This is a genomic window from Rhodocista pekingensis, assembly GCF_042665545.1.
Classification (GTDB): domain Bacteria; phylum Pseudomonadota; class Alphaproteobacteria; order Azospirillales; family Azospirillaceae; genus Rhodocista; species Rhodocista pekingensis.
This window is the reverse complement of the sequence record NZ_JBHTCM010000006.1, coordinates 225,142-273,747: the sequence shown is the minus strand read 5'-3', so window position 1 is coordinate 273,747 and position 48,606 is coordinate 225,142. Positions and strand designations below refer to the sequence as shown.

Sequence of the window (48,606 nt, the reverse complement as noted above, 5' to 3'; positions counted from 1 at the left end):
CCCGGCGCGTCGGTGAGCCGTTATCTAGGCCCCCAAACCCAACCTGTCAAACACTTTCTTCATCGGGACGTAACATTTTCTCCAAACGCCCGGTCCGGCTGGCTTTCCCGGGGGCCCCCGCACCGGGGTGCCAGGGGCTGCCTGCTGGCGCAGGGGCGGGCCGGCGGCGGATGTCCCGGCGACGGGAGGGGGTGATGTGTGGTGAGGGTGTTTATGTGGGGATGAGGCGCGCGTGCGTGCCCCGCGTGTGCGCTTCGCGCGCGAGCATCGCGCGCGAGCATCGCGCGCGAGGGCCGGCGTCATTAATCTCCGCCGTCCCGCTCCCGCCCGCCCGCCACCGCCCCCGCCACAGGCGGCCCCATCGCAGACAAGCTCATCGCGGGCAGGCCACGACGGGACGGGCCGCGTCGGGGCGGACCGACTCAGTCCCCCTCTCCGACGCCGCGACCGACGCGCCTCCGGGCAGGCCCCCCCCGGGCGGCCGGGGTACGGATGTCGCCCGCGGGCGGGATCGGCACCCCCGTCCGCGCCCGCCCCACCCGATCGGGTGGCCGGAAACCCTTGCCGGAAAGGGGAAAACCACCCGGAACGGGCGCCCGGGCCCGGATGTACGAACTATGTTCCCATTGACAGTGTTAATCCTGACACGCAAGGTTCGGAAAGATTTGCCACAGGCCGCCTTTCCGGCCTGTCTGTGACCGGGTGGGGCCGGGGTCCGGGAAACCGGATTGCCGAAACCGGGATGCGGGACACGGGATGCGGGACAGGGGAGTCCCGCAGGGAGACGTCACCGGGCGGGACATCCCCGTGCGGTCCGTACTGTCCGAGTGGGGGGACGATGATGATGGAGATCGAGCTTTGCTGAGCCGGGGCGCCGTCACGGTGGCTGTCGCCGCCGCGATCGGTGGTCTGGCCCTGGCCGCGACCCTGATCCCGAGCCGCACACCGCAGACGGAGACCGCGGTCGCGGACTCCGCCGGTGACGCAGAGATGACCCTGGCCGCCGCGGCCCTGCCCGTCCCGCCCGACATCGACGCCCAGCAGGGCCTGTCCCTGGCGGGCGATGCCTGGGGCGACAGCGAGGCGGTGGACGACCCGATCGAGCGCCGGCTGGTCAGCCTGCGCCCTGGCGACACGCTGATGCAGATCCTGCTCAAGCAGGAAGTCCCCAAGGAACACGCGCACGAACTGGTGTCGGCCCTGCGCTCCGTCTACAACCCGCAGCGGCTGAAGAGCGGGCAGGAGATCGCTTTCCTGTTCGACCGGTCGGAGGGCGACGGCCGCTTCGTCGGGATCGAGTTTCAGCCGGCCGTCGAGCGCTCCGTCTCCGTCAGCTTCGACGGGGTGCGCTTCCAGGCGGCCGAAGTGGCAAAGCCGTTGCAGCACCGGCTGTTCGCCGTGCGCGGCACGATCGACTCGAGCCTCACCCAGGCGGCCGCCGAGGCCGGCGTGCCGATGGCCGTGCAGTCGATCCTGATCAACAAGATGTTCAACTACGATGTCGACTGGCAGCGCGACATCCAGCCCGGCGACCGCTTCGAGGTGCTGTACGAGCTGCTGATGACGGAAGACGGCGAGGTCGCCCGCGTCGGCAAGGTGAGCTACGCGGCGCTCACGCTCTCCGGCAAGCGCCGCGAGCTGTTCCTGTTCGAGGATGAAGACGGCCGCCCCGACTATTTCACCCGCAAGGGCGAATCGGTGCGCAAGGCCCTGCTCCGGACCCCGGTGGACGGCGCCCGCCTGACCTCGGGCTTCGGCATGCGCCGGCACCCGCTGCTGGGCTACAGCAAGATGCACAAGGGCGTGGATTTCGGCGCCCCCACCGGCACCCCGATATATGCGGCGGGCGACGGCGTGATCGAGGAGATCGGCGCCAAGGGGGCCTACGGCAACTACGTCCGCATCCGGCACAACCGCGAGATCGCCACCGCCTATGCCCACATGTCGCGCTTCGGCAGCGGCATGCGCCGCGGCGGCCGGGTCGCCCAGGGCGAGGTGATCGGCTATGTCGGCAGCACCGGCCGCTCCACCGGGCCGCACCTGCATTACGAGGTGATGCGCGGCGGCAAGCAGGTGAACCCGCTGTCGGTGGATCTGCCGACCGGGCGCATCCTGGCCGGCAAGGAGCTGAAGAAGTTCCTGGCCGTGGCCGCCGAGCTGGAGCGCACCTTCACCGAGGAGCTGAACGGGGTATCGCTGCTGACCGTCGGCGGCGGAAGCGCGCTGCCCGCCTCCCGCGGGGCGTGCAGCAAGGCGCCGGGCTGCTGAGCGGCCCACCGCCCCTGCCCCTCCGCAACGGCCGGTCCCCCACGACCGGCCGTTTCCGTTCGAGGGGGCGCGGATGATCCCGCTTCGGACCGATGTCCCCGTCCGCCGGCGACCGCGGGTCGTCTGGACCCTGCTGGCGGTCAACACGCTGGTCTTCCTCTGGCAGACGTCCCTGGGGCCGCGGCAGTCCTTCCTGCTGGCGGCGCAATGGGCGCTGCTGCCGCGGCGCTATTCCGACCCCGCCTGGGCGCTCGCCGTGGGGCTGGACCCCGCGAATCACTGGCCGCTGCTGACCAACACCTTCCTGCACGGCGGCTGGCTGCACCTGATCGCCAACATGTGGACGCTCTGGCTGTTCGGCGCGGCCGTGGAGGACCGCATGGGCCATCTGCGGTTCGCCCTGTTCTATGTGCTGTGCGGGGTGCTGGCGAGCTGGGCCCACATGGCCGCCTATCCGGCCAGCACGGTGCCGGCGCTGGGCGCCTCGGGCGCCATCGCGGCCGTGCTGGGCGCCCACATCACGCTGCATCCGCGCTCGCGGGTGCTGCTGCTGGTGCCGATTCTCTTCATCCCCCTGATCCTGCCGGTGACGACCTGGGCCTATGCCGCCGTCTGGTTCGGCTTGCAGGTGTTGCAGGGGGCCGGCGACCTGCTGATGCCCGAGATGGGCGGCGGCATCGCCTGGTGGGCCCATATCGGGGGATTCGTCGCCGGGCTGGCGGTGGTGCGGTTCCTGGCCCCGCCCGACCTGCCGGACCCGACCGGCCGCGGGCCGTAGCGGGCGGGCGGGCGGAACGACGCCCCGCGGCCGGGAACCGGCGGACGGCTCCCGGGACCGCGGGGGCGCCCAGGTCAGTGCAGCGTCGTCGGGCGCGACGGGCCGCCCCAGCGGCCGGCCGGCGGCGGCATGCTGTCGTCCACCGACTCCCCGTCGATCAGCAGCCCGTCGGGGCCGGCGGTGACGGGCACCGTCTGCCCGTCCGCGATCCGGCCTTCCAGGATGCGGGTCGCCAGCGGATTCTGCAGTTCGCGCTGGATCACCCGCTTCAGCGGCCGGGCGCCGTAGACCGGATCGTAGCCGGCATCGGCCAGCCAGCGCAGGGCCGCCTCGTCCAGCTCCAGGGTGATGTTGCGGTCGGCCAGCATGCGGCGCAGCCGGTCGAGCTGGATGTCCACGATGCCGGTCATGTGCTCACGCGACAGGCGGTGGAACAGCAGGATCTCGTCCAGCCGGTTCAGGAATTCCGGCCGGAAGGCGCCGCGCACCACCTCCATCACCTGCGCCCGCGCGGCGGCGCTGTCCGCCCCCTCCGGCAGCTCGGCCAGGAACTGCGAGCCGAGGTTGGAGGTCATCACGATGAGCGTGTTGCGGAAGTCCACCGTGCGGCCCTGGCCGTCGGTCAGGCGGCCGTCATCCAGCACCTGGAGCAGCACGTTGAAGACGTCGGGGTGGGCCTTCTCCACCTCGTCGAACAGGATCACCTGGTAGGGCCGGCGGCGCACCGCCTCGGTCAACGCCCCGCCCTCCTCATAGCCGACATAGCCCGGAGGCGCGCCGATCATGCGGGCGACGGAGTGCTTCTCCATGTATTCCGACATGTCGAGCCGGACCATGGCCGTCTCGTCATCGAACAGGAACCCGGCGAGCGCCTTGGTCAGCTCGGTCTTGCCGACGCCGGTGGGGCCGAGGAAGAGGAAGCTGCCGATCGGCCGGTTCGGGTCCTGGAGGCCGGCGCGGGCGCGGCGGACGGCGTTGGAGACGGCGACGATCGCCTCGTCCTGGCCGACCACGCGGGTGCGCAGCCGCTCCTCCATCTTCAGCAGCTTCTCGCGCTCGCCGGCCAGCATCCGGTCCACCGGGATGCCGGTCCAGCGGCTGACGACGGCGGCGATGTCCTGGTCGCGCACCTCCTCGTTCAGCATGCGGTGCTGGTTGGCCTCCTGGGCGCCGGCCAGCTTCTTCTCAAGCTCGGGGATGACGCCGTAGGTCAGCTCGCCGGCGCGGGCCCAGTTGCCCGCCCGCTGCGCCTGATCCAGCTCGGCCCGGGCGGCCTCGAGCTGTTCCTTCAGCTTCTGGGCGCCGGTCAGGGTCTCCTTCTCCGCCTGCCACTGGGCCGTCAGCTCGGCCGAGCGCTGCTCCAGCGCCGACAGCTCCTCCTCCAGCTTCTCCAGCCGCTCCCGCGAGGCGCTGTCGGTTTCCCGCTTCAGGGCCTCGCGCTCGATCTTCAGGCGGATGATGCTGCGGTCCAGCTCGTCGATCGCCTCCGGCTTCGAGTCGACGACCATGCGCAGGCGGCTGGCCGCCTCGTCGATCAGGTCGATGGCCTTGTCCGGCAGGAAGCGGTCGGTGATGTAGCGGTTGGACAGGGTGGCGGCGGCGACGATGGCGCCGTCGGTGATCCGCACACCGTGATGGACCTCGTACTTCTCCTTCAGCCCGCGCAGGATGGAGATGGTGTCCTCCACCGAGGGCTCGTCCACGAAGACGGGCTGGAAGCGCCGGGCCAGCGCGGCGTCCTTCTCGATGTACTTGCGGTACTCGTCCAGCGTGGTGGCGCCGACGCAGTGCAGCTCGCCGCGGGCCAGCATCGGCTTCAGCATGTTGGAGGCGTCCATCGCCCCTTCCGCCTTGCCGGCGCCGACCAGGGTGTGCAGCTCGTCGATGAAGACGACGATCTCCCCGGCCGCGGCCTGGATCTCCTGGAGCACGCCCTTCAGCCGCTCCTCGAACTCGCCGCGGAACTTGGCCCCGGCGACCAGGGCACCGAGGTCGAGCGAGAGGATGCGCTTGCGCTTCAGCCCCTCCGGCACGTCGCCGTTGACGATCCGCTGGGCCAGCCCCTCGACGATGGCGGTCTTGCCCACGCCGGGCTCGCCGATCAGGACGGGGTTGTTCTTGGTGCGCCGGGCCAGCACCTGGATGGTGCGGCGGATCTCCTCGTCGCGGCCGATCACGGGGTCGAGCTTCTGCTCGCGCGCCGCCTGGGTCAGGTCGCGGGCGTACTTCTTCAGCGCGTCATAGGACTGTTCGGCGTTGGCGCTGTCGGCCGTGCGGCCCTTGCGGATCTCGTTGATGGCGCCGTTCAGCCCCTGCGGCGTGACGGCGGCATCGGCCAGCGCCTTGGCGGCCGGCGTGCCGGTGGTCAGGGCGATCGCCAGCAGCAGGCGCTCGGCGGTGACGAAGCTGTCGCCGGCCTTCTGCGCCACCTCCTCGGCAGTGGCGAAGACGCGCGCCAGCTCGCGGCTGAGCGCGACGCCGCCGGCGCCCGGCCCTTCGACCTTCGGGATGCGGGCAAGCTCGCGCTCCACCCCGGCCAGCGCCCGCGCCGGGTCGCCGCCGGCGGCGCGGATCAGGTTGGCGGCCAGGCCCTCCTCGTCGTCGAGCAGGACCTTGAGCATGTGTTCGGGGGCGAGCTGCTGGTGCCCGCTGCGCAATGCCAGCGCCTGCGCCGCCTGGACGAAGCCCTGCGCGCGCTCGGTATACTTCTTGAAGTCCATGGGACCTTCACTCCCTCGGCTAGCGGCCGGATCAGCGTCCCGCATGGGCCCGCCCCGGCCATGATCCACGTCAAAGTGCGATCCTGGGGATGCATCGGGAGATGTGGGACGCCCCGGCCGGCCGCGCAAGGGAGCGGACGGGGACCGCGGGGCATCCGAAGGACCGCGGCAGGCCCCGCGTTGACAGGACCGGACCGCCCGGCCATAAGCTTGGGACATGTCCCAGACGTCCGGCCCGGCGCGCATCGCCGCCATCCATTATTATCCGGTCAAGGGCCTGTCGGCCCAGTCGCTGCCGGCGGTGACACTGGCCCCGGGAATGGGCCTGCCGCACGACCGGCGCTTCGCCATCCTGCACGGGGCCAGCAGCTACGACCCCGAGGACCCCGTCTGGCGGCCGAAGACGAACTATCTGACCCTGATGCGGGACGAGAAGCTGGCCACGCTGGAGGCCCGCTACGACCCTGAAACCTGCATGCTGGTGCTGAACCGCGCCGGCAAGCCGGTGGCGCGCGGCCGGATCGACACGGCCACGGGCCGGCTGCTGATCGACCAGTTCCTGGCCGCCTACATGAAGGGCAGCGCCGCGCCGGGTCCCTACAAGCTGATCGATTCGCCGCCGCCCGCGGCCGGGACGCCGCACGGTCACATGTTCTCCGACATCCAGGACCGGGCGGTGTCGCTGATCAACCTCGCCAGCGTCCACGACCTGGAGCGGGTGACCCAGCGGCCGGTGAACCCGCTGCGCTTCCGCGGGAACCTGCACCTGGAGGGGCTGGAACCCTGGGCCGAGGCGGCCTGGGTGGGGCGGCGGGTCCGCGTCGGCACGGCCCTGCTTGAGGTGTTCAAGACCATCACCCGCTGCGCCGCCACCGAGGTGGACCCGGAGACGGGGGAGCGCGACCTGCCGGTGGTCAAGTCGCTGCAACGCGGCTTCGGCCACGTCACCTGCGGCATCTATGCCCGCGTCCTGGCGGGCGGCACGGTGACGGTGGGCGACACGATCGGACCGGTCGAGGCCTGATCCGGGGACTCGTCCCGGCGAAGCCCCAGACTGGCGGGACGTGTCCCGCCGCGCCGGGCGGCGGCCGGATGCCGCCGCCGCGGGGAACGGGTCAGGCCGGCTGGTCAGGCCGTCAGCGGCTCGCGGTCGTCCTCGCCGCCCTCGGCATCGTCGCCATCGTCGTCGTCACCGTCCATGCCGTTGCCCTGGGCATGGCCGTTGCCGTCGCCGCGGGCACCGCCCTGACGCTGGCGGCTTTCCTGCTCGTTGATCTGGCAGATGATGCGGTAATAGTGCTCGGCGTGCTGGAGATAGTTCTCCGCCGCGACGCGGTCGCCCGAGGCCTGCGCGTCGCGGGCCAGGGCCTGGTACTTCTCATAGATCTGGAAGGCATTGCCCCGGATACGCACATCCGGGCCGTTGCTGTCGAACGTCTGGTGACGCAGCGGTACGTTCTGACGGCGGCCCTGGTTGTTGTTGTTACCACCCCGGCCGCGCGAACGCCTCGAGTTCGGTCCCTGTCTCATTCGGATTTTGCTCTAGCCCCAGATGTTGGCTGCCCTCCGGACACCGCCTGCGCATTCCGCGTCAGGCCTTCGGCGTCACCGTTGCCGGCTTCCGCCCCCTGCCCCTGTCCGGGAGTCGTGACGCAGGACCGCGCCGGAGCGTCGGAGTCCGCGTGTGGCTGCGACCCTAAACGCAGCAGGGCGCCATTCCAACAGGTTTTTTCGCGTACAATGAAACGTCATTCCAGGGAAACGTCATTCCCGGGAAACGGCCTCACTCCGGACCGGCGGCCGATGCGACCGCGGCCCGGTCGCGGCCGGCGAGGTCGCGCACCGTCGCCACGGCCCCCAGTCCCGCCGCGTCCAGCAGCGCGGCCACGGCGGCGCCCTGGTCGGCCCCGTGCTCCAGCACGGCCAGCCCGCCCGGCGGCAGCAGCCGCGGCAGCTCCGCCGCGATGGTGCGGTAGCAGTCCAGCCCGTCCGCCCCGCCCGCGAGCGCCCGGCGCGGTTCGTGCCGCGCCACCTCCGGCTCCAGCCCGTCGATCTCGCCATCGGGGATGTAGGGCGGGTTGCCGACGACGACGTCGAAGCGCGCGGCGTCCCCCAACGCCGCGGCCCAGCTCCCGACCAGGAAGCAGGCGCGGCCGGACAGGCCCAGCCGGCGGGCGTTCAGGGCGGCGGTGGCCGCCGCCGCCGGGCTGAGATCGATGCCCAGCCCCGTCGCCCGCGGATACTCGCTGAGCAGGGCCAGCAGGATGGCGCCGCTGCCGGTGCCGAGGTCGAGCAGGCGCAGCGCCGCCGCGCGGTCGGGCCGGCGGCGCAGCACGGCCTCCACCACCGTCTCGGTGTCCGGACGGGGGATCAGCGTGTCCGGCGCCAGGGTCAGGTCCAGGCCCCAGAACTCCCAGCTTCCCAGCAGGCGTTGCAGCGGCTCGCGCGCCGCGCGCCGCGCCACCAGGGCCGCGAAGCGGGAGGCGGCGCCGGCATCGGGACTGTCGGAACCGTGCCGGCGCAGGGACGCGCGCGGCAGGCCGAAAGCGGCCTCGGCCAGGTACTCGGCATCCAGGCGCGGGCTGTCCACCCCCGCCGCCGCCAGCCGGGCCGCGGCCTCGCGCAGCAGGTCGGACAGCGTCGCCATGGCCGCTACTGCAACTCCGCCAGCCGCTCGGCCTCGTCGCTGGCGACCAGGGCGTCCACCAGCTCGTCCAGCGCCTCGCCCGCCATCACCTTGTCGATCTTGTAGAGGGTCAGGTTGATGCGGTGGTCGGTGACGCGGCCCTGCGGGAAATTGTAGGTGCGGATGCGCTCGGAGCGGTCGCCGGAACCGACCTGGGTCCGGCGGCTGGCGGCGCGCTCGCTGTCGCGCCGCTGCCGCTCGATCTCGTAGAGCCGGGCGCGCAGCACCTTCAGCGCCTTGGCCTTGTTCTTGTGCTGGCTCTTCTCGTCCTGGCACTGCACGACGATGTTGGTCGGCAGGTGGGTGATGCGCACGGCGCTGTCGGTGGTGTTGACCGACTGCCCGCCCGAGCCCTGGGAGCGGAAAACGTCGATGCGCAGGTCCTTCTCCTCGATATGGATGTCCACCTCCTCCGCCTCGGGCAGCACGGCGACGGTGGCGGCCGAGGTGTGGATGCGGCCGCCGGCCTCGGTCTCCGGCACGCGCTGGACGCGGTGGACGCCGCTCTCGAACTTCAGCCGGCGGAAGACGTTGCGCCCGGTGATGCTGGCCGACGCCTCCTTGTAGCCGCCCAGCCCGGTCTCGTTCACCTCGATCGTCTCGAAGCGCCAGCCCTGGATGCCGGCATAGCGGCGGTACATCTCGAACAGCTCGGCGGCGAACAGGGCGGCCTCGTCGCCGCCGGTGCCGGCGCGCACCTCCAGGATGGCGTTCTTCTCGTCCGCCTCGTCCTTCGGCAGCAGCGCCAGCATGATGCGGTGCTCCAGCTCGGGGATGCGGCGCCCGGCCTCCGTCAGCTCGTCGCGGGCGAGCGCCGCCATCTCGGCGTCCTCCCCCTCGGCCATGGCCTGGAGATCGGCCATGTCGGCGCGCGCCCTGCGCAGCTCCGCGATGGCCGTGGCGACCGGCTCCAGCTCCGCATACTCCTGGCTGGAGCGGACGAAGACCTCGCCCGACAGCGTGCCCGAGGCAAGCTGGTCGCGCAGCTCGTCATAGCGGAGCATCACCCGGGCCAGGGGCTCACCGAAGCGGGTTTCGAAGTCGGACATCAGATCGCTGGTCGTGTCGGGGCGGTCCAAACCGCTGGATATAGGCGATCCACGTATCCCGGTCACGCGCGAAGCTCATTCCTCCGGGAACGGCACGGCCTCCCCCTCCGGGGCGATCCGCCGCGGGATGTCGGCCCTGTCGTAGAGCACGTTGGTCACGACCGGGCGGCCGCTGGCGGTGGAGTAGGCGAACCAGTAGCGGTGGACCCTGAACCAGCGGAGTCCCCGACCCGAAAGCCGGGTCCAGGCGCCAGGGTGCGGTCGCCCGGCGGGAGGTCCCGCCTCCATCGCGGCCATGGCCTCCCTGACCGCGTCGATCAGCCGGAGGGCAGCGTCCGGCCTGTCCTTGGCCAGATAGAACCGGAACAGCGAGCGGATCTGGTCTGCGGCTGTCCGGGTGTACCAGGCCATGGCCTAGCGGATATCCCCGGCTCGGCGGGAGCCGAAGGCCCGTTCGTATCCGGCCGTCAGCTCCGCGACCAGATCGTCGCCCCGGACCAGCCGGCCGTTGGCCGCATCGTCAAGGCTGTCCTGGATGTCGCGCTCGATGGCCGCGAGACCGTCCGCCGCGGCAGACCGCAGATGCAGGGCGGGCTCTCCGTCCACGGTGATGACGAAGTCCTCGCCGGCCTCCGCGCGGTCGAGCAGTTCGCCGATCCGCGCGGCCGCCTCCTGCTTGCTGATCCAGATGCCCATCGCGCCCTCCGTCCCCGCCACCAGGGGCTGTCCTGCTGCAAGTGTCGATGCTGCGCCGACCGCGGTCAAGGACCCGCCCGACCTGCCGCGTCACGCCCCCTGGCAGGCCGTGATCTGGCTCGGCACCGGGCGGCAGTGGCGGGTCAGGTTGCCGGGCATGACGACCTGCCGGTCCATGTAGACCGTGTGCGGCGTCCAGCTGGGGGCGCCGTAGTCCTCCCGCATCGCCGGGGTGACGGCATCGCTGCACAGGATCAGGAACTCGTGGCCGCGCCCGTCATCGTCGGTGGCGACGCCGACCATCTCGCCACAGCCGCGCACGCCGCGGGAAGCGACGATGCGGCCGACCCGGAGGTCGTCCTGCGGCGAAAGCGGACCGATGGCGCGGGCCGTGATCGCCCGCACCCGCTCCGCGGCCTCGTCCTCCCCGCCGCAACCGGCCAGCAGCGGCAGGACCACCAGCAGCGCCGCCAGGGCGGCGGCGCGCGCGACGACGGACCTACTCCGCCGCAACGGCAGCCTCGTCCTTCTTCGCCGCCTCGATCTCGGCGGCCTTCTGCTCGACCAGCCCGACCAGATGCTCGACGATGCCCTCGTCCTTCAGCCGGTGCGCCGGCACGCCGCCGAGATAGACCTGATGGGTGCCCTTGCCGCCGCCGGTGAAGCCGATGTCGGTCATGGTCGCCTCCCCCGGGCCGTTCACGACGCAGCCGATGACGCTGACCGTCAGCGGCGTCGTGATGTGGGAGAGCCGCTCCTCCAGCACCTCCACGGTCTTGATCACGTCGAAGCGCTGCCGGGCGCAGGACGGGCAGGAGATGACGGTGACGCCGCGGCGGCGCAGGCCGAGGCTCTTCAGCATCTCGTAGGCGACCTTCACCTCCTCCACCGGGTCGGCGGAGAGCGAGACGCGGATCGTGTCGCCGATGCCCGACCAGAGCAGCATGCCCAGGCCGATGGAGGACTTCACGGTGCCGGCGCGCAGGCCGCCGGCCTCGGTGATGCCGATGTGCAGGGGATAGTCGCAGGCCTCCGCCAGCCCCTGATAGGCGGCGACGGCCAGGAACACGTCCGACGCCTTGACGCTGATCTTGAAGTTCCGGAAGTCGTGGTCCTCCAGGATGCGCGCATGGTCCAGCGCGCTTTCGACCAGCGCCTCCGGGCAGGGTTCGCCGTACTTCTCCAGCAGGCTCTGCTCCAGACTGCCGGCGTTCACGCCGATGCGGATGGAGCAGCCATGGTCCTTCGCGGCCTTCACCACCTCGGCCACGCGGTCGGCACTGCCGATGTTGCCCGGATTGATGCGCAGGCAGGAGGCGCCGGCCTCCGCCGCCTCGATGGCGCGGCGGTAATGGAAATGGATGTCGGCGACGATCGGGATGCGCGCCGCCTTCACGATCTCCTTCAGCGCCTCCGTGCTCTCCTGGTCGGGGCAGGAGACGCGGACGATGTCGGCCCCGGCCTCCTCGACCCGGCGGATCTGCTCGATGGTCGCCTTGGCATCGGCCGTGACCGTGTTGGTCATGGTCTGGACGCTGATCGGCGCGTCGCCGCCGACGGGCATGGTGCCGACCATGATCTGGCGGCTCTTGCGGCGCTGGATCTGGCGCCAGGGGCGGATGGCAGCGGTCATGGCTCGATCGGGTCCGGTTTCCGGTTGCAGCCCCGGGACGCAGCGTCGCGGGGGACGAACGACTGCCCCGCGGAGCGGCTCACCGCCCCCGCGGAGGTGAAGAGAAAGTGCGGCCGGCGCGCACCGGGATCAAGGGCGCAAACCAGCGCGGCAGAGCCCGCACGCCGGCATCACCCGATGCGCACCGCGCGCCGCGTCACCGTTGCGCGCGCCCGGCCAGATCCTGGGGCGTCAGGCGGATGTCGCGCATCACCTGGGCGCGGCCGCCGAGCGGCGGCAGATCCTGCCCGTCCAGGCTGACGACAAGGCCGCCGGCATTGCCCGTGTTCATCACCAGCCCCGGCACGTCCGGGGCGCGGAAACTGTCACCCGGGCGCAGCACGCGCGACGCCCAGAGGGTGCCCTTGCCGTCGCGGACCTGGATCCAGCTGTCCTCCGTGGCGCGGATGACGACGCGGACGGTCCCGTCGGTCTGGCCGAAGACGCGGCCCGGGGGTGGCGCGGCCGGCGCCGGTGCCGGTGCGGCCGGCTCCTGCTGGGCCTCGGCGACCTCGGCCGGGGCTTCCGGCTCCTCCGCGGCGGAGGGCGGCACGGCGGGGCTGCCCAGATCGGGGAGCTGCGGCACCTCGCTCTCCTCCACCTCGCCCTGCGGCTCGGCGGCCGTGGTCTGGGAGGGGACGGAAGGCGGGGCGGTCTGCGGGCCGGCCGGCTGGGCCGGCGGGGTCTGGACGGCCGGGGTTGCCGCGGACTGGGAAGGCCCGGGCTGGGCCGGTGTGGCCTGGGAGGGTGAGGACTGCGCCGGGGCGGACTGGTCCACGGAGGCGCCGACCTCCGGCGCCGTCGGCTGCGACTGCCCGACCAGGGCCTCGACCTGACCCGGCGGCAGCACGGCGGCCGGGGCGGGGTCCTCTTCCGGGGCCGAGTCGCCGTAGATCAGGCCGGCCAGCCGGTCGGGCAGGGCCGGCACCATGTCCGAGAGGCTGCGGTCGGAGGCGGACAGCATGTACCAGCCGCCATAGACCACCAGCCCGGCCAGCAGCGCGATCAGGATCAGGGCGCCGCCAGGGACCCGGCTCTCGTTCACAGGCTCGGGAAAATAGAGTTCGGCCGGAGGCGGCGCCCCGGCCGTATCCTCCTTGTAGCGGCGCAGGACGGGGCCGGGCTCCAGCTCCATGGCCGTGGCGTAGCTGCGCAGGAAGCCGGTGACATAGGCCTGTCCGGGCAGATCGGCCCAGCGGCCCTGCTCGATCGCCTCCAGGTAGTTGAGGCGGATGCGCAGCATCTCGGAGAGCTGCGGCAGGTCATAGCCAAGCTCCAGGCGGCGCTGCCGCAACATCTCGCCGACATGGCGGATATCATGGCGGGGAGCCGGGCCCGGCTCGTGGGAGCCCTGCCCGGCCTGTGCCGGATCACCCTCGATCACGTCGAAATACCTGCGCTTCTGTTCGGGCATGGGTCCCGCCGGCACTGTCTGGCGCTGCACGTCCATGGCGCTGCCCTGTCGGGCATCGCACGCACCGGCCCTGCATCGACTGGCACCTCCGGCCGGGGTCGTGCCTGCGCCCTGTCCCTCACGTCGCTCGTCCGGTTTCTTAGCAACCGGCGGACAGACTCGCAACGGCGGAGGACCCCGCGGGGTCCCGCCACCTTAAACTTTCACGCCGTGGTCGCGGGCATAGGCCCTGAGCTTCGGCCGCAGACTGTGGTCGCTGCCGTCCAGAAGACCGTCCAGATAGGCGGCGACACGCCGCAGCTCCAGCGAGCGCAGCATCCCCTTCACCTCGCCGAAAGCCGGCGGCGCCAGCGACAGGGTGCGGAAGCCCAGCCCGACCAGCGCCATGGCGTCCAGCGGCCGGCTGGCCATCTCGCCGCAGAGCGACAGCGGCACGCCGGCCGCGTCGCAGGCCCGGACCAGATCGCGCAGCAGCCGCAGCATGGGCGGGGAGAGCACGTCGTAGCGGTTGTTCAGGATCGGGTTGCCGCGGTCGCAGGCGAACAGGTACTGCAACAGGTCGTTGGACCCGACGGAGAGGAAGTCCACCCGCGGCAGCAGGGCCGGCAACTGGAACAGCAGCGACGGCACCTCCACCATCACGCCCACCAGCAGGCGGGCGGGCGGCGTGCCGCCGTCGGCCCGCAGCCGCGCCAGTTCCAGGTCCAGCACGCGGCGCGCCCGGTCCAGCTCGGCCACCTCGGCCACCATCGGGAACATCAGCCGCAGCTCGCGCCCCGCCGCGGCCCGCAGCATGGCGCGGAGCTGCTTGCGCAGCATGGCCGGCCGGTCCAGCCCGATGCGGATGGCCCGCCAGCCCAGCGCCGGATTCTCCTCCGACAGGTCGGGGAAGTAGGGCAGCGTCTTGTCGCCGCCGACATCCAGCGTGCGGAAGACGACGGGCCGGTCGCCGGCCGCGTCCAGCACCTTGGTGTAGGATTCCTGCTGGGCCGCGACCTCCGGATAGGAGGCGCGGACCATGAACGGGATCTCCGTGCGGTAGAGCCCGATGCCGTCGGCCCCGGTGGCGTGCAGGTGCGGCAGGTCGATGTGCAGCCCGCAGTTCAGCATGAGCTGCACCGCCACCCCGTCGCGCGTGACGGCGGGCAGGTCGCGCAGGGCGGCGAACTCGCGCTGGCGCTCCTCACGGACCAGCAGGCTCTTGGTGAAGGCGTCCTGGATATCCTCCGCCGGGCGGACGAAGACCTGGCCGTTGTCGCCGTCCACGATCAGGTAGTCCAGCGGCTCCACCCGCCCCAGCACCTCGTGGCACTGGCCGACCACGGGGATGTCCATGGCGCGGGCGACGATGGAGACATGGCTGTTGCTGGAGCCCTCCTCCAGCACCAGCCCCTTCAGCCGGCGGCGGTCGTAGTCCAGCAGCTCGGCCGGGCCCAGGTTGCGGGCGACCAGCACGAATTCGTCCGGCAGGGTGCCGCCCTGCACGTCGTCGCCACGGCCGGCCAGATGCTGGAGCAGGCGGTTGGTGACATCGTCCAGGTCCAGCAGCCGGTCGCGGATATAGGGGTCGGCGGCCTGGGACATGCGGGCGCGGTTGTCGTTCTGCACCCGCTGCACCGCCGCCTCGGCCGTCAGGCCGGAGCGGATCGCCTCGCGGATGCGGCTCAGCCAGCCGCGGTCGTTGGCGAACATGCGGTAGGTCTGCATGATCTCGGCATGCTCGCCGTCGCGCTCGCCCAGGGCGATCAGGATCTGGTCGATGGCCAGATGCATGCCGTCCACCGCCTCCTGGAGGCGGCGCAGCTCGTGCTCGGGATCGTCGGCCACCATGTGCCGGATGGTGAGCTGCGGCCGGTGCAGCACGGCCAGCCCCATGCCGACGCCGCGGTTCAGGCTGGTGCCGTCCAGGCGGGAGGGCAGCAGGATCAGGTCGTCGGCGATCGACAGCTCCCGCCCGTCCACCAGCTCGCCGGCGGCGACCAGTTCGGCCACCACCATGGCGACGGTCTGGAGCGTCTCCACCTCCTGCTCGTCATAGTCGCGGCGGTCGATGTGCTGGATCGCCAGAACGCCGCGCACCCGGCCGCCGCGCAGGATGGGCACGGCCATGAAGCTGTTGAACGGGTCCTCGCCCGTTTCCGGGCGGTAGGCGAAGTTGGGATGCGTCGGCGCGTTGCCCAGGGCGATCGGCCGGGCGTGCGCCGCGACGTCGCCGACCAGCCCCTCGCCCACCCGCAGGCGGGTGCGGTGGACGGCCGAGGGGTTCAGGCCGATGGTGGCGAACAGCTCCAGCACCTCGCCCGCCCGCATGACGTAGCAGGAACAGACGTCGGCGCCCATCTCGTGGGCGATGGTCTTGACGATCTTGTCGAGGCGGTCCTGTGCCGTGCCGCTGCCGGCCATGACGTCGCGCAGACGCGCCAGCAGCCGGCGTCCGGCGGCGGCCAGGTCCGGAGCGTGGCGCGGTCCCACGGTTCCCAGCGGAAGCGTCATCTCGATCCTGGTCCCTGTCGGCCGGACAAGCCGGACCCTTGCCTCTCGCGTTGCTCAGACGGCGCATCATCGCACGGACCGCTGCCGCTGCCCATGCCGGAACGCCCCCTTCCCCGCGGCCCCCGCCCCGTCGGTTCTATAGGCCGCGCGGCCGGAGCGGAAGGGGGTAAAGGGATGCCCCGCCCGCCGGTGGCCTGCCGGGGCGGCTGTCCGGCGCGGTCGGGGTGCGTTATTCGGAGGCGGGACCGCGGCGGCGCAGGGCGGCGAGGGCCTGGTCGACCAGGTCGGCGATGATCTCGGCCGTGGGCTGCTCCCGCGTCACCATGCCGACCGACTGGCCCGCCATCAGCGAGCCGGTCTCCACGTCGCCCTCGACCACGGCGCGGCGCAGGGCGCCGGCCCAGAAGTGCTCGATCTCAAGCTGGGCCTCCTTCTGGTCCAGCTCGCCGCGCTCGAAGCGCGCGATCACCTCGTGCTGCTTCTCCTGGAAGCGGCGGGTGCCCTCGTTCTGCAAGGCGCGCACGGGGATCACGGGGAAGCGGGTGTCCACCGCGGTGGAGAGCACGGCGTCGCGCGCACCGGCCCGGATGAAGGCCTGCTTGAAGCGCGGATGCGCGCGGCATTCCGTGGCGCAGACGAAACGGGTGCCGAGCTGCACCCCGGCGGCCCCCATCTCCAGATAGCTCAGGATGGCCTCGCCGCGGCCGATGCCGCCGGCGACGAAGACGGGAACCTCGTGCCCGACCTCCGGCAGGATCTCCTGCGCCAGCACCGAGGTGCTGACCGGGCCGATATGGCCGCCGGCCTCCGCCCCTTCGATCACCAGGGCGTCCACGCCGCTGCGGATCAGCTTCTTCGCCAGCACCAGCGCCGGCGCGAAGCACATCACCCGCGCTCCGCCCTCCTTCAGCGTCCGGATGGCGCCGCCCGGCGGCAGGCCGCCGGCCAGCACGACATGCCCGACCTTCTCCTCCAGGCAGACGCGCATCAGCGCGTCGAGCTGCGGGTGCAGCGTGATCAGGTTGACGCCGAACGGCCGGTCCGTGAGCGCGCGGGTGGCGCGGATCTCCTCCCGCAGCACCTCGGGCGGCATGGAGCCCGAGGCGATGACGCCGAAGCCGCCCGCGTTGGAGATGGCGGAGACGAGGGTGCGCTCGGACACCCAGGCCATGGCGCCGCCCATCACGGCGACGTCGCTGCCCAGGAACTCCCGCCCGCGCTGCCAGAGCCGGTCCAGGTGCTGGCGATGCGCCGTCATCGCGGCCCCCCGACAGGCGGGAGGGCCGGGCGGGCGGCGGCGCGGGCCGCGGTCACGGACACCGGCATGGTCACGCCTGGTCCAGGCCGTAGACGGTGTGCAGGGCGCGCAGGGCCAGCTCGGTGTACTCCTCGGCCACCAGGACGCTGACCTTGATCTCGCTGGTCGAGATGACCTGGATGTTGATGCCGCGGTCGGCCAGCGCCTTGAACATGCGCTGCGCCACGCCGGCGTGGCTGCGCATGCCGACGCCGATGACGCTGATCTTCACCACGTCGCTGTCGGCGACGATGCGGCGGTAGCACAGCTCGTCCTTCGACTTCTCCAGCACCTGCACGGCGCGGTCCAGGTCGGCCTTGCCGACCGTGAAGGTCATGTCGGTGGTGGTGCCGTCCTCCGACACGTTCTGCACGATCATGTCGACGTTGATGGCCGCGTCGGCGAGCGGCCCGAAGATGCGGGCGGCCACGCCGGGGCGGTCGGCGACCCCGACCAGGGTGACCTTCGCTTCGTCGCGGCTGTAGGCGATGCCGCTGACCAGTTCCTGTTCCACGATTTCGTCCTCGTCAACGACCAGTGTTCCCGGCAGGTCGCTGCCGGGGGCCTCCTCGAAGGTGGAGAGCACCTGCACCCGCACCCGGTGTTTCATCGCCATCTCGACCGACCGGGTCTGCAAGACCTTGGCGCCCAGGCTCGCCATCTCCAGCATCTCCTCATAGGTGATGCGGGAGAGCTTGCGGGCCTTCGCCACGATGCGCGGGTCGGTGGTGTAGACGCCGTCCACGTCGGTGTAGATGTCGCACCGCTCCGCGCCCAGCGCCGCGGCGAGCGCCACCGCCGAGGTGTCGGAGCCGCCGCGGCCCAGCGTGCTGATCCGGTTGCGCTGGGACACGCCCTGGAAGCCGGCGACCACCGCGACCTCGCCGGTCTTCATGCGGCGGTCCAGCTCGGCGGTGTCGATCCGCTCGATCCGGGCCTTGGCATGGACATCGTCGGTCAGGATCGGGATCTGCCAGCCCTGCCAGGAGCGGGCGGTGATGCCCAGCTCCTGAAGCGCGATCGCCAGCAGGCCGCTGGTCACCTGCTCGCCGGAGGCGACCACCGCGTCGTACTCGCGCGCATCGTAGATACGGCTGATGCTGCGGCAGTACTCGACGAGCTGGTTCGTCACGCCGGACATGGCGGAGACGACGACGGCCACCTCATGCCCGGCATCGACCTCCTGCTTCACCTTGCGGGCGACGTTGCGGATGCGTTCGATGTCGCCGACCGAGGTGCCGCCGAATTTGAGGACGAGTCGCGCCATAATCTGTCCGCCGAAGGTCCTGACCGCCGAAGCGCTTGTCCAGGGGACCCGCGACGCCGGGCCGCATTGGGCCGGCACCGGGGGCCGTGGTCCGATCGGGCCGCCGCGGCGACCCGGTTCCGTGCGGAACCGGACGGGCGCCCGGCCCCCGCCCCCGGAACGGATGAAGTTGGCGCGCGGAAGCCGCGCCAGCCTTGCCGTCAAGGGGCGGGCTATCCATACTCGCTTGGCCGGGGTGGCGCAAGCCGGGCCCGGACCGGCGGGCATCCCTGCCAAATCTTGTTGCCACCCAGGAAGGATGCCGCCATGAAACGGCCCATCCGACGCCCCCCGTTGAACGTGAGGATTCCCCCGATGAACGCCGCGGCCAACGCGCCCCGCTCCACCCCCGGTTCCGGTGCGACCCCCGGTCCCCGCACCACCGTGGACCCCGGCGAGGTCGAGCGCTTCTCCGCCATGGCGGCGGAATGGTGGGACCCGCGCGGCAAGTTCAGCCCGCTGCACAAGTTCAACCCGGTCCGTCTGGCCTATATCCGCGACGCCCTGTGCGACCGCTGGGGCCGCGACCCGATGGCGGAGCGCCCGCTGGAAGGCATCCGCATCCTGGACGTGGGCTGCGGCGGCGGCCTGATCGCCGAACCGCTGGCCCGGCTGGGGGCGGAGGTGGTCGGCATCGACGCCTCCGAACGCAACGTGAAGACGGCCGCCACCCACGCGCTGGAGACCGGCACGGCGGTGGACTACCGCGTCGGCACGGCGGAGGCGCTGGCCGCCACCGGCGAGCGCTTCGACGTGGTGCTGGCGCTGGAGATCGTGGAGCACGTCGCCGACGTGGATCTGCTGCTGACCGCCATCACCACCCTGACGAAGCAGGACGGCCTGCTGTTCATGGCGACCGTGAACCGCACGGCGAAGTCCTTCGTCATGGCGATCGTCGGCGCCGAGTACGTGCTGCGCTGGCTGCCGCGGGGCACGCACGACTGGCGCAAGTTCATCCGCCCGTCGGAGCTGGCGACCGGCCTGCGCCAGCTCGGCTTCGGCATCAAGAACCTGACCGGACTGGTCTACAACCCGATGACCGACCGCTTCTCGCTCGCGGAACGGGACGTGGACGTGAACTACATGCTGTATGCCGCGCGGGACTGATGGCCTGTTCCCGGCTACGTGGTAGAGTAGCGCGCTTCTGCTGACGGGAACGCCACCACGACCATGGACGCCCAGCCCCCCCGGCCGGCTCTGCCCGGAACCCGCCCGGCATCGGGGTCCGCCGCGGCACAGGCCGCCGGCGCGACCCCCGCCGCGCACGGGACGGCGGGTCCGGACGGGATGGCGGGCCGGGACGGGAAGAGCGGGCCGGACGGGAAGGACAGCCTGTCGGCGACCACCCTGGTCGGCGTGGCGGCCGGCGTGGTGCTGCTGTTCGTGCTGGCGATCCTGCTGCTGGTCGCGCGCGAGGACCGGCGGGAGATGGTCGCCCATGCCGGCCGGCTGGCCGCCAACACCGCCCTGCTGCTGGCGGAGCAGGCCGGACAGCTTGTCGCCGCCAGCGAGGTGGTGCTGGACGAGGCCGCACTTCTGGCCGGCCCGCCAGACGCCCCGATCCCGGCGACGCAAGCGGTCCACCAGGAACTGCGCCGGCTGGTCGAAACCTGGGAGCACGCCAATTCGGTCTATCTGCTGGACCCGACGGGGCGCAGCGTCGTCAGCAGCCGCGAGTTCCCCGTCCGCCCCGCCGACTCCTCCGGCCGCCTCTATGTGCAGCGCCAGATCGGACGCACCGCGGCTGGTCTGCCCCCGGCGCTGGTGATCGACCGGGTCGAACGCAGCGTCTTCACCGGCACCAACCTGCTGATCCTGTGCAAGCCGCTGCCGGGAGCGGACGGCAGCCTGCGCGGCATCGTCGGCCTGGCCGTGCGGGAGGAGTTCTTCCGGAATTTCTACCAGCAGGTGGATGTCGGCTTCGGGCTGGCCATCCTGCTGCTGGGTGCGGACCGGCAGGTGCTGGTGCGGCATGTCCAGGGCGCCGATGCGGGAGCGGAAGAGAGAACGGCCCCGGAAGAGAGCCCGGCACCGCCGGCACCGCCGCCCGGCGGCATGCTGCGCCTGTCCACGCTCGGCGAGGGCGACCGCATCTATGCCGAGGCCCCGGTCCGCGGCCGGGACCTGCGCGTCATGGTCGGACTGGACGCGACGGCGCTGGAGGCGCGCTGGCGCGAGCGGCTGCGCGTCTATCTGCTGATCGCCGCCATCGCGGCCATCGGCGTGTCGGGGCTGGGTCTCCTGGCGCTGCGCTGGGCACGGCGCGAGGCGGAGGTCCGCGACCGGCTGGAGGAGGCCAACCACCTGCTGGAGCAGCGCGTCGGCGAGCGCACGGCCGAACTGTCGGAGAGCAACGGGAAGCTGGCGCTGGCGCTGAGGGACAAGGAGGTGCTGTTCCGCGAGGTCCACCACCGGGTCAAGAACAACCTCCAGCTCGTCTCCAGCCTGCTGCGGCTCCAGGCCATGCGGTTGCCGGCGGAGCTGCGGCAGGGCTTCGAGGACAGCCTGTCCCGCATCCAGTCCATGAGTCTCGTCCACGAACTGCTGTACCGCACCAACCAGCCCTCGCGGGTGGATTTCGCGGACTATCTGCGCCGGCTGGCGCCGACCCTGGCCGAGTGCTTCCTGCCCGATCCCGACCGGATCGCCATCGAGGTGGTGGCGGAACCGCTGGACCTGGAGCTGGACACCGCCATCCCGCTGGGCCTGCTGGCCGGGGAGCTGATCACCAACGCCCTGAAGCACGCCTTCCCCGACTGGCGCGCCGGCTGCATCACGGTCCGGCTGGAGCGCGTGGCCGAGGCCGACGGGGTGCTGCTGACGATCATGGACGACGGCGTCGGGCTGCGGCCCGGGCCGACGGACGCCCCCGCCGACGGCGGCGGGCTCGGCATGGTGCTGGTGCAGTCGCTGGCCGCCCAGGTCCAGGCCACGCTTTCGACCAGGCCCGGCGCGCCCGGCACGCGCCACCACGTCCTGCTTCCCGCCGCCGTGACGGGCGCGGACTGACCGCGTTCCCGGCCGCCGCCGGGGACGATCCGCCCCTCCCGCTGTTGCAGGCCCGGCAACGGCGAAGGACGGAGGAGCGGCATGAAGGCCCTGTGCTGGCACGGCAAGGAGGATGTCCGGGTGGAGCGGGTGCCCGACCCCCGCATCGCGGAACCCGGCGACATCATCGTCAAGGTCACCTCCACCGCCATCTGCGGGTCCGACCTGCACCTCTATGACGGCTACATCCCGACCATGCGCCAGGGCGACATCCTGGGGCACGAATTCATGGGCGAGGTGGTGGAGACCGGCCGCGAGGTGAAGACCCTCAAGGTCGGCGACCGGGTGATCGTACCCTTCACCATCGCCTGCGGCGGCTGCTTCTTCTGCAACCGCCAGCTCTGGTCGCTGTGCGACAACAGCAATCCCAACGCCGGGCTGGCCGAGACGATCTACGGCAAGTCACCGTCCGGGCTGTTCGGCTATTCCTTCCTGATGGGCGGCTTCGCCGGCGGGCAGGCGGAATATGTCCGCGTGCCCTTCGCCGATGTCGGCCCCCTGAAGATCCCGCATGTCCGCGACGGCGGGCCGGAGGACGAGAAGGTCCTGTTCCTGACCGACATCTTCCCCACCGGCTGGATGGCGGCGGAGAACTGCGCCATCCAGGACGGCGACGTGGTGGCCGTCTGGGGCTGCGGCCCGGTCGGCCAGTTCGCCATCCGCAGCGCGCAGTTGCAGGGCGCGGCCAAGGTGGTCGCCATCGACCGCGTGCCGGAGCGGCTGCGGCTGGCGGCCGAGGCGGGGGCGGAGACGATCGACTTCGACCGCGACGACGTGCGCGCCCGCCTGGAAGAGCTGACCGGCGGCCGTGGCCCGGATTCCTGCATCGACGCCGTGGGGATCGAGGCGCACGGGACGGGCAGCGTGGATGCCGTGCTGGACCGGGCCAAGGCCGCGGTGGGGCTGGCGACGGACCGCGGGCATGTGCTGCGCCAGGCGATCATGGCCTGCCGCAAGGGCGGCACCATCTCCATCCCCGGCGTCTACGGCGGCGTGCTGGACAAGGTCCCGTTCGGCGCCGCCTTCAACAAGGGGCTGAGCTTCCGCATGGGCCAGACGCACATGATGCGCTACATGCGGCCGCTGCTGGAGCGGATCGAGAAGGGGGAGATCGACCCGTCCTTCCTGATCACCCACCGGCTGGGCCTGGAGGACGGGCCGGAGGCGTACCGCACCTTCCGCGACAAGCAGGACGGCTGCATCAAGGTGGTGATGCGGCCGGGTGGTTGAGCCGACGGGGGCTCACGCTCCCGGTGCGGTCGCCGCCCCCGGGACGATGGCGGCACCGGCCAGCCCGTCGGGGTCGAGCACGGCACCGTCGAACTGGCAGTGCTCGAACCGGGCGTCGGTGAGCCGGGTCCGCAGCATGCCCCCCGTCGCCAGCGGCAGGCCGGACAGATCCGCCGTCTCGAAGCTGCTGTACATCGCCTCGGCCCCCGTCAGGTTGGCACCGCGCAGGTCGGTGCCCGACAGGTCGGTATAGTGCAGCGTCGCCCCCGAGAGGTCGGCGGCGGCCAGCTTCGCATGCGCCAGCTTCGCCCCGGTCAGGTCGGCGCCGCGGAAGGAGACGGCGGACAGCTCCCGGCCGCGCAGGTCCACGCCCTTCAGCGAGCGCCCGGCGAAGTCGGCGCGGCGGCCGGCCTTGCCGCGCGCCTCCACCCAGTCCTCGTGCCCGGCGGCGATGGCCTCCACCTCCTTCAGGTTGCTCAGATGCTCCTCGAAGGCGGGCAGGCCGCGGAACATGCGGCGGGTCGTGTCGTCCAGATCGAAGACGGCGCCCGCGACCTCGGCCCCGAAGACATTGGCGCCGTTCAGATGCGCCCCCAGCAGCACGCTGCCGCTGAGGTCCGAGCCGGACAGATCGGCGCCGCGCAGGTCGGCATTGCGGAGGTTGGCCCCGACCAGCTTCACGTTGCGCATCACCGCCCCCTCCAGGGTCGCGTCCTGGAGATTGCAGTGCGACAGGTCGGAGCGGTACTCCCGCGCCACCAGATCGGGCGCGCCCGGCCGGGCGCCGGCCCGGTGGATGGCGACGGAGCCGACCCGCAGGTCCGACCCGTCCAGCCGGACGTCCTGAAGGTCCGCCTTGTAGAAACGCACCCCGCGCAGGATGGCGCGGGACAGGTCGCAATGGCGCAGGCTGGCCGACAGGAACAGGCTGTTGGACAGGTCCGCCTCGTGGAACCGGCAGTTCTCCAGCACCGCATGCGACAGGTTGCAGGCGAACAGCGTGGCGCGCGACAGGTTGAGGCCGCTGAGCCGCAGGCCGCTGAGATTGCTCAACCGCAGGTCCAGACGCGTACCGCCCCGGCCGCGGAGATAGAGGCTGTGCAGCGCGAAGGGCTTGGTGAGATCGGCGGCGGCGGATGCGCCGGGAGCCTGGGAGGGCAGCATGGGGATATGGACCGACGACTGTCATGCGGACGTCATATCGAAAAGTCATACGTCCGGATGGTATCGTCGGCGCAAGATCGAAATGCGCGCAGGCCGCCATGACGCACCCCCGGACGGGCCGGTGACTTCGATAGGTCGGGCGGATACGAACGGATAGATGGTTCCGGACGCGCCGCGGCCCCACCCTTGGAAGACCCGCGCCGCACGCCCCGCATCATGGCCCGCCACCGATCGACCCGCCTCCAGATCTCCCAGCTTCCGTTCGTCGCCCTGCGCGCCGACGGGCGGCTGGGATTCTGGGTCGTGCCGGAACCGGGCAGCGCGTCCGACCCGCGCCTTCTGGGCCGTACCTTTGCCGGCTGGTTCCTGCTGTTCGAGGAAGCGAACGGGGCCGCGGCGGCCGACGATCTGCTGACCCGCATCGGCCGCGAGATGCCCTCCGCCCGGCCGGAGGTGGATGCCGCCTTCCAAGCGGCGCTCGCCGCCCGCGCCGCGCCGCGCCCGGGCGGCCCGGGAGCCGCGGCGGTCAGAGCACCGACAGATGGAAGTGGTAGGACAGCAGGTCCTTGAACTGCCTGACGCTGCGCAGGGCGTCGCGCAGCCCGTCCCGGTCCGCGGCGGACAGCCGGGCCGGGGTCACCAGAGTGTCCGGCACCGCCCCGCCGCCGCCCCGACCCTCCCCCTGGGCGCCCCCCTCCAGCCGGGTCCGCAGCCGCAGCCCGACCAGGAAGTCGAAGGCCCGCCGCAGCTCCGCCGCGGTGACCTCGTCCAGCTTTCCCGCCTCGACCAGCAGGTCGATCCGGTCCAGCGTGTTGGTGGCCCGCTCCAGCCGCGCCTCCAGCGCCAGCGAGCGGACGCCGTGGACGATGGGGAAGAGGCCGCCCTTCTTGAGATCGAGCTGCCCCCTGTGCTCCCCGCCCTCGGTCACCAGATGGCCGAACCAGCCGAGCGGCGTGTCGAACTGCAAGACGATGCGGGCGAACTGCCAGAGGAAGGGCGCGTGGCCGCGGATCAGTTCCAGCAGCACGGCCCGGGTGCGGGCCAGCAGGGCCGCGTCGCCCGCCACGGCGGCGGCATCGGCGAAGATGGCGACCGCCATGACGCCGTCCTCCCCCGGGCTGCGCACCCAGTGGCGGACGGCGTCCTGCCACTGGCGTTCCGGCATCACCCAGGCGGGGTTGGTGACCATCACCCGCCCCGGACAGGGCGGCCAGCCCAGCCGGGCCAGCCCGGCGGAGAAGGCCGCCAGCCGCCCGGGCAGGTCGGGCCAGTCGGCCCCGTCGGGGAGGATCAGCCCGTTGTCCTGGTCGGTCTTGAGAAGCTGCTCGCCCCGCCCCTCGCTGCCCATGACGATCAGGCAGCAGGAGCGCGCCTGGGCAGGGGTCAGGACCAGACGGTAGAGCCGCTCCATCACCCGGTCGTTCAGGAGCGCCACGGCCCGGGATACCGCCGTCACCGGGGCGCCGGCAGCGACCAGGGTCCGCACCAGCCGGTCATGTCCGCCCCCCTCCGACCCGGTTCCGTCAGAACCTGTTCCGTCCGCGCCGAGGGCGGCGGCAAGGTCGTCGAGGCTGGCGGCATCCGCCACACGGCGGAGCAGATCCGGAGCGTGCGTCTCCAGCAGCGCCTGCGGGGACGGCAACCCGGCATCGCCCCCGCCCGGACCCTGCCGCCCGTCCTGCCGCCTGGTCATGGGTCCCCTCCGTCACAGCCGCGCCGGTCACGCCCGGAACGCCGGGGGGCGGCTCCGGCGCCGAGGACAGACGCTCCGGCGGGAAGGGGCGGGGTCCCCGGCCGGAGACCCCGCCCGCCGCCCCTTGTCCGGACCGCGGTCAGTGCGCCGCCGCCCCTTCCGCGCCCAGGCCCGTCTGCGAGCGGACGAACTGCGCCGCATAGGCCCGCTCCTCGTCCCGCGCCGCGGCACTCCGGTCGGTCACCGAGAACAGCCAGGTGCCGAGGAAGGCCAGCGACATGGAGAACAGCGCCGGGTTCTCATAGGGGAAGATCGGGGTGGCGTTGCCCAGCACCTTGACCCAGACGACCGGGCCCAGGATGACCCCGACCACCGCCGAAACCAGCCCCAGGAAACCGCCGACGACGGCGCCCCGGGTGGTCAGGCGCGACCAGTACATGGAGAGCAGGATGATCGGGAAGTTCGCCGACGCCGCCACGGCGAAGGCGAGACCGACCATGTAGGCCACGTTCTGCTTCTCGAAGGTGATGCCCAGCAGGATGGCGATGATGCCCAGCGCCACCGTGGCGATCCGGGAGACGCGGATCTCGTCCCGCTCGTTGACCCGGCCGCGCCGGAACACGGAGGCGTAGAGATCGTGGCTGACGGCCGAGGCGCCGGCCAGCGTCAGGCCCGACACCACGGCCAGGATGGTGGCGAAGGCCACGGCAGAGATGAAGCCCTTGAAGTAGTCGCCGCCCACCGCATCGGACAGGTGGATGGCCGCCATGTTGCCGCCGCCGATCAGCCCGCCGGCCGGGTCCACATAGGCCGGGTTGCCGGTCAGGTAGATGATGGCGCCGAAGCCGATGATGAAGGTCAGGATGTAGAAGTAGCCGATGAAGCCGGTGGCGTAGAACACCGACTTCCGTGCCTCCTTGGCATCGGCCACGGTGAAGAAGCGCATCAGGATGTGCGGCAGGCCGGCCGTACCGAACATCAGCGCCAGCCCCAGGCTGATGGCCGAGACCGGGTCCTTGATCAGCGCCCCCGGTTCCATGATGGAGGCGCCCTTGGGATGCACCTCGACCGCCTTCTGGAACATGGCCTCGGGGCTGAAGCCGAAGGCGAACAGCACGGCCACCGCCATGAAGGTGGCGCCGGACAGCAGCATCACCGCCTTGATGATCTGCACCCAGGTCGTCGCCAGCATGCCGCCGAAGGTGACGTAGCCGATGATCAGCGCCCCGACCACCACCTCGGCCACCCAGTACTCCCAGCCGAACAGCAGCTTGATGAGCTGGCCCGCGCCGACCATCTGCGCGATCAGGTAGAAGGCCACGGTGACCAGCGAACCGCAGGCCGACAGCGTGCGCACCGGCGTCTGCTGGAGACGGTAGCTGGCCACGTCGGCGAAGGTGTACTTGCCGAGGTTGCGGAGCTGTTCGGCGATCAGGAACAGGATGATCGGCCAGCCGACCAGCCAGCCGATCGAATAGATCAGCCCGTCGAAGCCCGAGGTGAAGACCAGCGCCGAGATGCCCAGGAAGCTGGCCGCCGACATGTAGTCGCCGGCGATGGCGAGGCCGTTCTGGAAACCGGTGATGCCGCCGCCGGCGGCGTAGAAATCCTTGGCCGACTTGGTGCGCCGCGCGGCCCAGTAGGTCACGCCCAGGGTCAGGGCGACGAACACCAGGAACATGCTGATGGCGTGCCAGTTGGTCGCCTGGCGCTCGGTCTGGCCGGCGATGGCGTCGGCGAGGGCCGCACCGGGCAGCAGCACCGCCCCGGCAAGGGCGCCGGCGGTGCCGGCCGCGGCCCTGGCCAGGGTCCCGGGCACGGCGGCCGGAAGCGTCATGGGGAGGGCGGGCATCAGACGGTGTCCTCGATGATCTGGCGGTTGAGCTCGTCGAACTCCGCGTTGGCGCGGCGCACATAGATGCCGGTCAGCAGGAACGCCGTCACGATGATCAGGATGCCGATGGGGATGCCGATGGTGGTGACCCCGCCCGCCAGCGAGGCGCCCAGCGCCTTGGGGGCGAAGGCCACCGCCAGGATGAAGGCGAAATAGATCGCCATGACGAGAAGGGAGAGGATGAGGCCGAGACGGGTCCGCCTCGTGACAAGCTCCACGAACTTCGGGTGCGAGCTTATCCTCTGGGTTGTATCCTGTTGCATGCTCCGCGCTTCTCCCTGATCGGCCGCTCTGGCGCAGGGGAACCGAGTCCCCGGATGCGCCCACGGCCTGTTCTGCCACGGTGCATAGGGTTTTTGTCCAGCGCAACCGCCGCGAAAGGAAATGGACCACGCACAAGTATGAGAACGCTGTTCATTTCGCAAATCATCAAAATCATGGAATTTTATTCCAGATTGCGGCGCATCCGCGCACCATCGCCGACCGGACGGGCATCCCGCTCCGGCTCTCCGGCAGCACGGAGACGCGAATCGGTTCCGCACTGCAAGCAGCGCGGGCGCGCACCCGCAAAAGCAGCAGACAGGCCGAAGGTAATGTATTTCTGCGGGAACGACCGTCAGGCGTCGTGACCGGGAACCCAGGGGATGCGGCTGACGGCGACGCCCTCCTCGCGCAGTTCCTCCGCCTGCTGCGGGCTGGCCTCGCCATAGATGGCGCGGCTCTCCACCTCGCCGTAATGGATGCGCCGGGCCTCCTCGGCGAAGCGGTCGCCGACATAGTCGGCATTGGCCTCGACATGCCGGCGCAGGGCGCGGAGCTGCTGCATCAGTTCGGCCATGGGGGCGCTGGCCGCGGCCGGGGTGCCGCCGGTGCCGGGGGCGGCTTCGGGGGCGACCTCGGGAACACCTGCGGGCGTGGCTGCCGTGTCGCGGCCCCGGCCCTTCGTGATGCTGGGCGCCATCGGCGCCTTGCTGATGCCGCGGTCGCCACAGACGGGGCAGCAGACTTCGCCCGCCGCCGCCTGCTGGTCGTAGGCTGCGCCGCTGCGGAACCACCCTTCGAAGGAATGGCCGGCACTGCACTGAAGCTGGTAAAGGATCATCGTCCCCTGCCCGCGGCCGACCTGCCGGCCGCCCTGCAACCGTGGTGTCATATACGATCGCCCGGGGAATGCTCAATCCCCGGACGGCCGGCGGGTCATGATCCGTCCGGTCCGGACCGGGGCAGCCGGACACCCCCCTATTGCTTCCGCCAGGGCGATCCTATGACCCTTGTCGGGTTGACGCCCTCCCATCGGTCTGCGACTGAACCGAATCCCTGAACCGTCCGGCCGGCCTTGAACTGCTCTGGCACGGATGCGCCAGTATTTCGGAGTACGGATCGATGGATCTGTTTCGGCTGCTGTTCGATCCGGCGCCCTTCATGCCCCATGGCATGTGCCTTCTCTGGCATCCGGCCCTGATCTGGACGCATCTCGTCTCGGACCTTCTGACGGCTGCCGCGTATTTCACGATCCCGGCCGCCCTGGTCTATTTCGTCCGTCGTCGTACCGACATCGTGTTCGGCTGGATCTTCGTGCTGTTCAGCCTGTTCATCTTCGCCTGCGGCACCACCCACCTGTTCGGCGCCATCACCCTCTGGTATCCGTCCTATGTGCTGGAGGGGGCCGTGAAGGCGGTCACGGCGCTGGCTTCGGTGGCGACCGCCATCGTCATCTGGCCGCTGCTGCCGCGCGCGCTGGCCCTGCCCAGCCCGGCCCAGCTCCGTCTCATCAACACGGCGCTGAGCGCCGAGGTGGGGGAGCGGATGCGGGCCGAGCGCGCCGTGCGCGAGGCCAACACCCGGCTGGAGGAGCGCGTGGCCGCCCGTACCGCGGAGCTGGCCGCCGCCAACGAGGCCCTGCGCGAGGCGAACGAGACGCTGGAACGCCGGGTCGCCGAGCGCACTGCCGAGCTGGAGGCCGTGGTCAGGGCCCTGCGGGAGAGCGAAGCGCGCTATGCCGGCATCGTGCAGCACGCGGCGGACGCCATCTTCGTCGTGGATGTCGGCAGCGACGGCAGCTTCCGCTATGCCGCCGTGAATCCCGCCCTGGTGCGGGAGACGGGGCTGACCGAGGCGGTCCTGATCGGGCGCACCCCGGAGGAGGCGCTGGGCGGGAGCTACGGCGCCGAGGTCAGGGGCTGGTTCACGACCTGCGTCGAGACCCGGGCGCCGCAGCAGGTGGAGCATGTCGTCGAGCGCAACGGCAGCCGCACCGTCTGGCTGACGGCCCTGGTTCCTGTGTTCGATCCCGAGAACGGACGGGTGATCCAGCTTGTCGGCACCGCGCGCAACCTGACGGAATACCGCCAGCTCCAGGAGGAACTGGCGCAGGCGGCGAAGCTGGCGACCCTGGGCACCATGGCGGCCGGCGTGGCGCACGAGGTCAGCCAGCCGCTGAACGCCATCCGCATCACCGCCACCGACTGCGCCCTGCTGCTGGACGAGGAGGGGCCGCCCGACCTGGACTATGTGCGCAGCGGCCTCGCCACCATCCGCGACCAGTCGGCCCGGATGGGCGGGATCGTGGACCAGATGCGCCAGTTCGGCCGCCGCGCCCCGGAACGGCCGCAGCGCTTCGATCCGGCGGAACCGGTGCGCCGGGCGGCGGGACTGCTGGAGCGCCACTTCGCCAGCGCGGACATCGCCCTCTGCCTGGAGATCGAGGAGCCGCTGCCGGCGGTGACGGGCCATGCGGTGAAGCTGGAACAGGTGGTGCTGAACCTGCTGACCAATGCCCGCGACGCCATCGAGGAGGCGCGGGCACACCCGCCGGCGGACAGCGCCGACGGCCCCCCGCCGGGCCGCATCGGGCTGCACGCCGCCGCTGCCCCCGGTCGCGCCGCGGTGACGATTTCGGTGGAGGATGACGGTGCCGGCTTGCCCGCCGGGATGGCGGACCGCATCTTCGATCCGTTCTTCACCACCAAGGCGTCGGAGAAGGGAATGGGGCTGGGCCTGTCCATCTGTGCCAGCATCGTCGCCGCCATGGGGGGCCGGATCGAGGCGGTGCCCCTGCCGCGCGGCACCCGCTTCGTCGTCACCCTGCCCGTGCCGGCAGCCCTGGAGAGTGCGGCATGATCGGAATCGACAGCATGACCGGCGGCAGCGCCGCCACCACGGACGGCGCCACGGCGCCGCATATCCTGGTGGTGGACGACGAGGTCGTCGCCACCATGGCGCTGGAGCGTTTCCTGGAGCGCCGGGGCTTCCGCGTCACCACCGCCTTCGACGGGCGGCAGGCGCTGGACGCCCACGCCCGCGACGCGGCCGACGTGGTGGTCACCGACATGCGCATGCCCCGGCTGGGCGGGCGGGAGCTGATCCAGGCCCTGCGCGGGCCGCAGCCGGAACTGCCGGTGGTGGTGGTCACGGGCTTCCTGTCCAGCGACGACGAGGCCGCCGCCCTGGTCGGACCGCACACGGCGGTGATGACCAAGCCGCTGGACCCCGAGGCGCTGCTGCGCACCCTGAAGGGGCTGCTGGGCGGCTAGGAACGGCCGGGTTCAGGGCCCCTGGAAGCCGCGGTCGTGGCCGAGTGCGGGCACCATGCGCCGCGCCTCGTCCACCTCGGCAAGGTCGAGATCGGCGACGGCGAAGCCCGGCTCCTCCCCCGCATCGGCCAGCACCTCCCCCCAGGGCCCCACGATCAGGGCGTGGCCGTAGGTGCGGCGGCCCTCGTCATGGCTGCCGGTCTGCGCCGGGGCCAGCACGAAGGCGCCGGTCTCGATGGCGCGGGCGCGCAGGAGAACATGCCAGTGGGCGCGGCCCGTGGGCACGGTGAAGGCGGCCGGCACCGTGATCAGCCGCGCCCCGCCCTGGGCCAGGGCGCGGAAGAGATAGGCGAAGCGGACATCGTAGCAGATGGTCAGCCCCAGCCCGCCCCAGGGGGTGGGGGCAATGACCGCGCGGTCCCCCGGGCGGTAGGTGGCGCTCTCCCGGTAGCTCTCGCCGCCCGGCAGGTCCACGTCGAACATGTGGATCTTGTCGTAGCGGGCGACGACGACGCCGGCCGGGTCCACCACGAAGGCGCGGTTGGCGACGCGCCCGTCCTCCAGCAGGCAGGCCAGCGTCCCCGTCATCAGCCACGCCCCCGTCTCCCGCGCCAGATCCTGGAAGAAGGGCAGGCCGGGATGCTCCGCCTCGGGCTTCGCGCGGGCCAGCACCTTCTGCCGGCCCTGCACCATCATGGCGACGTTCTCCGGCAGGCAGATCAGCTCCGCCCCGGCGTCCCGGGCACGGCGGACCAGGGTGCCGGCCGCCTCCAGGTTGGGGCCGATCCCGGGGCCGGCATTGACCTGTACCACGGCGGCACGGAGGGTTGCGGTCATGGTCCTTCTGTCCTTGCGTTGAGGCCCCGCCTGCGCTGGCGGGCAGAACCGCGGCGGCCGGGCGGGGCGGCTCCGACGGAAAACGGGAAGAACGGCCCGGGGTTCAGCCGGCGAGGCCCAGGAGGGAGTCGAGCCGCCCCTCCCGGTCCAGGGCGTGGATGTCGTCGCAGCCGCCCAGGCCGCGGCCGTCCACGAAGATCTGCGGCACCGTGGTGCGGCCGTCGGCCCGCCGGGTCATCTCCGACCGGCGGCCGGGCTGCTCCATCACGTCGATCTCCTCATAGGCGACGCCCTTGGCGTCCAGCAGGCGCTTGGCGCGGACGCAGTAGGGGCAGAAGGGGCTGGTGTAGATCTCGACCTTGGGCATGGCGGGACGGCGTGCGGTTGGCGGGACCCCCACTATGACCGCCCTGCCCCGCCCCGCCAACCCCTGCCGGGCAGGCCCGGTGCGGGCGGGGCGGCGTCAGGGCTGGCCCGTCAGGGCGTGAGGTCGCCCAGCCCCGTCAGCCGGACCACGCCCTTGCCAGGAAGCTCCACCCGCAGTTCCAGGGTACCACCCGCCGCCTCGACGAAGCGGCGCAGCGTCGAGAGATAGAGATCCGCCTGATGCTCGATCCGGTGGACCGAGGGCTGCCTGATCCCGAGGTTGCGGGCTATCTCGGCCTGGCTGCGCTCGGCCAGAATGCGCAGGGCCTGCAGGCCCTCGACATCGGCCATCAGTTCCTGCGCCCTGGCATCGACAGCGGCCCGCTCCTCCTCCGGCAGTCCGGCCATGACCTCGTCCAGCGTGCGTGGCATGTCCGCTCCTTTCAGGTGTTGCGGTCCGTGAGATACCGGGAAAAGCGATCATCGGCCCGTCGGATCAGGCCGGCATAGAAACGGTCCTGTGGCTGGCCCCGCTTGTTCCCCGCCACCAGCAGGATGGCGGACCGGGATGGATCGAAGGCGAAGGCGACGCGCCAGACACCGCCGGCTGCCTCGAACCGGAGTTCCTTCATGTTGGGGAACCGCGATCCATACAGCGTATCCACCAGGGGCCGCCCCAGGGTCGGCCCGTAGAGGGACAGAACCTTCGACGATGCCAGAAGGGCGATCCTGACCTCCCGATCCAGGGCAAGGACTTCCGCCTCGAAATCATCGTGAAAGAGAACCGTCCACGTCATCCGATAATAGCCTCCAGGCTATTTCCCGACAAGCGCCCCCTCACGACACGTCCACCGGCCTGACCACGCGGGCGAGCGTCAGCACGTCCACGCGGGCGGCGCCGGCGCGCTTCAGGACGCGGGCGCATTCCTCCACCGTGGCGCCGGTGGTGAAGACATCGTCCAGCAGCACGATGCGGGCGCCGCGCACCCGCTCACGGCAGGTCGCGCGCACGGCGAAGGCACCGGCGACGTTGCGGGCGCGACCGCTGCGCGAGAGGCCGCCCTGGCTGGGTGTGCGGCGGCGGCGCAGCAGCAGGTCGGGGCAGGCCGGCAGGCCGCAGCGCCGGGCCACGGCCAGGGCCAGCAGCGCCGCCTGGTTGTAGCGGCGGGCGAACAGGCGCCAGCGGTGCAGCGGCACGGCCGCGACCAGATCGGCATCCGCCAGCAGCTCCGCCCCGGCCCGCGCCAGCCAGGCGCCGAAGCCCTCGGCCACGTCGGTGCGGTCGGCATGCTTGAAGGCCAGGACCAGACCGCGGCTGCCCTCGTCATAGACCAGGGCGGAGCGGCAGCGGTCGAAGCGCGGCGGGGCGGCGATACAGGCCCCGCAGAGGCTGCGGTCCGGCGCGGCGTAGTCGAACGGCCGGCCGCAGCAGGCGCAGAGCGGCGGGCCGATGAAGGTGACACGGCTCCAGCACGCCGGGCAGAGGGTCCCCGGCGCCTCCACATCCGTCCCGCAGGCGAGGCAGCGCGGCGGCAGCAGCAGGTTCAGCACCCGGCCGCGCCAGTCGCGCAAGGCGCGCACCGCCTGTCGCCATTGCCGCCCTTGGGTCGTATCCTCTAGGGTCTTCATGCCGCCCAGGGTAGCGGAAGCCGCCGGCCGGGGCGAGCGGTGCCACCAGACACCGGCGGCGGAAACAGCGGCCGCGGGCCGTGGCGGGGGTTGTCCAGCGCCGCCGACGGTTATACCAACGCCGCGGAACCGGACCGTGGCGGCAGACCGCGGGAGGGGCGGTAGTCCGCGGGAGGGGCGGCCGGCCGCGGAAGGGTCCGGCCGCGGGAGGGTCCGGCCGCGGAAGAGTAAGGAGACGCCGAGGATGCCCGACGCCGATACGATGACCGTGTTCGACCGGCGGATCGTCCGCCGGCACCGGGACCGGGCGGCCCCCGGCCTGGGCCTGCACGACTTCCTGCTGACGGAGGTGGCGCAGCGTCTGGCCGAACGGCTGGACGGGCTGCGCCGGCAGTTCCCGCTGGTCCTGGACCTGGGCTGTCACGGCGGCGAAATGGCCCCGGTCCTGAAGGGCCGTTCCGGTATCGAAACGATCATCCATGCCGATCTGTCGCCCGCCATGGCGCGGCTGGCGGCAACGCGGACGGGCGGCCCCGCCCTGGCCGCGGACGAGGAGTTCCTGCCGCTGGCCCCGGCCAGCCTGGATCTGGTGGTCAGCAACCTGTCCCTGCACTGGGTCAACGACCTGCCCGGCGCCTTCCTCCAGATCCGCCGCGCCCTGCGGCCGGACGGGCTGTTCCTGGCGGCCATGCTGGGCGGCGACACGCTGATCGAGCTGCGCCGGGCGCTGCTGGAGGCGGAGGCCGAGACGGCGGGCGGCGTCAGCCCGCGGGTCAGCCCCATGGCCGGGCTGCGCGACGCCGCCGGCCTGTTGCAGCGGGCCGGCTTCGCCCTGCCGGTGGCGGACAGCGACACGCTGACGGTCTCCTACCCGGACCCGCTGCGCCTGATCCGCGACCTGCGCGGCATGGGCGAGACGAACGCGGTGCTGGACCGGCTGAAGCGGCCGACCCGGCCGGCCGTGCTGGCGCGCGCGTTGGACCGCTACGGCGAGCTGTTCCGGGAGCCGGACGGCACCGTGCCGGCGACCTTCCAGGTGCTGTATCTGGCCGGCTGGGCGCCCGATCCGGGCGTGCAGCAGCAGCCGGCCCGCCGCGGCAGCGCCGACGCCCGGCTGGCCGACGCCCTGCGCACGGAGGAGATCGGCACCGGCGTCAGGCCGGACGGGACCTGACGGGGCCGCACTACGGCAAGGGCGGCGCTACCGCCGGAGCCGCGCTACAGCAGGTCGCGCAGCATCGCCACCAGCGGCAGGTCGGCCGGCGGCATCGGATAGTCGCGCATCCGCGCCGGCCGCACCCAGGCCAGCGCCTGCCCCTCCTGCGGCGTCGGCTCGCCCTTCCAGACGCGGCAGGCATAGAGCGGCATCAGCAGGTGGAAGCTGTCGTAGCGGTGGCTGGCGAAGGTCAGCGGGGCGAGGCAGCTCGACGCCGTGTCGATGCCCAGCTCCTCCCGCAGCTCGCGGACCAGGGCCTGCTCCGGCGTCTCGCCCTCGTGCACCTTGCCGCCGGGAAACTCCCAGAGCCCGGCGAGCGACTTGCCGGGCGGGCGCTGGGCCAGCAGCACGCGGCCGTCCACATCCACCAGGGCGGCGGCGACGACCAGCACCGTCCGCACCGGCGGCAGCGACCGCACCTCCTCCTGCCAGCAGGGGGTATCGCCCTCAGCCGCCATGCCCGCTCTCCCATTCCGTCCGCGTGATCCGCCACAGATTGGCCGGCCCCGGCGGGCCGCGCAGCCCGCGGTCGTGCGCCGGATCGACCCGCTCCAGGGTCAGCCCCGCCTTGGCCAGCACCCGGTTGGAGGCGGTGTTGCCCGGTTCCGCCGCCGCCCGCACCACGCTCAGGCCGAGGTCGCGGAAGCCGGCAGCGACAAGGGCCGAGGCCATCTCCGTGCCGTAGCCGCGGCCCCAGACCTCCGGCGCCAGCCAGTAGCCCAGTTCGGCCTCCGGCGCGTCGGCCCGGCTGCGGATCAGACTGGCGGCGCCGACGATGCGGTCGCCCCCGCGCGGCAGCGCCACCCGGTGCAGCAGCGTCCCGCCCGCGGCCGCGGTGGTGCAGACGCGCAGCCAGGCGCGGGCCTCGGCCTCCCCGTAGGGGTGCGGCACCCGGATCAGCCAGCGCGCCACCTCCCAGCGGCCGACGCCGTCGATCAGCGCCGGCAGGTCCGCCTCGACGAGCGGCCGCAGCGACAGCCGCGCCGTCTCCAGCACGCCGGCATGCCCGCGGGGCGGGTCCCTGTCCGAAGGGCCGGGCGCGGCCACGCCGTCAGCTCCGGTAGCTGCCGTTGATGTCGATGTAGCCGTGCGTCAGGTCGCAGGTCCAGACCTGGGCCTCGCCCTGGCCGACGCCCAGGTCGATGTCGATCTCGATCTCCGTGCCCTTCATGTGGGCGGCGACCGGAGCCTCGTCGTAGCCGGGCACCTCCATGCCGTCGCGGCAGATCGGAACGCCGCCGATGGCGATGACCAGCCGGTCGCGCTCGGCCCGTTCGCCGGCGCGGCCGACGGCGGCGACGATGCGGCCCCAGTTGGCGTCCTCGCCGGCCACGGCGGTCTTCACCAGCGGCGAGTTGGCCACCGTCAGGGCCACCCGCTTCGCCGCCGCATGGCTCTCCGCCCCGGTGACGCGCAGGGTGACGAACTTGGTCGCGCCCTCGCCATCGCGCACGATCTGCTGCGCGAGATCGAGGCAGACCGCCTCCAGCGCGGCGCGGAAGCCGTCCAGGCGCGGGTCGCTGGCCTCGGCCACCGGGGCATGGCCGGCCTTGCCGGTGGCGGCCAGGATCACCGTGTCGGAGGTGGAGGTGTCGCCGTCCACCGTGATGGAATTGAAGCTCCGCTCCGTCGCCCGCGTCAGCAGGCGCTGCAACGCCGCCGGGGCGATGGCCGCGTCGGTGAAGAGGAAGCCCAGCATGGTCGCCATGTCGGGCGCGATCATGCCGCTGCCCTTGGCGAAGCCGGCCACGGTCACCGGCACCCCGTCGATCTCCGCCACCGCGAAGGCGCCCTTGGGGAAGGTGTCCGTCGTCATGATGGCGCGGGCCGCCGTCTCCCAGGCGGCCCCCTGGGCCGGCCCCAGGGACGGCCAGATCGCCGGCAGGTGGCGGGCGATCAGGTCGGCCGGCATGGGCTGGCCGATCACGCCGGTGGAGGCGGTGAACACCTCCGACGGGTCGCAGCCCGCAAGCTGCGCCGCCGCCGCGACGGTGGCATCCACGAACGCCTCCCCGGCCTTGCCGGTGAAGGCGTTGGAGTTGCCGGCATTGACCACCAGCGCCCGGATGCTGCCGCCGGCCAGCGAGCGCCGGCAGCGATGGACCGGCGCCGACGCCGTCAGCGAGCGGGTCAGCACGCCGGCCACGGTCGTGCCCGGCTCGAACAGGGCGACCATGGTCTCGTCCCGCGGGGTCTTGTAGCGGATGCCACATCGCCCGGCGGCCAGACGGACCCCCGCCACGGGGGGAAGCTGCGGAAAGGAAGCGGGCGCCAGCGGCGAAACCTTGGACGACATGGAACGGCTCCGATCTCGGGAAGCGCGGCCATCAAGCCGATGGGGCGGGAAGAGGTCAAGGGCCGGGTGCCCGGCCGCTTCCGGCACCATTTCCCGAGAGCATCCGATGGAGTATGATCAAAGCCTATCTATGATTGAACAAAGGGAGGATCGCATGGGGACCGTGGGGCGGATGCGGATACCGGCGGGCGGTCGCGGGTTGTGTGTCGTGCCGGTCCTGCTGTCCCTCGTCGTCTGCATGCCGGGTGCGACCCGTGCGCAGGACAACACCCCGCCCCCGCCGTCTCCCCCACCGTCTCCCCCGGCGTCCGATGCCCTGCCGCCGGCACCGGCGCCGCTGCTGGCTGCCGACCGGCCGGTGCCCTGGTGGGTGGCGTTCAAGTTCAACGCCGCCAGCTTCCCGCACTGCGCGGGCGCCGCACAGCGCCGCTGTCCGTTCGGCGGGACGGTGCAGGATTACCGGCTGTTCAGCCAGCAGTACCTTTTCACCGCCGCCGGCGGCCCGCCGCTGGGCATGGGGGCCGACTGCCTGGGCGACGACACGGCCGATCCGCTGGGCGCCACCTTCGGGCAGGTCTATGACGGTGGCGGGGCCTATTACGTGATCTGGAACGACCAGTTCTACGATGCCCCGGCGATCCGCGGCTGCGACGGTTCCTGCGGGGCGCCCTGGGGTCATGCCAAGGGGATGCTGGCCTGGAACGACCAGGGACAGGGGGTCGTGCTCCAGGTCAGCACCCCTTCCTGGCCCGCCGCCGGCAGCAGCGCGACCCCGCGCCAGGGCGACGGCAACAGCCTGGGCTGCATCAAGGACGACGATGTGGAGGTCAGCCAGCACTTCTTCGCCCTGGCGCTGGGGCCGGGCGACGTGGCCGTGGTGCTGAAGGCGCTGGCGAATGCCAGCGTCGTGACCGATCCCGGCAATCCCCAGATCGTGCGCAACGGCGGCCCGGCCGACATCCAGGCCCTGGTGCAGTCCCTGGGCCGCACGGTCGCCGGCACCGCCGTCACCGACGACAGGCTGTCCGGCGGGGTGCGGCTGATCTCCAAGCCGTCGGCCCTGCATGTGCCGCCCTGGCAGCTCGTCTCCGCCACCCTGGGCGGGGTGCCGCTGCGGGTGGCGTCCTGGTGGGCGGAACCGGAGATCCCCAGTGCCCCGGCCGGCGCCCCCGCCTGCTGGGCGGACGGGCTGGGCACGCCCGGCGCGGTGGAGATCGCCACCACCGGCACCTGGGGACAGACCGTGCTGGGCCTGAAGGGCGGCGAGGGCGCGGACTTCAACCACGCCAAGATCGGCGTTTCCACCGACCCGGCGCGGCCCGTCACCGTCTTCGGCGACATGAACCAGCAGGGCGCCCTGTCCGGGAACTGCGGCAGCAGCCAGAACGGCCGCGGCGGCCTGTTCTTCGTGCTGGAGGACACGGCCCTGCACGCCGGCTTCTCGGCCCTGCTGCAAGGGGCCGGCGCCCCCGGCGGTCCCTGACCCGGCCGGCCCTTCCTGAAACGGACAGGGCGGGCACGGTCGCCCGTGTCCGCCCTGTCGTCTCTGTCGCCCGAAGGCCGGTCAGCCTGAAGGACTGTCGGCCCGAAAGACTGTCAGCCCGGCCTACTTGCCGTCCTTGCCGGCCGGCTTGGCCGCACCGTTGCCGGCGGGCGGGGCCGGCGGCGGCGGCATCGGGCCGCCGTCGATGCCGAACATCTCCACCTTCGCCTGCTTGCGCAGGCCCTCCACCACGTCGCCGGCGATGTCCTGCGCCACCACCTGCCGCAGCTCCGGCGCCGCTTCCTCATAGGTCGGCGGGGTCTGCTTGCGCTTGTCCTCGACCTTGATGACGTGCCAGCCGAACTGCGTCTCGACCGGGGTCTGGCTGACGTCGCCCGACTTCATGGCGAAGGCGGCCTTGGCGAAGGGCTCCACCATCTGGTCCTTGGTGAAGTAGCCCAGATCGCCCTGCTGCTGCGCGGCGGCGGTGTCGATCTTCTGCTCCGCGGCCAGCTTGTTGAAGTCGGCGCCGCCCTTGATCTGCTTGATCAGGGCCTCGGCCTCTTCCTTGGTCTGGACCAGGATGTGGCGGGCGCGCACCTCATCCTGCGGCGGATTTTCCTTCAGCCACTCGTCGAACTTCTTCTTGACCAGGGCGTCGGACATCTTCGCGTCGATGGCCTTCTTCAGGAAGGCTTCCTGGACGAAGCGCTCCTCCGCGGCCTTGAGGCGCTGCTTCACCTCGGTGGTGTCCTGAAGCTTGTCCTTGTAGCCGGCCTGGGTCACGAGGTGGGCGTTGACCACCTGCTCCAGCACGGCCGGGTAGACCATGGGGAGCGGGAGCTGCTGCACCTGCGGCGGGAGCTGCTGCAACGCGGCCAGCACCTCGGTCCGGCGGATCTCCTTGCCGTTGACGCGGGCGACGACCGGGTTGTCGTCAGCCTGTCCGGCGGGGGCCTGGGCGGCCGGCTTCGCCTCCTGGGCCAGGAGGGGGCTCGGGCCCATCGCCACCGTCGCCACGGTGCCCAGTGCCGCGGCGGCGATCGCGGCGCGCACCTTCTTCGAAATCATGCCTTGGCGTTCCTTCGCGCGAGTTCTTGCTGACCAACCGGGTTGACGGACGCCCGGGTCGCGCCCGGGATGCGCGCCAGCGGTTAAAGCATGCCGGCCCGCCCCGGGCAAGCGGCGCCACCGGGCAGCGGCATCAAGGCAATTGGAAAATGGCGCGATCATGGTATGGTCCGCGCCCGTACCGTCCCCCCTGTGCCGCCCGGCATCCGGGGCGCTGTCGTGCGCGTTGACCGGGCGCGCGTTGACCGGGACGGCGCGCGGCCCCATGTGACAGCCACGCGCGGCCGGTCCCGCGCGCAGCGTCTTCCAGAGTCCCGAGGTCTTCATGTTCGGTGCCATTGCCCGCACGCTGTTCGGCAACGCGAACGACCGCGTGGTGAAGGGCCTGCGTAAGCAGGTCGAGGCCATCAACGCGATCGAGCCCAAGCTGACCGGCCTGTCCGACGCGGAACTGCAAATGCGCACCGACTGGCTGCGCGACCGGCTGGCGAAGGGCGAAACGCTCGACGACATCCTGCCCGACGCCTTCGCCACGGTGCGCGAGGCGGCCAAGCGCACCCTGGGCCAGCGGCACTTCGACGTGCAGCTCATGGGCGGCATGGTGCTGCATTCGGGCAAGATCGCCGAGATGCGCACCGGTGAGGGCAAGACCCTGGTCGCCACGCTGGCGGTCTACCTGAACGCGCTGGAGGGCAAGGGCGTCCACGTCGTCACCGTGAACGACTATCTGGCCAAGCGTGACAGCGGCTGGATGGGCCAGATCTACCGCTTCCTGGGCCTGTCCGTCGGCTGCATCGTCCACGGGCTGGACGATGCCGAACGGCGCGCCGCCTATGCCGCGGACATCACCTACGGCACGAACAACGAGTTCGGCTTCGACTATCTGCGCGACAACATGAAGTACCGGCTGGCCGACATGGTCCAGCGGCCCTTCAACTTCGCCATCGTGGACGAGGTCGACTCGATCCTGATCGACGAGGCGCGCACCCCGCTGATCATCAGCGGCCCCTCCACCGACAGCTCCGAACTCTACATCGCCCTGGACAAGGTGGTGCGGGAGACGGTGCAGGACGGCGACTTCGAGAAGGACGAGAAGGCGCGCGCCGTCAGCCTGACCGAGGGCGGCACCGAGAAGGTGGCGCAGCGCCTGATCGAGATCGGGCTGCTGAAGACCGGCGACCTGTACGACATCCACAACGTCACCCTGGTCCACCACGTCAATCAGGCGCTGCGGGCGCACAAGCTGTTCACCCGCGACGTGGACTACATCGTCAAGGACGACAAGGTCGTCATCATCGACGAGTTCACCGGCCGCATGATGGAGGGCCGCCGCTATTCCGAGGGGCTGCACCAGGCCCTGGAGGCGAAGGAAGGCGTGACCATCCAGCGCGAGAACCAGACGCTGGCCTCCATCACCTTCCAGAACTATTTCCGCCTCTACCCCAAGCTGGCCGGCATGACCGGCACCGCCATGACCGAGGCGGCGGAGTTCATGGAGATCTACGGCCTGTCCGTCGTGGACATGCCGACCAACCTGCCGGTCAAGCGCAAGGACCAGGACGACGAGGTCTACCGCACGGCGGACGAGAAGTACGCGGCCATCATCACCCTGATCGAGGAGTGCCGCGCCCGGCAGCAGCCGGTGCTGGTCGGCACCGTCTCCATCGAGAAGTCGGAGCTGCTGTCCGAGCTGCTGAAGAAGAAGAAGGTCCCGCACAACGTCCTGAATGCCCGCTACCATGAGCAGGAGGCGTATATCGTCGCCCAGGCCGGCCGGCCGGGCGCGGTGACCATCGCCACCAACATGGCCGGCCGCGGCACGGACATCCAGCTCGGCGGCAATCTTGAAATGCGCATCGAGCACGAGCTGTCCGACCTGCCCGAGGGTCCGGAGCGCGAGGCGGCCATCGCCCGCATCCGCGACGAGATCGCGGCGGCGAAGGAGGTGGTGCTGAAGGCCGGCGGTCTCTATGTCGTCGGCACCGAGCGGCACGAGAGCCGCCGCATCGACAACCAGCTCCGCGGCCGCTCCGGCCGTCAGGGCGACCCCGGCGCCTCGAAGTTCTTCCTGTCGCTGGAAGACGACCTGATGCGCATCTTCGGCAGCCAGCGCCTGGACGGCATGCTCCAGAAGCTGGGCTTGCAGGAGGGCGAGGCGATCATCCACCCCTGGATCAACAAGGCGCTGGAGAAGGCGCAGACCAAGGTGGAGGCGCACAACTTCGACATCCGCAAGAACCTGCTCAAGTACGACAACGTGATGAACGACCAGCGCAAGGTCGTCTACGAGCAGCGCCGCGACGTCATGGATGCCGAGGATGTCCAGGACACCGTCGTGTCCATGCGGCACGAGGTGATCCAGGAGATGGTGTCCAAGGCCATCCCGCCCAACGCCTATGCCGAGCAGTGGGACACCGACCAGCTGCACGAGGAGGTGATGCGCGTCCTGGGCGCTGACCTGCCCGTCAAGGAGTGGGCCAAGGAAGAGGGCATCGCCGACGCCGAGATCGTCGAGCGCCTGACCCGCTTCGCCGACGAGACGATGGCGGAGAAGGAGGCGGCCTACGGCGCCACCCTGATGCGCTCCATCGAGAAGAGCCTGCTGTTGCAGATCCTGGATCAGCAGTGGAAGGACCACCTGCTGAACCTGGACCACCTGCGCCAGGGCATCAATCTGCGCGCCTATGCCCAGCGCGACCCGCTGAACGAGTACAAGCGCGAGGCCTTCGGGCTGTTCGAGTCGATGCTGGCGAGCCTGCGCGAGCAGGTCACCACCGTGCTGATGCATGTCCAGGTCCGGCAGGCCGACGCCGACCTGCCGGCGCCGCCGGAGCCCATGGGCGAGCCGACCCGTGAGGACCCGGCGCTGGCCCCGGCCGGGGCCGAGGCCCTGCCGCCGGGCATGGTGCGCCGGGCCGACGACCAGCGCCTGCGGCCCCAGGCCTATGGCGCCGGCGCCCTGCCGGTGGCCGAGACGCTGGAGCGCGACACGCCGGAGTCCTGGCGCAACACCCCGCGCAACGCCCCCTGCCCCTGCGGCAGCGGCAAGAAGTACAAGCACTGTCATGGCCAGGCGCGCTGACGGCGCGCCGGGGGGCACGGTCAGGCGCGCTGACGGCGCGCCGGGGGAGCACGGTCAGGCGCGCTGAAAGCGCGCCGGGCCTGACGGACCGGGGCCGGAAAAGACGAAGGACCGAAAGAAGAAGGGCCGGAGCAGCGATGCTCCGGCCCTTCGTGCGTCAAGAGGGTGGCTCCGGCGAAGCAGGGGCTCCCGGCCCCTTCAACCAGCCGGGCTCAGCCCAGGCCCTTCTGGCCCATCTCCAGGAACTTCTGGCGGCGGTTCAGGCGCAGGGTGGCGCCGTCATGGGCGCGCAGATCGTCCAGCGCGTCCTCGATGGCGTTGCCGAGGGTGGCGATCATCTCTTCCCGGCGGCGGTGGGCGCCGCCCACCGGCTCCATCACCACGCGGTCGATGACGCCCAGTTCCTTCAGGTCCTGCGCCGTCAGCCGCAGCGCCTGCGCCGCGTCGGAGGCGTTGGCGGCGGAGCGCCAGAGGATGGAGGCGCAGCCTTCCGGGCTGATGACGCTGTAGATCGCGTGCTCCAGCATCAGCACCCGGTCCGCCGTGGCGATGGCGATGGCGCCGCCCGACCCGCCCTCGCCGATCACGGCGGAGACCAGCGGCACCTTCAGCCGCAGGCAGGTCTCGATGGACTTGGCGATGGCCTCGGCCTGGCCGCGCTCCTCCGCACTGACGCCGGGGAAGGCGCCGGCCGTGTCCACCAGCGTGACGACGGGCAGCCGGAAGCGGTCCGCGAGCTGCAACAGGCGCTGCGCCTTGCGGTAGCCCTCCGGCTTCGCCATGCCGAAATTGTGCCGCACGCGGCTTTCGGTGTCGTGGCCGCGCTCCTGCCCGATGACGACGACGCTGCGGCCGCGGAAGCGGCCCAGCCCGCCGACGATGGCGCGGTCCTCGGCGAACAGCCGGTCGCCTGCCAGCGGCGTGAAGTCGGTGAACAGGCGCTGGATGTAGTCCAGGCAGTGCGGCCGTTCAGGGTGCCGGGCGACCTGCACCTTCTGGGCGGGAGTGAGCTTCGCATAGGTCGAGCGCAGGAGCTTGTCGACCTTCTCCTGCAACTTCTTGACCTCGTCGGCGATGTTGATGTCGCCGCCGTCGGTCAGGGTGCGAAGTTCCTCGATCTTACCCTCGAGGTCCGCGATCGGCTTCTCGAATTCCAGAAAGTGCATCGGTCGGGAGTGGTAGGGGGACCAAGGCGCGGTGCTTACCACAGCCCATCCCCCGGTGCCAGAACGGAGTGTGCCGCAGCCGCATCGCCCGACCTGCGTCGCGTTGCCTGCTTCCGGCGGAGGCGGGAGGCGGCGGGGGATCAGAGGAACGGCAGCAGCCGCAGCAGCCGCCCCAGCGCCGGGACGTCCTCGGCCAGCCGCTCCAGCCCCGGCGCGACAAGGGCGCCCAGGATGGCGGCGAACGTGCCCGCCGCGACCAGCCCGGCCAGCAGCCAGGGCCGCGGCGGCGGCGAGCCCAGCGCCTCCGCCGGGCCTGCTGGCCCGTCGCCGCCTGCCCCGCCATCCGCGACCATGCCCCGGACGGCCGTGCCGTAGGCGATCTGCGCCACCATGCCGGTGCCCAGCCGCACATCCGTCAGCCGCACGCCCAGCACGGCCGTGGCGCCCCGGGCGTGCGCCGCCTCACGCAGGCGCAGCAGCACCTCGCGCCGGGTCCGGTCGGCCAGCCGGTGGCGCACCTCGACCCGGCCGCCGATCAGGCGGCGGACCAGCACCTGGAGCTGGCCCAGGGGGGAGGGCGACAGGGTGACGCAGGCCGAGACGAGTCCCAGCTCCTCCGGCCGGTCGCCGCCTGCCGCCCCGTCCGCGAAGAGGCCGACCGTCCAGGCGTCGCTGCGGGTGGCGAGGCGGCGGTACTGGCGCAGCTCGATCATGGCCCCGACCGCCAGCAGCGGCAGGGCGAGCGCCAGCGCGATGAGGGCGGCGGTCAGGAAATCAAGCGACGGGATCGGCATGGGCCGCGCCCTGCGCGGCCGGCTCCACCACCACGGCGGTGCCGTAGACCAGGATCTCGGCCGCCCCGTCCGCGATGGAGGTGGAGCCGAAGCGCATCCCCACCACGGCGTTCGCCCCGGCCTGCCGCGCCGCGATCTCAAGCCGCTCCACCGCCTCGGCCCGGGCCTCGTTCAGCAGTTCGGTGTAGCCGACCAGCTCGCCCCCCACGAGGGTCTTCAGTCCGGCCATCAGGTCGCGGCCGAGATGCTTGGAGCGGACCGTGGAGCCCTGCACGAGGCCGAGCTGGCGCACGATGCGGAAGCCGGTGAGGTGGTCGAGGGTGGTGAGATGCATGGTCCTGGCCCGCTGACCCTGTCGTGTGGGGATCGAGCTTACCGGCGGCTGCCGGCGGCAGCAACGGGCGGCGGCGATGCGTCCCGGTCCTTACCGGCCGGGGCATCGGCCGGGGGCTCTGCGGGAGCGGGAGCGGGATCGGCGCCGGAACCGGGGCCGGTGTAGAACTCCGGCCAGCGCTGCTTCACCACCGGGCCGTCGCTGGCGAAGGCGTGGCAGGTGTCCAGCAGGGGCGGGCGCCGGCGCGGTGCCGTCTCGGCTCCCGGCGGCCGCTCCGGCGCCAGCCGGGAGAGATAGGGGTAGATGGTCTGGAAGGCGGTGGTGGCGACGGGACCCAGCAGCTCGACCAGATGGGTGCAGCCCTTGACCCCGCCCAGCCGCTCCTTCACCGCCTGGGTCCAGCCGCTGGCGATGCGCAGCCCGACCAGCCGCTGGAAATCGGGGGCGATGGCGGGACAGACCTCGAACGGGCTGGCGTCGGTCGTCACCTCCACCGCGCGCACCTGCATCCCGTCATCCACGGTCAGCCGCACCCACATCTCATGCACCGGCATGCCCGGCTCCAGCCGGCCGCGCCAGGCATTGTCGAAGGCATAGCTCTTGGTATCGACCAGATGGCCTTCGATGTCCCAGAGGCCGTCCGTCCGGCGGTAGCCGCGGCAGGTGACGGTGCGGGTGTGGATCGGTTCGCGCTCGGCGGGCGGGGACAGCGGCATCGGGTCTCACCGGATTGCGGGAGCGGATAATATCGGCGGCCCGCCCGGACCGGGCAAGCCGGGTCGCCGCGACTCGGCCGTGCGCGACCGCTCAGCGGATGCCGTGACGGTTGCCGCGGCGGCCGGTTGTCGGGGCGTCGCCCCGCGCCGCCCGCCCCCGCGAAAGGCCCGGCCGCAGCCAGGAGCCCGCCCCGTGCAGACCCTCGACCGCACCCCGGCCCCCGTGGACGATGCGCCCCATGTCGTGATCGTCGGCGCCGGCTTCGCCGGGCTGGCCTGCGCCGCCGCGCTGGGCGGCACGCCGGTGCGCGTCACCGTGATCGACCGCAACAACTACCACCTGTTCGTGCCGCTGCTGTACCAGGTGGCGACGGCAGCCCTGTCACCGGCGGACATCGCCGAGCCGATCCGCCGCGTGCTGGGCCGCCACCGCAACATCGACGTCGTGCTGGGCGAGGTGACGGGCGTGGACCGGGAGCGGCGGCGGGTGCTGCTGGCCGACGGCAGCCATGTTCCCTACGGCCGGCTGGTGCTGGCGACCGGCTCCGCCTACAGCTATTTCGGGCACGACGACTGGGCTGCGCTGGCGCCGGGGCTGAAGAGCATCGAGAACGCCCGGCGCATCCGCGCCCGCCTGCTGACCTGCTTCGAGCAGGCGGAGATGTCGCCCGACCCGGCGCAGCAGAAGACATTGATGACCAGCGTCATCGTCGGCGGCGGCCCCACGGGGGTGGAGATGGCGGGCGCCGTCGCCGAACTGGCCCGCTTCGCCCTGGCCCGCGACTTCCGCCGCATCGACCCGCGCGCTGCCTGCATCGTGCTGGTGGAGGCCGGGCCGCGGCTGCTGGGCGGTTTCCCCGAGGACCTGTCGGACTATGCCCGGACCGAGCTGGAGAAGAAGGGCGTCACCGTGCTGACCGGGCAGGCGGTGGAGGCGGTGACGGCGGCGGGCGTCACCGTCGCCGGCCGCTTCATTCCGGCCGGCACCATCGTCTGGGGGGCCGGGGTCACGGCATCGCCGGCGGCCGGCTGGCTGGGGGTGGAGGGGGACCGCGCCGGCCGCATCAGGGTCGCCCCCGACCTGTCCGTGCCGGGGCTGGAGCATGTCTACGCCCTGGGCGACACGGCCCTGACCCTGGGCGACGACGGCAAGCCGCTGCCGGGGCTGGCGCAGGTGGCGAAGCAGCAGGGCCGCCATCTCGGGCGCGCCCTGGCAGGCGCCCTGCTGCACGGGCGGCCGCTGCCGCCCTTCCGCTTCCGCAGCCGCGGCAACACGGCCATCATCGGCCGCAGCGCCGCCGTGTTCGACTTCGGCGGCCGGCACCTGCGCGGCCGGCTGGCCTGGGTGCTGTGGGCCATCGTCCATGTCTATCTGCTGCTGAACTTCCAGAAGCGGCTGCTGGTCAGCATGCAGTGGTTCTGGCGCTGGCTGACCTACCAGCGCGGGGCGCGCCTGATCACCGGCGGGACGGCCGCCGATCCGGTGGCCGCGGCCGCCGGCCGGAGCGACCCGCCGCCGGACCGCCCCGCCGATCCCGTCCAGGCCGACCGGCGGAACGCCGGGTAGCTTCCGTCAGGTCCGGCCGGCCACGCCTGTCCCGTCAGGCCGCTCGGCCGGCGGGGCCGGCGGGGGCACGGTCCGCGGCGGCGCCACCGGCGGCAGGTGCGGGCGCAGATGCTCCGGCGGGGTGATGCGCAGCGCCGTGATCTGGTGCCGGTGCCGGCGCAGGATCTCGAACTTGAAGCCGTGGAAGCTGAAGGCCTGCCCGACCTCGGGGATGCGCCGCGCCTCGTAGAGCACGAGGCCGGCGATGGTGGAGGCCTGCTCGTCCGGCAGGCCCCATTCGAATTCCCGGTTCAGGTCGCGGATCGTCACCCAGCCATCCACGATGTAGGTGCCGTTGGGCTGTGGCCGCACGCCGGCCACGGCCACGTCCAGCTCGTCGGTGATGTCGCCGACGATCTCCTCCAGGATGTCCTCCAGGGTGACGATGCCCATCAGGCTGCCGTACTCGTCCACCACCAGGGCGAAGTGCTCCCGCCGCTGACGGAACGCCTGGAGCTGGTCGAACAGGGTGGTGGTGTCGGGGATGAACCAGGGCGTGGCGGCGATGGCCTTCACGTCGATCCCGCCGGCCGAGCCGCCGCGGTTGCGCAGCTCCCGCAGCAGCGCCTTGACGTGCAGGACGCCGACGATGTTGTCCGGGTTCTCCTCCCACAGGGGCACGCGGGTGAAGGGGCATTCCAGCACCTCCTCCGCGATGCGCTCGGCCGGCTGGCTGGCGTCCACCATGACCAGGTTGCGCCGGTGGGTCATGATCTCCAGCACCTCGACATCGGCGAGTTCGAGGATGGAGCGCAGCATGGCGCGCTCGTGCCGCACCTCTTCCTCCGGGCCGCGGTGCAGCTCGATGTAGCCGCGCAGCTCGTCCGCATGGTCGCCGACCGTGACGTTCTGCACGTCCGTGCCGAAGGCGCGCAGCACCAGCCGCACGATCGTCGTGACCGCCAGCGTCACCGGGGCCAGCAGCCGGACGACGATGCGCAGCGTCGGCGCTACGGCCAGGGCGGCGCGGTCGGCATAGTGCAGCGCATAGGTCTTCGGCAGCACCTCGGAGAAGATCAGGATCAGCAGGGTCATGGCCAGGGTGGCCACGGCCACCCCCGCCTCCCCC

Annotated in this window: 44 protein-coding genes (1 of these 44 only partly in view); 13 read left to right on the top strand and 31 right to left on the bottom strand. The window is 71.8% G+C overall.

What is annotated here, in order from left to right; translation table 11 throughout:
- Positions 1-858: 858 nt before the first annotated feature.
- A complete protein-coding gene (locus ACFQPS_RS06125) occupies positions 859-2,268 on the top strand; it encodes a M23 family metallopeptidase (protein ID WP_377357336.1) in 1,410 nt (469 codons plus the stop codon).
- 73 nt (positions 2,269-2,341) lie between these two features.
- Complete coding sequence (locus ACFQPS_RS06120) at positions 2,342-3,046, top strand: rhomboid family intramembrane serine protease (RefSeq protein ID WP_377357334.1); 705 nt, start codon at positions 2,342-2,344, stop codon at positions 3,044-3,046.
- A gap of 74 nt (positions 3,047-3,120) precedes the next feature.
- Here ACFQPS_RS06120 and clpB read toward each other — a convergent pair whose 3' ends face one another.
- Positions 3,121-5,766 carry an ATP-dependent chaperone ClpB gene (gene clpB / locus ACFQPS_RS06115; protein ID WP_377357332.1) on the bottom strand — a complete coding sequence of 882 codons (2,646 nt, stop codon included), beginning with the start codon at positions 5,764-5,766 and terminating at the stop codon, positions 3,121-3,123.
- A gap of 217 nt (positions 5,767-5,983) precedes the next feature.
- Between clpB and ACFQPS_RS06110 the strand changes: the two genes are divergently transcribed.
- Entirely contained in the window at positions 5,984-6,790 is an 807-nt protein-coding gene (locus ACFQPS_RS06110) for an MOSC domain-containing protein (protein ID WP_377357330.1), read from the top strand.
- Between the two features lie 104 nt (positions 6,791-6,894).
- Here the strand turns inward: ACFQPS_RS06110 and ACFQPS_RS06105 are convergent, their stop codons facing one another.
- From ACFQPS_RS06105 to ACFQPS_RS06055, 11 genes are all read right to left on the bottom strand, one after another.
- Positions 6,895-7,296 (bottom strand): DUF4167 domain-containing protein, encoded by a 402-nt coding sequence (locus ACFQPS_RS06105; protein ID WP_377357328.1) that lies wholly within the window; start codon positions 7,294-7,296, stop codon positions 6,895-6,897.
- Between the two features lie 253 nt (positions 7,297-7,549).
- Positions 7,550-8,413 (bottom strand): peptide chain release factor N(5)-glutamine methyltransferase, encoded by an 864-nt coding sequence (prmC, locus tag ACFQPS_RS06100; RefSeq protein ID WP_377357326.1) that lies wholly within the window; start codon positions 8,411-8,413, stop codon positions 7,550-7,552.
- Between the two features lie 5 nt (positions 8,414-8,418).
- Positions 8,419-9,501 (bottom strand): peptide chain release factor 1, encoded by a 1,083-nt coding sequence (gene prfA / locus ACFQPS_RS06095; protein ID WP_377357325.1) that lies wholly within the window; start codon positions 9,499-9,501, stop codon positions 8,419-8,421.
- Between the two features lie 75 nt (positions 9,502-9,576).
- Positions 9,577-9,912: a type II toxin-antitoxin system RelE/ParE family toxin gene (locus ACFQPS_RS06090; protein WP_377357324.1), complete on the bottom strand. Its 336-nt coding sequence runs from the start codon at positions 9,910-9,912 to the stop codon at positions 9,577-9,579.
- 3 nt (positions 9,913-9,915) lie between these two features.
- Positions 9,916-10,197 (bottom strand): type II toxin-antitoxin system Phd/YefM family antitoxin, encoded by a 282-nt coding sequence (locus tag ACFQPS_RS06085; RefSeq protein WP_377357322.1) that lies wholly within the window; start codon positions 10,195-10,197, stop codon positions 9,916-9,918.
- Between the two features lie 90 nt (positions 10,198-10,287).
- Entirely contained in the window at positions 10,288-10,710 is a 423-nt protein-coding gene (locus ACFQPS_RS06080) for a hypothetical protein (RefSeq protein ID WP_377357320.1), read from the bottom strand.
- Positions 10,697-11,830, bottom strand: a complete 1,134-nt coding sequence (gene ispG / locus ACFQPS_RS06075; RefSeq protein ID WP_377357317.1) for a flavodoxin-dependent (E)-4-hydroxy-3-methylbut-2-enyl-diphosphate synthase — start codon at positions 11,828-11,830, stop codon at positions 10,697-10,699. Before ispG ends, ACFQPS_RS06080 begins: the two co-directional genes overlap by 14 nt.
- A 196-nt stretch (positions 11,831-12,026) precedes the next feature.
- Positions 12,027-13,283, bottom strand: a complete 1,257-nt coding sequence (locus ACFQPS_RS06070; protein WP_377357315.1) for a helix-turn-helix domain-containing protein — start codon at positions 13,281-13,283, stop codon at positions 12,027-12,029.
- Between the two features lie 195 nt (positions 13,284-13,478).
- A complete protein-coding gene (ptsP, locus tag ACFQPS_RS06065; protein ID WP_377357313.1) occupies positions 13,479-15,776 on the bottom strand; it encodes a phosphoenolpyruvate--protein phosphotransferase in 2,298 nt (765 codons plus the stop codon).
- 229 nt (positions 15,777-16,005) lie between these two features.
- Complete coding sequence (locus ACFQPS_RS06060) at positions 16,006-17,034, bottom strand: NAD(P)H-dependent flavin oxidoreductase (protein WP_377357311.1); 1,029 nt, start codon at positions 17,032-17,034, stop codon at positions 16,006-16,008.
- Between the two features lie 70 nt (positions 17,035-17,104).
- Positions 17,105-18,340: an aspartate kinase gene (locus tag ACFQPS_RS06055; protein WP_377357309.1), complete on the bottom strand. Its 1,236-nt coding sequence runs from the start codon at positions 18,338-18,340 to the stop codon at positions 17,105-17,107.
- Between the two features lie 354 nt (positions 18,341-18,694).
- On the opposite strand from ACFQPS_RS06055, the gene ubiG reads away from it, so the two are divergent.
- From ubiG to ACFQPS_RS06040, 3 genes are all read left to right on the top strand, one after another.
- On the top strand, positions 18,695-19,486 hold the full coding sequence (gene ubiG, locus ACFQPS_RS06050; protein WP_377357307.1) for a bifunctional 2-polyprenyl-6-hydroxyphenol methylase/3-demethylubiquinol 3-O-methyltransferase UbiG: 792 nt from the start codon (positions 18,695-18,697) through the stop codon (positions 19,484-19,486).
- Between the two features lie 180 nt (positions 19,487-19,666).
- Complete coding sequence (locus ACFQPS_RS06045) at positions 19,667-21,388, top strand: sensor histidine kinase (RefSeq protein WP_377357305.1); 1,722 nt, start codon at positions 19,667-19,669, stop codon at positions 21,386-21,388.
- 81 nt (positions 21,389-21,469) lie between these two features.
- A complete protein-coding gene (locus tag ACFQPS_RS06040; protein WP_377357303.1) occupies positions 21,470-22,657 on the top strand; it encodes a zinc-dependent alcohol dehydrogenase in 1,188 nt (395 codons plus the stop codon).
- A 12-nt stretch (positions 22,658-22,669) separates the two neighbouring features.
- Here ACFQPS_RS06040 and ACFQPS_RS06035 read toward each other — a convergent pair whose 3' ends face one another.
- Positions 22,670-23,821 carry a pentapeptide repeat-containing protein gene (locus ACFQPS_RS06035; RefSeq protein WP_377357301.1) on the bottom strand — a complete coding sequence of 384 codons (1,152 nt, stop codon included), beginning with the start codon at positions 23,819-23,821 and terminating at the stop codon, positions 22,670-22,672.
- A gap of 216 nt (positions 23,822-24,037) precedes the next feature.
- Between ACFQPS_RS06035 and ACFQPS_RS06030 the strand changes: the two genes are divergently transcribed.
- Positions 24,038-24,391: a hypothetical protein gene (locus tag ACFQPS_RS06030; RefSeq protein ID WP_377357300.1), complete on the top strand. Its 354-nt coding sequence runs from the start codon at positions 24,038-24,040 to the stop codon at positions 24,389-24,391.
- On the opposite strand, the gene ACFQPS_RS06025 is transcribed toward ACFQPS_RS06030, so the two are convergent.
- From ACFQPS_RS06025 to ACFQPS_RS06010, 4 genes are all read right to left on the bottom strand, one after another.
- The gene (locus ACFQPS_RS06025; protein WP_377357297.1) at positions 24,348-25,514 is read right to left on the bottom strand and encodes a putative nucleotidyltransferase substrate binding domain-containing protein; all 1,167 of its coding nucleotides are present in this window, start codon (positions 25,512-25,514) and stop codon (positions 24,348-24,350) included. The two genes, ACFQPS_RS06030 and ACFQPS_RS06025, sit on opposite strands and share 44 nt — an antisense overlap.
- Before the next feature lie 139 nt (positions 25,515-25,653).
- Positions 25,654-27,366 (bottom strand): cation acetate symporter, encoded by a 1,713-nt coding sequence (locus ACFQPS_RS06020; protein WP_377357296.1) that lies wholly within the window; start codon positions 27,364-27,366, stop codon positions 25,654-25,656.
- Positions 27,366-27,671, bottom strand: a complete 306-nt coding sequence (locus ACFQPS_RS06015; RefSeq protein WP_377357294.1) for a DUF485 domain-containing protein — start codon at positions 27,669-27,671, stop codon at positions 27,366-27,368. The genes ACFQPS_RS06020 and ACFQPS_RS06015 overlap by 1 nt, the downstream gene beginning before the upstream one ends.
- A gap of 353 nt (positions 27,672-28,024) precedes the next feature.
- The gene (locus tag ACFQPS_RS06010; RefSeq protein WP_417715176.1) at positions 28,025-28,561 is read right to left on the bottom strand and encodes a DUF1178 family protein; all 537 of its coding nucleotides are present in this window, start codon (positions 28,559-28,561) and stop codon (positions 28,025-28,027) included.
- Between the two features lie 230 nt (positions 28,562-28,791).
- On the opposite strand from ACFQPS_RS06010, the gene ACFQPS_RS06005 reads away from it, so the two are divergent.
- Both ACFQPS_RS06005 and ACFQPS_RS06000 read left to right on the top strand, forming a co-directional pair.
- Positions 28,792-30,528, top strand: a complete 1,737-nt coding sequence (locus ACFQPS_RS06005) for a sensor histidine kinase (RefSeq protein ID WP_377357292.1) — start codon at positions 28,792-28,794, stop codon at positions 30,526-30,528.
- Positions 30,525-30,941 (top strand): response regulator, encoded by a 417-nt coding sequence (locus ACFQPS_RS06000; RefSeq protein WP_377357290.1) that lies wholly within the window; start codon positions 30,525-30,527, stop codon positions 30,939-30,941. Before ACFQPS_RS06005 ends, ACFQPS_RS06000 begins: the two co-directional genes overlap by 4 nt.
- A 12-nt stretch (positions 30,942-30,953) precedes the next feature.
- On the opposite strand, the gene ACFQPS_RS05995 is transcribed toward ACFQPS_RS06000, so the two are convergent.
- From ACFQPS_RS05995 to ACFQPS_RS05975, 5 genes are all read right to left on the bottom strand, one after another.
- Complete coding sequence (locus tag ACFQPS_RS05995; RefSeq protein ID WP_377357288.1) at positions 30,954-31,778, bottom strand: carbon-nitrogen hydrolase family protein; 825 nt, start codon at positions 31,776-31,778, stop codon at positions 30,954-30,956.
- 103 nt (positions 31,779-31,881) lie between these two features.
- Positions 31,882-32,145, bottom strand: a complete 264-nt coding sequence (gene grxC / locus ACFQPS_RS05990; RefSeq protein ID WP_377357286.1) for a glutaredoxin 3 — start codon at positions 32,143-32,145, stop codon at positions 31,882-31,884.
- 110 nt (positions 32,146-32,255) lie between these two features.
- On the bottom strand, positions 32,256-32,576 hold the full coding sequence (locus ACFQPS_RS05985; RefSeq protein ID WP_377357285.1) for an XRE family transcriptional regulator: 321 nt from the start codon (positions 32,574-32,576) through the stop codon (positions 32,256-32,258).
- 11 nt (positions 32,577-32,587) lie between these two features.
- On the bottom strand, positions 32,588-32,941 hold the full coding sequence (locus tag ACFQPS_RS05980; RefSeq protein ID WP_377357284.1) for a type II toxin-antitoxin system RelE/ParE family toxin: 354 nt from the start codon (positions 32,939-32,941) through the stop codon (positions 32,588-32,590).
- Between the two features lie 40 nt (positions 32,942-32,981).
- On the bottom strand, positions 32,982-33,773 hold the full coding sequence (locus ACFQPS_RS05975; RefSeq protein ID WP_377357282.1) for a ComF family protein: 792 nt from the start codon (positions 33,771-33,773) through the stop codon (positions 32,982-32,984).
- A gap of 244 nt (positions 33,774-34,017) precedes the next feature.
- Between ACFQPS_RS05975 and ACFQPS_RS05970 the strand changes: the two genes are divergently transcribed.
- On the top strand, positions 34,018-34,947 hold the full coding sequence (locus ACFQPS_RS05970) for a methyltransferase domain-containing protein (RefSeq protein WP_377357280.1): 930 nt from the start codon (positions 34,018-34,020) through the stop codon (positions 34,945-34,947).
- 44 nt (positions 34,948-34,991) lie between these two features.
- Here ACFQPS_RS05970 and ACFQPS_RS05965 read toward each other — a convergent pair whose 3' ends face one another.
- The 3 genes from ACFQPS_RS05965 to argJ are packed head-to-tail and all read right to left on the bottom strand — an operon-like array spanning position 34,992 to position 37,285.
- Positions 34,992-35,447, bottom strand: a complete 456-nt coding sequence (locus ACFQPS_RS05965; protein ID WP_377357278.1) for a (deoxy)nucleoside triphosphate pyrophosphohydrolase — start codon at positions 35,445-35,447, stop codon at positions 34,992-34,994.
- Positions 35,437-36,036, bottom strand: a complete 600-nt coding sequence (locus tag ACFQPS_RS05960) for a GNAT family N-acetyltransferase (protein ID WP_377357276.1) — start codon at positions 36,034-36,036, stop codon at positions 35,437-35,439. The genes ACFQPS_RS05965 and ACFQPS_RS05960 overlap by 11 nt, the downstream gene beginning before the upstream one ends.
- 4 nt (positions 36,037-36,040) lie before the next feature.
- Complete coding sequence (gene argJ, locus ACFQPS_RS05955; protein WP_377357274.1) at positions 36,041-37,285, bottom strand: bifunctional glutamate N-acetyltransferase/amino-acid acetyltransferase ArgJ; 1,245 nt, start codon at positions 37,283-37,285, stop codon at positions 36,041-36,043.
- 208 nt (positions 37,286-37,493) lie between these two features.
- On the opposite strand from argJ, the gene ACFQPS_RS05950 reads away from it, so the two are divergent.
- On the top strand, positions 37,494-38,768 hold the full coding sequence (locus ACFQPS_RS05950) for a deoxyribonuclease II family protein (RefSeq protein ID WP_377357272.1): 1,275 nt from the start codon (positions 37,494-37,496) through the stop codon (positions 38,766-38,768).
- Between the two features lie 123 nt (positions 38,769-38,891).
- On the opposite strand, the gene ACFQPS_RS05945 is transcribed toward ACFQPS_RS05950, so the two are convergent.
- Positions 38,892-39,839 carry a peptidylprolyl isomerase gene (locus ACFQPS_RS05945; protein ID WP_377357271.1) on the bottom strand — a complete coding sequence of 316 codons (948 nt, stop codon included), beginning with the start codon at positions 39,837-39,839 and terminating at the stop codon, positions 38,892-38,894.
- A 325-nt stretch (positions 39,840-40,164) separates the two neighbouring features.
- Between ACFQPS_RS05945 and secA the strand changes: the two genes are divergently transcribed.
- Positions 40,165-42,921 carry a preprotein translocase subunit SecA gene (secA, locus tag ACFQPS_RS05940; protein WP_377357269.1) on the top strand — a complete coding sequence of 919 codons (2,757 nt, stop codon included), beginning with the start codon at positions 40,165-40,167 and terminating at the stop codon, positions 42,919-42,921.
- A gap of 212 nt (positions 42,922-43,133) precedes the next feature.
- Here secA and ACFQPS_RS05935 read toward each other — a convergent pair whose 3' ends face one another.
- From ACFQPS_RS05935 to ACFQPS_RS05920, 4 genes are all read right to left on the bottom strand, one after another.
- Positions 43,134-44,087 (bottom strand): acetyl-CoA carboxylase carboxyltransferase subunit alpha, encoded by a 954-nt coding sequence (locus ACFQPS_RS05935; RefSeq protein WP_377357267.1) that lies wholly within the window; start codon positions 44,085-44,087, stop codon positions 43,134-43,136.
- Between the two features lie 140 nt (positions 44,088-44,227).
- Entirely contained in the window at positions 44,228-44,881 is a 654-nt protein-coding gene (locus ACFQPS_RS05930; RefSeq protein ID WP_377357265.1) for a YbjQ family protein, read from the bottom strand.
- Positions 44,862-45,215: a YbjQ family protein gene (locus tag ACFQPS_RS05925; RefSeq protein ID WP_377357263.1), complete on the bottom strand. Its 354-nt coding sequence runs from the start codon at positions 45,213-45,215 to the stop codon at positions 44,862-44,864. Before ACFQPS_RS05925 ends, ACFQPS_RS05930 begins: the two co-directional genes overlap by 20 nt.
- A gap of 38 nt (positions 45,216-45,253) precedes the next feature.
- A complete protein-coding gene (locus ACFQPS_RS05920; RefSeq protein ID WP_377357261.1) occupies positions 45,254-45,931 on the bottom strand; it encodes a DUF2889 domain-containing protein in 678 nt (225 codons plus the stop codon).
- A 193-nt stretch (positions 45,932-46,124) separates the two neighbouring features.
- Here ACFQPS_RS05920 and ACFQPS_RS05915 point away from each other — a divergent pair, with 193 nt between their 5' ends.
- Positions 46,125-47,498: an NAD(P)/FAD-dependent oxidoreductase gene (locus ACFQPS_RS05915; RefSeq protein WP_377357260.1), complete on the top strand. Its 1,374-nt coding sequence runs from the start codon at positions 46,125-46,127 to the stop codon at positions 47,496-47,498.
- 6 nt (positions 47,499-47,504) lie between these two features.
- On the opposite strand, the gene ACFQPS_RS05910 is transcribed toward ACFQPS_RS05915, so the two are convergent.
- Positions 47,505-48,606, bottom strand: partial view of an HlyC/CorC family transporter gene (locus ACFQPS_RS05910; protein WP_377357259.1) — the 3' portion only. The gene runs 263 nt beyond the window's last position; 1,102 of the gene's 1,365 nt are visible here — the last part of the coding sequence; the start codon falls outside the window, past its right edge — the gene reads right to left on this strand; the stop codon is at positions 47,505-47,507.

What these genes read in the sequence shown, in the direction of transcription:
- ACFQPS_RS06120 (WP_377357334.1), top strand. Translation starts at nt 2,342, where the DNA reads ATGATCCCGCTTCGGACCGATGTCCCCGTCCGCCGGCGACCGCGGGTC.
- clpB (WP_377357332.1), bottom strand. Translation starts at nt 5,766, where the DNA reads ATGGACTTCAAGAAGTATACCGAGCGCGCGCAGGGCTTCGTCCAGGCG.
- ACFQPS_RS06110 (WP_377357330.1), top strand. Translation starts at nt 5,984, where the DNA reads ATGTCCCAGACGTCCGGCCCGGCGCGCATCGCCGCCATCCATTATTAT.
- ACFQPS_RS06105 (WP_377357328.1), bottom strand. Translation starts at nt 7,296, where the DNA reads ATGAGACAGGGACCGAACTCGAGGCGTTCGCGCGGCCGGGGTGGTAAC.
- prmC (WP_377357326.1), bottom strand. Translation starts at nt 8,413, where the DNA reads ATGGCGACGCTGTCCGACCTGCTGCGCGAGGCCGCGGCCCGGCTGGCG.
- prfA (WP_377357325.1), bottom strand. Translation starts at nt 9,501, where the DNA reads ATGTCCGACTTCGAAACCCGCTTCGGTGAGCCCCTGGCCCGGGTGATG.
- ACFQPS_RS06090 (WP_377357324.1), bottom strand. Translation starts at nt 9,912, where the DNA reads ATGGCCTGGTACACCCGGACAGCCGCAGACCAGATCCGCTCGCTGTTC.
- ACFQPS_RS06085 (WP_377357322.1), bottom strand. Translation starts at nt 10,197, where the DNA reads ATGGGCATCTGGATCAGCAAGCAGGAGGCGGCCGCGCGGATCGGCGAA.
- ispG (WP_377357317.1), bottom strand. Translation starts at nt 11,830, where the DNA reads ATGACCGCTGCCATCCGCCCCTGGCGCCAGATCCAGCGCCGCAAGAGC.
- ACFQPS_RS06070 (WP_377357315.1), bottom strand. Translation starts at nt 13,283, where the DNA reads ATGCCCGAACAGAAGCGCAGGTATTTCGACGTGATCGAGGGTGATCCG.
- ptsP (WP_377357313.1), bottom strand. Translation starts at nt 15,776, where the DNA reads ATGACGCTTCCGCTGGGAACCGTGGGACCGCGCCACGCTCCGGACCTG.
- ACFQPS_RS06060 (WP_377357311.1), bottom strand. Translation starts at nt 17,034, where the DNA reads ATGACGGCGCATCGCCAGCACCTGGACCGGCTCTGGCAGCGCGGGCGG.
- ACFQPS_RS06055 (WP_377357309.1), bottom strand. Translation starts at nt 18,340, where the DNA reads ATGGCGCGACTCGTCCTCAAATTCGGCGGCACCTCGGTCGGCGACATC.
- ubiG (WP_377357307.1), top strand. Translation starts at nt 18,695, where the DNA reads ATGAACGCCGCGGCCAACGCGCCCCGCTCCACCCCCGGTTCCGGTGCG.
- ACFQPS_RS06045 (WP_377357305.1), top strand. Translation starts at nt 19,667, where the DNA reads ATGGCGGGCCGGGACGGGAAGAGCGGGCCGGACGGGAAGGACAGCCTG.
- ACFQPS_RS06040 (WP_377357303.1), top strand. Translation starts at nt 21,470, where the DNA reads ATGAAGGCCCTGTGCTGGCACGGCAAGGAGGATGTCCGGGTGGAGCGG.
- ACFQPS_RS06035 (WP_377357301.1), bottom strand. Translation starts at nt 23,821, where the DNA reads ATGCTGCCCTCCCAGGCTCCCGGCGCATCCGCCGCCGCCGATCTCACC.
- ACFQPS_RS06030 (WP_377357300.1), top strand. Translation starts at nt 24,038, where the DNA reads ATGGCCCGCCACCGATCGACCCGCCTCCAGATCTCCCAGCTTCCGTTC.
- ACFQPS_RS06025 (WP_377357297.1), bottom strand. Translation starts at nt 25,514, where the DNA reads ATGACCAGGCGGCAGGACGGGCGGCAGGGTCCGGGCGGGGGCGATGCC.
- ACFQPS_RS06020 (WP_377357296.1), bottom strand. Translation starts at nt 27,366, where the DNA reads ATGCCCGCCCTCCCCATGACGCTTCCGGCCGCCGTGCCCGGGACCCTG.
- ACFQPS_RS06015 (WP_377357294.1), bottom strand. Translation starts at nt 27,671, where the DNA reads ATGCAACAGGATACAACCCAGAGGATAAGCTCGCACCCGAAGTTCGTG.
- ACFQPS_RS06010 (WP_417715176.1), bottom strand. Translation starts at nt 28,561, where the DNA reads ATGACACCACGGTTGCAGGGCGGCCGGCAGGTCGGCCGCGGGCAGGGG.
- ACFQPS_RS06005 (WP_377357292.1), top strand. Translation starts at nt 28,792, where the DNA reads ATGGATCTGTTTCGGCTGCTGTTCGATCCGGCGCCCTTCATGCCCCAT.
- ACFQPS_RS06000 (WP_377357290.1), top strand. Translation starts at nt 30,525, where the DNA reads ATGATCGGAATCGACAGCATGACCGGCGGCAGCGCCGCCACCACGGAC.
- ACFQPS_RS05995 (WP_377357288.1), bottom strand. Translation starts at nt 31,778, where the DNA reads ATGACCGCAACCCTCCGTGCCGCCGTGGTACAGGTCAATGCCGGCCCC.
- grxC (WP_377357286.1), bottom strand. Translation starts at nt 32,145, where the DNA reads ATGCCCAAGGTCGAGATCTACACCAGCCCCTTCTGCCCCTACTGCGTC.
- ACFQPS_RS05985 (WP_377357285.1), bottom strand. Translation starts at nt 32,576, where the DNA reads ATGCCACGCACGCTGGACGAGGTCATGGCCGGACTGCCGGAGGAGGAG.
- ACFQPS_RS05980 (WP_377357284.1), bottom strand. Translation starts at nt 32,941, where the DNA reads ATGACGTGGACGGTTCTCTTTCACGATGATTTCGAGGCGGAAGTCCTT.
- ACFQPS_RS05975 (WP_377357282.1), bottom strand. Translation starts at nt 33,773, where the DNA reads ATGAAGACCCTAGAGGATACGACCCAAGGGCGGCAATGGCGACAGGCG.
- ACFQPS_RS05970 (WP_377357280.1), top strand. Translation starts at nt 34,018, where the DNA reads ATGCCCGACGCCGATACGATGACCGTGTTCGACCGGCGGATCGTCCGC.
- ACFQPS_RS05965 (WP_377357278.1), bottom strand. Translation starts at nt 35,447, where the DNA reads ATGGCGGCTGAGGGCGATACCCCCTGCTGGCAGGAGGAGGTGCGGTCG.
- argJ (WP_377357274.1), bottom strand. Translation starts at nt 37,285, where the DNA reads ATGTCGTCCAAGGTTTCGCCGCTGGCGCCCGCTTCCTTTCCGCAGCTT.
- ACFQPS_RS05945 (WP_377357271.1), bottom strand. Translation starts at nt 39,839, where the DNA reads ATGATTTCGAAGAAGGTGCGCGCCGCGATCGCCGCCGCGGCACTGGGC.
- secA (WP_377357269.1), top strand. Translation starts at nt 40,165, where the DNA reads ATGTTCGGTGCCATTGCCCGCACGCTGTTCGGCAACGCGAACGACCGC.
- ACFQPS_RS05935 (WP_377357267.1), bottom strand. Translation starts at nt 44,087, where the DNA reads ATGCACTTTCTGGAATTCGAGAAGCCGATCGCGGACCTCGAGGGTAAG.
- ACFQPS_RS05930 (WP_377357265.1), bottom strand. Translation starts at nt 44,881, where the DNA reads ATGCCGATCCCGTCGCTTGATTTCCTGACCGCCGCCCTCATCGCGCTG.
- ACFQPS_RS05925 (WP_377357263.1), bottom strand. Translation starts at nt 45,215, where the DNA reads ATGCATCTCACCACCCTCGACCACCTCACCGGCTTCCGCATCGTGCGC.
- ACFQPS_RS05920 (WP_377357261.1), bottom strand. Translation starts at nt 45,931, where the DNA reads ATGCCGCTGTCCCCGCCCGCCGAGCGCGAACCGATCCACACCCGCACC.